The 57,671-nt window shown below is 34.1% G+C and carries 58 protein-coding genes and 1 pseudogene (1 of these 59 running past the window's edge); 36 read left to right on the forward strand and 23 right to left on the reverse strand.

Annotation, left to right across the window (positions count from 1 at the left end; translation table 11 throughout):
* From ACNQGO_RS03420 to ACNQGO_RS03445, 6 genes are all read left to right on the forward strand, one after another.
* The coding region (locus ACNQGO_RS03420) for an ISL3 family transposase (protein ID WP_417984188.1) at positions 1–313 on the forward strand (313 nt) is incomplete at its 5' end.
* Between the two features lie 234 nt (positions 314–547).
* Positions 548–1,543, forward strand: coding sequence for an NAD(P)H-dependent glycerol-3-phosphate dehydrogenase (locus ACNQGO_RS03425; RefSeq protein ID WP_309757305.1), 996 nt, complete (start codon positions 548–550; stop codon positions 1,541–1,543).
* A 39-nt stretch (positions 1,544–1,582) separates the two neighbouring features.
* Positions 1,583–1,801, forward strand: a complete 219-nt coding sequence (locus ACNQGO_RS03430; protein ID WP_417947545.1) for a hypothetical protein — start codon at positions 1,583–1,585, stop codon at positions 1,799–1,801.
* 240 nt (positions 1,802–2,041) lie between these two features.
* Entirely contained in the window at positions 2,042–2,761 is a 720-nt protein-coding gene (locus ACNQGO_RS03435) for a TIGR04255 family protein (RefSeq protein WP_417947546.1), read from the forward strand.
* Positions 2,758–3,180 carry a hypothetical protein gene (locus ACNQGO_RS03440; RefSeq protein ID WP_417947548.1) on the forward strand — a complete coding sequence of 141 codons (423 nt, stop codon included), beginning with the start codon at positions 2,758–2,760 and terminating at the stop codon, positions 3,178–3,180. Before ACNQGO_RS03435 ends, ACNQGO_RS03440 begins: the two co-directional genes overlap by 4 nt.
* Positions 3,180–3,608, forward strand: a complete 429-nt coding sequence (locus tag ACNQGO_RS03445) for a DUF7689 domain-containing protein (protein ID WP_417947550.1) — start codon at positions 3,180–3,182, stop codon at positions 3,606–3,608. Before ACNQGO_RS03440 ends, ACNQGO_RS03445 begins: the two co-directional genes overlap by 1 nt.
* On the opposite strand, the gene ACNQGO_RS03450 is transcribed toward ACNQGO_RS03445, so the two are convergent.
* The 3 genes from ACNQGO_RS03450 to ACNQGO_RS03460 form a co-directional block, all read right to left on the reverse strand.
* The gene (locus ACNQGO_RS03450) at positions 3,609–4,016 is read right to left on the reverse strand and encodes a hypothetical protein (protein ID WP_417947552.1); all 408 of its coding nucleotides are present in this window, start codon (positions 4,014–4,016) and stop codon (positions 3,609–3,611) included.
* Positions 4,017–4,111: 95 nt separating this feature from the next.
* On the reverse strand, positions 4,112–5,131 hold the full coding sequence (pheS, locus tag ACNQGO_RS03455; RefSeq protein WP_417984190.1) for a phenylalanine--tRNA ligase subunit alpha: 1,020 nt from the start codon (positions 5,129–5,131) through the stop codon (positions 4,112–4,114).
* A gap of 101 nt (positions 5,132–5,232) precedes the next feature.
* The gene (locus ACNQGO_RS03460) at positions 5,233–5,589 is read right to left on the reverse strand and encodes a hypothetical protein (protein ID WP_309757296.1); all 357 of its coding nucleotides are present in this window, start codon (positions 5,587–5,589) and stop codon (positions 5,233–5,235) included.
* Positions 5,590–5,731: 142 nt separating this feature from the next.
* On the opposite strand from ACNQGO_RS03460, the gene ACNQGO_RS03465 reads away from it, so the two are divergent.
* Positions 5,732–6,235 (forward strand): CvpA family protein, encoded by a 504-nt coding sequence (locus ACNQGO_RS03465; protein ID WP_417984192.1) that lies wholly within the window; start codon positions 5,732–5,734, stop codon positions 6,233–6,235.
* Positions 6,236–6,296: 61 nt separating this feature from the next.
* A complete protein-coding gene (locus ACNQGO_RS03470; RefSeq protein WP_417984194.1) occupies positions 6,297–7,169 on the forward strand; it encodes a TlpA family protein disulfide reductase in 873 nt (290 codons plus the stop codon).
* Between the two features lie 73 nt (positions 7,170–7,242).
* Here ACNQGO_RS03470 and ACNQGO_RS03475 read toward each other — a convergent pair whose 3' ends face one another.
* The 9 genes from ACNQGO_RS03475 to ACNQGO_RS03515 all read right to left on the reverse strand — a co-directional run bounded on the left by ACNQGO_RS03475 (position 7,243) and on the right by ACNQGO_RS03515 (position 16,914).
* Positions 7,243–7,986 (reverse strand): tetratricopeptide repeat protein, encoded by a 744-nt coding sequence (locus ACNQGO_RS03475; protein ID WP_417984196.1) that lies wholly within the window; start codon positions 7,984–7,986, stop codon positions 7,243–7,245.
* Positions 7,987–8,065: 79 nt separating this feature from the next.
* Positions 8,066–9,811: a BatD family protein gene (locus ACNQGO_RS03480; protein ID WP_417984198.1), complete on the reverse strand. Its 1,746-nt coding sequence runs from the start codon at positions 9,809–9,811 to the stop codon at positions 8,066–8,068.
* Between the two features lie 20 nt (positions 9,812–9,831).
* Complete coding sequence (locus tag ACNQGO_RS03485) at positions 9,832–10,629, reverse strand: tetratricopeptide repeat protein (protein WP_417984200.1); 798 nt, start codon at positions 10,627–10,629, stop codon at positions 9,832–9,834.
* Positions 10,629–11,666 (reverse strand): VWA domain-containing protein, encoded by a 1,038-nt coding sequence (locus tag ACNQGO_RS03490; RefSeq protein ID WP_417984202.1) that lies wholly within the window; start codon positions 11,664–11,666, stop codon positions 10,629–10,631. The genes ACNQGO_RS03485 and ACNQGO_RS03490 overlap by 1 nt, the downstream gene beginning before the upstream one ends.
* A gap of 121 nt (positions 11,667–11,787) precedes the next feature.
* Positions 11,788–12,789, reverse strand: a complete 1,002-nt coding sequence (locus tag ACNQGO_RS03495; protein ID WP_417945749.1) for a vWA domain-containing protein — start codon at positions 12,787–12,789, stop codon at positions 11,788–11,790.
* The gene (locus tag ACNQGO_RS03500) at positions 12,789–14,420 is read right to left on the reverse strand and encodes a hypothetical protein (RefSeq protein WP_417984204.1); all 1,632 of its coding nucleotides are present in this window, start codon (positions 14,418–14,420) and stop codon (positions 12,789–12,791) included. The genes ACNQGO_RS03495 and ACNQGO_RS03500 overlap by 1 nt, the downstream gene beginning before the upstream one ends.
* 103 nt (positions 14,421–14,523) lie before the next feature.
* The gene (locus tag ACNQGO_RS03505) at positions 14,524–14,883 is read right to left on the reverse strand and encodes a four helix bundle protein (RefSeq protein WP_417984206.1); all 360 of its coding nucleotides are present in this window, start codon (positions 14,881–14,883) and stop codon (positions 14,524–14,526) included.
* Positions 14,884–14,965: 82 nt separating this feature from the next.
* The gene (locus ACNQGO_RS03510) at positions 14,966–15,829 is read right to left on the reverse strand and encodes a DUF58 domain-containing protein (protein WP_417945746.1); all 864 of its coding nucleotides are present in this window, start codon (positions 15,827–15,829) and stop codon (positions 14,966–14,968) included.
* An 80-nt stretch (positions 15,830–15,909) separates the two neighbouring features.
* Entirely contained in the window at positions 15,910–16,914 is a 1,005-nt protein-coding gene (locus tag ACNQGO_RS03515) for an AAA family ATPase (protein ID WP_417945744.1), read from the reverse strand.
* Between the two features lie 212 nt (positions 16,915–17,126).
* Here ACNQGO_RS03515 and ACNQGO_RS03520 point away from each other — a divergent pair, with 212 nt between their 5' ends.
* From ACNQGO_RS03520 to ACNQGO_RS03545, 6 genes are all read left to right on the forward strand, one after another.
* Positions 17,127–17,999 (forward strand): aldo/keto reductase, encoded by an 873-nt coding sequence (locus ACNQGO_RS03520; protein WP_417984208.1) that lies wholly within the window; start codon positions 17,127–17,129, stop codon positions 17,997–17,999.
* A gap of 41 nt (positions 18,000–18,040) precedes the next feature.
* Positions 18,041–18,793, forward strand: coding sequence for an SDR family NAD(P)-dependent oxidoreductase (locus ACNQGO_RS03525; RefSeq protein WP_417947878.1), 753 nt, complete (start codon positions 18,041–18,043; stop codon positions 18,791–18,793).
* Positions 18,794–18,836: 43 nt separating this feature from the next.
* Positions 18,837–19,226 (forward strand): four helix bundle protein, encoded by a 390-nt coding sequence (locus tag ACNQGO_RS03530; RefSeq protein ID WP_417947879.1) that lies wholly within the window; start codon positions 18,837–18,839, stop codon positions 19,224–19,226.
* Positions 19,227–19,278: 52 nt separating this feature from the next.
* Complete coding sequence (locus ACNQGO_RS03535) at positions 19,279–20,418, forward strand: ATP-binding protein (protein WP_417984210.1); 1,140 nt, start codon at positions 19,279–19,281, stop codon at positions 20,416–20,418.
* A 320-nt stretch (positions 20,419–20,738) separates the two neighbouring features.
* A complete protein-coding gene (locus ACNQGO_RS03540) occupies positions 20,739–21,464 on the forward strand; it encodes a metallophosphoesterase family protein (RefSeq protein WP_417975896.1) in 726 nt (241 codons plus the stop codon).
* A gap of 41 nt (positions 21,465–21,505) precedes the next feature.
* Positions 21,506–22,003, forward strand: a complete 498-nt coding sequence (locus tag ACNQGO_RS03545; protein ID WP_417984213.1) for a DUF6646 family protein — start codon at positions 21,506–21,508, stop codon at positions 22,001–22,003.
* 74 nt (positions 22,004–22,077) lie between these two features.
* Here the strand turns inward: ACNQGO_RS03545 and amaB are convergent, their stop codons facing one another.
* The 3 genes from amaB to ACNQGO_RS03560 form a co-directional block, all read right to left on the reverse strand.
* Positions 22,078–23,631 (reverse strand): L-piperidine-6-carboxylate dehydrogenase, encoded by a 1,554-nt coding sequence (amaB, locus tag ACNQGO_RS03550; protein WP_417984215.1) that lies wholly within the window; start codon positions 23,629–23,631, stop codon positions 22,078–22,080.
* 294 nt (positions 23,632–23,925) lie between these two features.
* Complete coding sequence (locus ACNQGO_RS03555; RefSeq protein ID WP_417984217.1) at positions 23,926–24,465, reverse strand: 3-hydroxyanthranilate 3,4-dioxygenase; 540 nt, start codon at positions 24,463–24,465, stop codon at positions 23,926–23,928.
* A 43-nt stretch (positions 24,466–24,508) separates the two neighbouring features.
* Positions 24,509–25,609, reverse strand: a complete 1,101-nt coding sequence (locus tag ACNQGO_RS03560) for an endonuclease/exonuclease/phosphatase family protein (RefSeq protein ID WP_417984219.1) — start codon at positions 25,607–25,609, stop codon at positions 24,509–24,511.
* A gap of 258 nt (positions 25,610–25,867) precedes the next feature.
* On the opposite strand from ACNQGO_RS03560, the gene ACNQGO_RS03565 reads away from it, so the two are divergent.
* From ACNQGO_RS03565 to ACNQGO_RS03575, 3 genes are all read left to right on the forward strand, one after another.
* On the forward strand, positions 25,868–26,764 hold the full coding sequence (locus ACNQGO_RS03565; protein ID WP_417947634.1) for a S66 peptidase family protein: 897 nt from the start codon (positions 25,868–25,870) through the stop codon (positions 26,762–26,764).
* A 76-nt stretch (positions 26,765–26,840) separates the two neighbouring features.
* Complete coding sequence (locus ACNQGO_RS03570) at positions 26,841–27,200, forward strand: YraN family protein (protein ID WP_417947633.1); 360 nt, start codon at positions 26,841–26,843, stop codon at positions 27,198–27,200.
* A 106-nt stretch (positions 27,201–27,306) separates the two neighbouring features.
* Complete coding sequence (locus tag ACNQGO_RS03575) at positions 27,307–27,963, forward strand: aspartate kinase (RefSeq protein WP_417984221.1); 657 nt, start codon at positions 27,307–27,309, stop codon at positions 27,961–27,963.
* A gap of 292 nt (positions 27,964–28,255) precedes the next feature.
* On the opposite strand, the gene ACNQGO_RS03580 is transcribed toward ACNQGO_RS03575, so the two are convergent.
* The 3 genes from ACNQGO_RS03580 to ACNQGO_RS03590 all read right to left on the reverse strand — a co-directional run bounded on the left by ACNQGO_RS03580 (position 28,256) and on the right by ACNQGO_RS03590 (position 32,651).
* The gene (locus ACNQGO_RS03580; protein WP_417947977.1) at positions 28,256–28,480 is read right to left on the reverse strand and encodes a hypothetical protein; all 225 of its coding nucleotides are present in this window, start codon (positions 28,478–28,480) and stop codon (positions 28,256–28,258) included.
* 204 nt (positions 28,481–28,684) lie between these two features.
* Positions 28,685–32,053 (reverse strand): transcription-repair coupling factor, encoded by a 3,369-nt coding sequence (mfd, locus tag ACNQGO_RS03585; RefSeq protein ID WP_417984223.1) that lies wholly within the window; start codon positions 32,051–32,053, stop codon positions 28,685–28,687.
* Positions 32,046–32,651: a hypothetical protein gene (locus ACNQGO_RS03590; protein WP_417984225.1), complete on the reverse strand. Its 606-nt coding sequence runs from the start codon at positions 32,649–32,651 to the stop codon at positions 32,046–32,048. The genes mfd and ACNQGO_RS03590 overlap by 8 nt, the downstream gene beginning before the upstream one ends.
* 384 nt (positions 32,652–33,035) lie before the next feature.
* Here ACNQGO_RS03590 and ACNQGO_RS03595 point away from each other — a divergent pair, with 384 nt between their 5' ends.
* The 3 genes from ACNQGO_RS03595 to ACNQGO_RS03605 all read left to right on the forward strand — a co-directional run bounded on the left by ACNQGO_RS03595 (position 33,036) and on the right by ACNQGO_RS03605 (position 36,629).
* Positions 33,036–33,986, forward strand: a complete 951-nt coding sequence (locus tag ACNQGO_RS03595; RefSeq protein ID WP_417984226.1) for an L-threonine 3-dehydrogenase — start codon at positions 33,036–33,038, stop codon at positions 33,984–33,986.
* Between the two features lie 210 nt (positions 33,987–34,196).
* Complete coding sequence (locus ACNQGO_RS03600) at positions 34,197–35,360, forward strand: IS4 family transposase (protein WP_417984228.1); 1,164 nt, start codon at positions 34,197–34,199, stop codon at positions 35,358–35,360.
* 63 nt (positions 35,361–35,423) lie between these two features.
* Positions 35,424–36,629: an NAD(P)/FAD-dependent oxidoreductase gene (locus tag ACNQGO_RS03605; protein ID WP_417984229.1), complete on the forward strand. Its 1,206-nt coding sequence runs from the start codon at positions 35,424–35,426 to the stop codon at positions 36,627–36,629.
* 61 nt (positions 36,630–36,690) lie between these two features.
* On the opposite strand, the gene ACNQGO_RS03610 is transcribed toward ACNQGO_RS03605, so the two are convergent.
* The 5 genes from ACNQGO_RS03610 to ACNQGO_RS03630 form a co-directional block, all read right to left on the reverse strand.
* Positions 36,691–38,565, reverse strand: a complete 1,875-nt coding sequence (locus ACNQGO_RS03610) for a M1 family metallopeptidase (protein WP_417984366.1) — start codon at positions 38,563–38,565, stop codon at positions 36,691–36,693.
* 61 nt (positions 38,566–38,626) lie between these two features.
* The gene (locus ACNQGO_RS03615; RefSeq protein ID WP_417984230.1) at positions 38,627–40,258 is read right to left on the reverse strand and encodes a S8 family peptidase; all 1,632 of its coding nucleotides are present in this window, start codon (positions 40,256–40,258) and stop codon (positions 38,627–38,629) included.
* Between the two features lie 177 nt (positions 40,259–40,435).
* Positions 40,436–42,097 (reverse strand): hypothetical protein, encoded by a 1,662-nt coding sequence (locus ACNQGO_RS03620; protein ID WP_417967600.1) that lies wholly within the window; start codon positions 42,095–42,097, stop codon positions 40,436–40,438.
* Positions 42,098–43,240 (reverse strand): hypothetical protein, encoded by a 1,143-nt coding sequence (locus ACNQGO_RS03625; RefSeq protein ID WP_417947901.1) that lies wholly within the window; start codon positions 43,238–43,240, stop codon positions 42,098–42,100.
* 218 nt (positions 43,241–43,458) lie between these two features.
* A complete protein-coding gene (locus ACNQGO_RS03630; RefSeq protein ID WP_417967601.1) occupies positions 43,459–44,316 on the reverse strand; it encodes an MBL fold metallo-hydrolase in 858 nt (285 codons plus the stop codon).
* Positions 44,317–44,436: 120 nt separating this feature from the next.
* Between ACNQGO_RS03630 and ACNQGO_RS03635 the strand changes: the two genes are divergently transcribed.
* The 16 genes and pseudogenes from ACNQGO_RS03635 to sufD all read left to right on the forward strand — a co-directional run.
* Positions 44,437–45,063, forward strand: a complete 627-nt coding sequence (locus ACNQGO_RS03635) for a response regulator (RefSeq protein ID WP_417984232.1) — start codon at positions 44,437–44,439, stop codon at positions 45,061–45,063.
* Positions 45,064–45,079: 16 nt separating this feature from the next.
* Entirely contained in the window at positions 45,080–46,828 is a 1,749-nt protein-coding gene (locus tag ACNQGO_RS03640) for a sensor histidine kinase (protein WP_417984234.1), read from the forward strand.
* A 192-nt stretch (positions 46,829–47,020) separates the two neighbouring features.
* The gene (locus ACNQGO_RS03645) at positions 47,021–47,659 is read left to right on the forward strand and encodes an IPT/TIG domain-containing protein (RefSeq protein ID WP_417945646.1); all 639 of its coding nucleotides are present in this window, start codon (positions 47,021–47,023) and stop codon (positions 47,657–47,659) included.
* A 26-nt stretch (positions 47,660–47,685) separates the two neighbouring features.
* Complete coding sequence (locus ACNQGO_RS03650; protein WP_417984235.1) at positions 47,686–48,537, forward strand: hypothetical protein; 852 nt, start codon at positions 47,686–47,688, stop codon at positions 48,535–48,537.
* A gap of 31 nt (positions 48,538–48,568) precedes the next feature.
* Complete coding sequence (locus ACNQGO_RS03655; RefSeq protein WP_417975938.1) at positions 48,569–48,967, forward strand: hypothetical protein; 399 nt, start codon at positions 48,569–48,571, stop codon at positions 48,965–48,967.
* Between the two features lie 213 nt (positions 48,968–49,180).
* Positions 49,181–50,548: a T9SS type A sorting domain-containing protein gene (locus ACNQGO_RS03660; RefSeq protein WP_417975940.1), complete on the forward strand. Its 1,368-nt coding sequence runs from the start codon at positions 49,181–49,183 to the stop codon at positions 50,546–50,548.
* Positions 50,549–50,560: 12 nt separating this feature from the next.
* Positions 50,561–51,031, forward strand: coding sequence for a T9SS type A sorting domain-containing protein (locus tag ACNQGO_RS03665; RefSeq protein ID WP_417945639.1), 471 nt, complete (start codon positions 50,561–50,563; stop codon positions 51,029–51,031).
* A 7-nt stretch (positions 51,032–51,038) separates the two neighbouring features.
* A complete protein-coding gene (locus ACNQGO_RS03670; protein ID WP_417975942.1) occupies positions 51,039–52,346 on the forward strand; it encodes a tail fiber domain-containing protein in 1,308 nt (435 codons plus the stop codon).
* A 269-nt stretch (positions 52,347–52,615) separates the two neighbouring features.
* The gene (locus ACNQGO_RS03675; protein WP_309758429.1) at positions 52,616–52,945 is read left to right on the forward strand and encodes a HesB/IscA family protein; all 330 of its coding nucleotides are present in this window, start codon (positions 52,616–52,618) and stop codon (positions 52,943–52,945) included.
* 41 nt (positions 52,946–52,986) lie between these two features.
* The gene (locus tag ACNQGO_RS03680; RefSeq protein WP_417984237.1) at positions 52,987–53,355 is read left to right on the forward strand and encodes a four helix bundle protein; all 369 of its coding nucleotides are present in this window, start codon (positions 52,987–52,989) and stop codon (positions 53,353–53,355) included.
* A 52-nt stretch (positions 53,356–53,407) separates the two neighbouring features.
* Positions 53,408–54,856 carry a Fe-S cluster assembly protein SufB gene (gene sufB, locus ACNQGO_RS03685; RefSeq protein ID WP_417945633.1) on the forward strand — a complete coding sequence of 483 codons (1,449 nt, stop codon included), beginning with the start codon at positions 53,408–53,410 and terminating at the stop codon, positions 54,854–54,856.
* A gap of 40 nt (positions 54,857–54,896) precedes the next feature.
* Positions 54,897–55,091, forward strand: a complete 195-nt coding sequence (locus tag ACNQGO_RS03690) for a DUF2683 family protein (protein WP_417948246.1) — start codon at positions 54,897–54,899, stop codon at positions 55,089–55,091.
* Positions 55,082–55,354, forward strand: coding sequence for a Txe/YoeB family addiction module toxin (locus ACNQGO_RS03695; RefSeq protein ID WP_417948247.1), 273 nt, complete (start codon positions 55,082–55,084; stop codon positions 55,352–55,354). The genes ACNQGO_RS03690 and ACNQGO_RS03695 overlap by 10 nt, the downstream gene beginning before the upstream one ends.
* Before the next feature lie 10 nt (positions 55,355–55,364).
* Positions 55,365–56,111: a Fe-S cluster assembly ATPase SufC gene (gene sufC, locus ACNQGO_RS03700; protein ID WP_417984239.1), complete on the forward strand. Its 747-nt coding sequence runs from the start codon at positions 55,365–55,367 to the stop codon at positions 56,109–56,111.
* A gap of 84 nt (positions 56,112–56,195) precedes the next feature.
* A pseudogene (locus tag ACNQGO_RS03705) lies at positions 56,196–56,585 on the forward strand (four helix bundle protein).
* 44 nt (positions 56,586–56,629) lie between these two features.
* A protein-coding gene (sufD, locus tag ACNQGO_RS03710) for a Fe-S cluster assembly protein SufD (RefSeq protein ID WP_417975948.1) crosses the window boundary here: on the forward strand, positions 56,630–57,671 show its 5' portion. Its footprint extends 275 nt past the window's final position; 1,042 of the gene's 1,317 nt are visible here — the first part of the coding sequence; the start codon lies at positions 56,630–56,632; its stop codon lies beyond the right edge, outside the window.

Raw genomic sequence — 57,671 nt, forward strand, 5'->3', positions numbered from 1 at the left:
CGATATTGAAAAAGCGTACAATTTAGCACAAGATTTGAGAAATATCTTTGAAAAAACAACTGATAAAATTATTGGACTTTCAAGGCTAGCCAGATGGCATGAAAAAGTAAATCAATCCGGGTTTAAATCTTTCAATACAATCTCAAGATCCATAATAAATCACTACCAAACCATATTAAACTATTTTGATAACAGAAGCACCAATGCTTCAGCAGAGTCCTTCAATGCCAAAATAAAAGCATTTAGATCTCAATTCAGAGGAGTTAGAAATATAGAATTCTTCCTTTTTAGACTAACTAATATTTATGCTTAATTTTTGCTTCCCCACAGGTTTTGGGATTGATCCATTAATTTGTTAAATTGATACAAAATCATTAAAGATAACGAGTCGCATGTGTTTTTATTGCATTGAAAATTAAAAAATAGTAAATTATTATTTTTTACTTCTAAAACAAAAAAAATTCTGTTACAAAATGAATTTTAGGATGTTACTTTTATTTGCATAAACGGTACTTTTTTAAGTACTTTTGATTAAATTCAATAAAAAATGGCTGACAATATAAAATTCGCAGTAATAGGTGGTGGAAGTTGGGCGACTGCTATAGCAAAAATGTTGTGTGTAAATCTTAGCGAAATTTCCTGGTACATGCGCAATGAGGCTGCAATAGAACATATTAAAACAGAAAAACACAATCCAAATTATTTGAGTTCCGTTGAATTTGACGTTAAAAAACTCAAATTAACGAGCGATATCAACGAAGCCGTAGCCTACGCTGATTATATTATTTTCGCTATTCCTTCTGCTTTTGTGGGAGCCGAACTAGAAAAACTGACTGTTTCCTTAGAAAACAAAATTATTTTTTCAGCCATTAAAGGTATTGTTCCGGAAACAAGCTTAATTGTAGGGGAGCATTTTCATGTGAAATACGATATTCCGTATTACAACATTGGTGTAATTACGGGTCCTTGCCACGCTGAAGAAGTTGCCATGGAGCGTCTTTCTTATCTTACTATTGCGTGTGGTGATCCCGACAAAGCTAAAACTGTAGCAAAAAATTTATCTGGAAATTACATTAAAACTAAAATAACTGATGATATTATAGGAACTGAGTATGCTGCCATGCTAAAAAATATTTATGCAATTGCTGCAGGTATAGCACATGGTCTAGGGTATGGTGATAATTTCCAATCGGTATTGATGAGTAATGGTATTCGCGAGATGAAAAAATTCATCAAGAAAGTCCACAAAATGAAACGTAACATTAATGACTCTGCTTACTTAGGCGACTTATTGGTTACTGGTTATTCGGTATTTTCCCGCAATAGAATGTTTGGGAACATGATTGGTAAAGGCTACACCGTGAAATCAGCAATGATGGAAATGAGTATGGTTGCCGAAGGATATTATGCGGCAAAAAGTGCTTACAAACTTAATCAGGCGTATGGTGCCAAAACACCAATTATAGATGCGGTGCACAGCATTTTATACGAAGGCCAAGATGCCAAAGCCGTATTTAAAAAACTGACAGATAAACTCGATTAATCCAACGACAGATTTATAATCAAACAAAGAAGCAACTTCATGAGCGAAAGATGGAAATACCAGATTAAAATGGGTGGAATTTGGGGTGTATTTATGACGGTTTTCAATGTATTATTCAACATAAAAGAAATCCCTTTTTCGGTACAAGTAGCTACACTCAATTTTTATATTCGCGCAGCCGCTTTTATCTTGATAGGCATATTTGTTCTAGGCTATTTTACTTGGAAATCCAAAGTTAAACAACAAGCTGATAAATAATTTTATGAATCAATAATTGAATTCCAGATTAAAATGGCAATTCAAGGCATAATTTTTCACCAATAAAAATGTTAGTATGAGGTCAATAAAAGCTTATACAACTCAAAAAAAATAACTAACACTAATTATGATAAGAAAACATACTCTAAAAGTATTTATGAAATTGACTGATAGGTTAAATTATTTTTAATTTTGATCAAAGAAAACAAACTAGTAAAATCTATTTTATATATTTGATTTATGAAATATTCAAATCCCCCAATAAAAGAAGCTGTCTTTGATATTCAAGTTATTGGATTAGAAAATATCACAGAAGAGGATATTGAAAATTTACATACATTATTTGAGGAGAATTATCCTCAAAAGAAAAAAACCTTAAATGTTTTTGGAGATTTTGAAATAAAACAGAATAACGAAATAACTAACAACACAAAAACTCAATTTAGAGGGGTAATTTTTTCTAACGAAAAAAACAATAGACAAGTGCAATTTAGAGTTGATGGATTCACTCTCAATTTCTTATCTCCTTATAGTGATTGGGAGGAATTTTATAATGAGGCATTTTTACTTTGGGAAATATATTTTAATGGTCTTAAACCAAAAAAAATAAATAGAATCGGATTACGATATATAAATAAAATCGACATCCCGTTACCTTTAGTAAGCTTTCAAGAGTACATATTAAATATGCCTCCAATACCAAAAAGCCTACCGCAATTGTATAACAGTTTTTTTATGCAAATTCAAGTACCATGTGTTGAAAAAGAGTTTACTGCGTTAATAACAGAAACTATAGAAACTACAACAAAGGAATTAGTTCCTTTTATTTTAGACATTGACATTTTTAAAGAAATCAATAATAATTTTGAATTTACAGATTTCAATTACATGCGTTCAATGAAAAATTTGATTTTTGAAGACTTTATTACCGATAAAACTAGAAATCTATTTAATAAATGAGTCGTCTATACAGCACCGAAATAACTAGAAATACGGGTTTAACTCAAGAAGCATCTATTTTATCTTGTAATTATTCTAATGCTGTTAATGCATTCAAAGGAAACAGTGTGCTTATTTCTGATAGAATTGAAAATCAAGAATTTAAACATTTTTTACAATTAAAAGATAAGTGGAAATCAGAAACTCTGTATTATTCAAGTTCTTCACATATCTTCAATAATTCTGCATATAGGGAAATCATTGCTTTAGGCAGCAAAACAATTCCTTGGATTATAAGAGAATTAAAGAAAACAAATGATCATTGGTTTTATGCTTTAAAGAAAATAAGTGGAGAAAACCCTATCAACCCTCACCACTATGGCATCATAAACAAAATGAAAGAAGATTGGATAGAATGGGCGCAAAAGAATAATTATTAATGGTTCTAAGTATTCCTGAATTTCCAAATACGGAAAATGATCCATTTATAATTACAAGCCCACAAACTTCATCGTATAATTGTATTGCATGGGCATTTGGTGACAATACAAAATGGTATTGGCCTGACCCTGATGAAATGTATTTTTGGCCAGAAAATATTCCTAGGACAATTGAAATAAATTCTTTTATAGAATTATATAAATTAAAAGGATACGAATTATGTACTTCTACTTCCCTAGAAATAGGTAATGAAAAAATTGCAATATTTTTGGGAAATGATGGATTACCAACTCATGCGGCTAGACAATTATCAAATGGTTATTGGACAAGTAAACTTGGTTGTGAATTTGATATACAACACACTATATACTCTATGAATAATAGTGTATATGGGAATGCTAGTGTTTTTATGTCAAGAAGTCTTTAACTACCTAACGATAACACCATAGACAAATAATATAGGTACTTCTTCGACTTCCTTTTCATTGATGGAATTGGCTTTGAAAATGAATTTTTTATCGTACAATTTCCCATCCATGAAAAACGTGAGCATGAACTCATTGTTGAGTGCCAAAACACTTTTTTCGATCATTTCAATTTTCACTACTGAAACCGCTGGGACTTCGACAAAAGCATGACGCAACAATGATGTTTTCTTCATTTCGTCATCAATAGTTCCAAAAGCTTTAGAAACTACCATTACACTTTCTATTAGAAAATCACTGTCGTTTACCAAATAAGCATACCAAACTTTTTCCATGAAATCGTCACTCCATTCCTGGACTGCCGCAAAAAATACGTTTTCTACTTCGGGGATGATAATGTCTTTTTTCATAAATTAGTAGTAATGTATAAGTTCCTAAAGTCTTAAAGTCGAGTGAAAAACTATAACAGGTATTTCGTTCGACTTTAAGACTCTATAACTTTTAACTAAATTGAGGATTTAAATTGCTCTAAGAAACGAACGTCATTTTCGTAAAACATACGGATATCGCCAATTTGGTATAGCAACATGGCAATTCTTTCGATTCCCATTCCAAACGCAAAACCATTGCATTCATCAGGATTGATACCACAGTTTTTCAAAACATTTGGATCTACCATTCCGCAACCCATGATTTCTAACCAACCAGTTCCTTTGGTGATTCTATAATCGGTTTCTGTTTTTAGACCCCAATAAATATCAACCTCAGCACTTGGTTCCGTAAAAGGAAAATAGGATGGACGCAAACGGATTTTTGACTTTCCGAACATCTCTTTAGTAAAATATAAAAGCGTTTGTTTTAAGTCGGCAAAAGAAACGTCTTTGTCAATATACAACCCTTCCACTTGGTGAAAAATACAATGTGAACGGGACGAAACAGCTTCGTTGCGAAATACTCTTCCTGGAGAAATCGTACGAATAGGCGGCTTATTATTTTCCATGTAGCGCACTTGTACAGATGATGTATGCGTACGCAACAAAATATCAGGATTTGTTTGAATGAAAAAAGTGTCTTGCATGTCACGCGCCGGATGGTATTCCGGTAAGTTTAATGCAGTGAAATTATGCCAGTCATCTTCGATTTCTGGTCCTTCAGAAACGTTGAAACCAATGTTTGAAAAGATATCTATAATTTGGTTTTTTACCAATGAAATAGGGTGACGAGAACCAATAGTTATAGGCTCAGCGGAACGAGTTAAATCACCATAAAAACCTTTTATTTCTTCTTTACTTTCTAAAGCATCCTGAATGGTTTTTACTTTTTCTTCGGCAGAAGTTTTAAGTAAATTGATTACTTGTCCAAATTCCTTTTTTTGGTCATTGGGAACATTTTTAAATTCAGCGAAAAGCTCCTTTAAAAGTCCTTTACTTCCTAAAAATTTAATTCGGAATGTTTCTAATTCTGCTGCGTTCTGCGTAGAAAAAGCTTGTGCTTCGCCAATATATTCTTTTATCTTATCTATCATTTTCCTTCCGTAATTGAGAGTGCAAATTTAGCTTTTTTTAGTGATTATTTAATAGTGAATAGTCCCAAAAAAGCCATTTATAAGCTGCTTTTTAGTGATTTCTATTGTATAAGTTCTCTTTCAACAAAATAATTTACAATAGCTTCCTTCATTAAAACGGATTGTTCCCCTGCTTTTAATGGTGGCAGTTCCTCCTTAACTTTATAATGTGGCCATCCTTCCTCATCAAAAAACTCGAATTCATAAAATCCATAAGGCTCTAATAAACGGCAAATGGCAATATGCATCAAATTGAGTTTTTCGTCTTTCTTAAATTCTTGGTGTACTTTTCCAAGTTCTTGAACCCCAATTAAGTAAATAATGGCGTCTAAATCTAAATCTTCACCTTGCGAAAATTGATTGGAAAGTATATTAACAAGCTGTTCCCAGCGTTCTTTAAGTTGTGTGTCTCTTGACATTTTTTTGAATTATGAATTATGAGTTATGAAATATTAATTCATAACGTTTACAATTATATTGGGCAAAGATAAGAACTTGAAAATTGGCAATGGTACAGAACAATTCATTTATATTTGCGTTTCTATTTTTTAATGAATTATCATGGGATTTTTAGATATTATTTTGGGTGTACTTCTCGCAATTGCGCTGTTTAAAGGCATCAAAAATGGCCTTTTTGTAGAGTTAGCGTCATTGGTTTCTTTATTACTTGGAATTTATGCGGCCGTGAAATTTTCTTATTTTATGAAAGAGTTTTTAGCTGGTTTCGTAAAGTGGAATCCCAATACCATACAAGTAGTAGCCTTTGTTTTGACCTTTATGGTTGTAGTGATTGCCGTATCGATTTTGGGTAAATTTTTGACAGGAATAGCTGATTTTGCCTTTTTAGGTTGGTTAAATTCACTTGGAGGTGGTTTCTTTAGAGTACTCAAAACCATCTTAATTATCGGAATTGTTTTTAAGGTTTTTGAAAAAATAAACTACCATAATTTTTTAGCCAAGAAAGAAACCCTGGACAATTCTCTATTTTATAGTCCCATCCAGAAAATAATGGGATATTTATACCCATCTATTGAAAGCTGGTATGACGATTTGAAGAAAAAGTAAATAATCGTGTTGCGGTGCTCAATTCCACTTATATCTTGCATTTACAAACAAAAATCGATATATGAACAAAAACAATTATTTCAAAAATTTATTTAAAAAAAATATCATTATAGCTCTTATTTTAATTGTGTGTTACATCTTGTACGGCACAATTACGTACGGTGACCATTCTTTGATGTTGCTGTTGTTTTTGACGACCAATTTTTTTTTATCGATCAAAATATTTCAGACTAATACTTTAAGTAAAGCTTTGAAGTCAATTCTTATTCTGATATCGCCAATAATGCTTATTTTCCTCATGTTTTTCTTTATTTACAATCAATATTCTCGAACAATATTATACTTGATATTTTTACCAGTTAGTAGTGCTTTAGCTTATACATATTTTAAGTTTAAACATAAGACGATTATATTTTTAGCGATAGGAGTTTTCGGAATTGTAGGATATGTGTTATTCCAAAATGTATTGATTTTAGTGGAAAATCAAAATGCCGAAGTGAATAGCCGATATCCGTTAGTACATTTTATTGATGAAAATAATACAATTGTAAATTTTAAGAAAGACAAAATAATTGTACTTGATTTTTGGACGACCTCGTGTGCCATTTGTTTTACTAAATTCCCTGATTTAGAGTACACTTATCTAAAATATAAAAACAATCCTAATGTGGTTATATATGCTGTTAATGTCCCTTTAAAGCAAGATGATTTCACTAAAACAACCAAAATATTAAATAATCTTGGATACACTTTCCCGAAAATCTATGCAACATCTGCCAAACAGATTGAAGATAGTTTAAAAATTAATAGCTTTCCTCACTTGATCATTTTAAAAGATGGTCGCATACGATATAATGGTATTTTCGAAAGCGACAGAAAAGTCGCCTTCTACAATATTGAAAGTGTAATTAATAAACTTTTGATTGAAAAATAGATTGGAACAAAGAACTACAAAAAAGTAAAGTTCTGCAATTATAAATTCACAAAATTTATTTGGAGAGTTACAACTACTTCACTTCCCTAATCGCGCTGCTATCAATCCAGCCTTCGGTTCCATCTGTAAGTTGTATTTTTTTCCATCGCCCTATTGTTTCAAACACGAATACTTTTGTTCCTTCGTGGAGTATAAAAATAGGCTTATCGCCATTTCTTGGTTCGCTTTTAACATCGGACTTTTCAGCAAAAATAATAGCGGGTCTTTCATTATCAAAATAGCTCTTTTCAAAAAATGCAGCGAGCATACTGATGAAAATAAAAATAAAAAACACAAACATCCCAAAAAAGAAAATTCTTTTTGATACTGTAACTTGTGAAAAATAGTATCCAATAAAAAAAAGCAAGAAACCAACAGCTAATCCAACCGATATCCAGGCCCATGTGTTGTAATGATATACTCCCGTAAAATCGCGAACCAACTTTGCAAAACCAACTTTTGGGATTACTTTAATTTCATCGATCGTTCGCTTTTGAGCAAATTTCAAATTGTTTATGGCATCCTTATTATTTGGATTTAAAACCAATGCTTTTTCATAATTATAGATCGAAGGCGCTACCTTATTCAATTTATAATACGCATTCCCTAAATTAAAATACAATTCTGAAGAATGTTTGTTTTGTGTCAGAACAGTTTCATATGCTGCAATTGCTTCCTTATAATTTCCTTTTTGGTAATACGCATTTCCCTTTTCAAAGCCGTTTTGGGCAAAGAAAATTTGGGTTGAAAGTAATAATATAAAAAAAATATATTTCATTTAATTAGTTATAAGTTGTCGGTTAACTATTCTTGCAAATCTACATGAGATTTCCTCGTTCCTCAAAATGACAAAAGTGTTAAGCAATCTGTTTTTCTAAATTTGAAATAATCGCAACTGCTTTGTCAAAATCGTGTTGAATTGTAACACTTGATGCTGGTGCATATCGAGCTATTTCACAGTTCTCTGTAAGCGCAATGAAATCATTTACCGCATCTGGATTTGCATTTCTTGACAATAATAATTCTTGAATATTATCCTTACTGATTTCTGAAGTTTCAATATGCAACTTCGCTTTCAAGAAATTATGCATCGCTTTCTCCAGCGCAATGTAAAAAAGTTCTTTGTTGTTAATTTGCTTTTTGGCTTCTGATAAATATTTCTTGGCCAATTTGTTATTCATTCGGATTCTATTTCCAGTCACATCGCCATCAATAGCTTCTTTTTTCTTTTTGAACAACACAATCAAAGGCAACATCAAAAACGGAAAAAAGAACAATCCGAAGAAAACATTCGACTCAAAGAAATCTTTAGTATCCATGGACAGAAGCTTGCTCTTTACATTTATGGATTTAAATTGTTCTACTTTGTCTCCTTTGTTTTTATTAGAAGAAGCTACCGTAGCATCAGTAGGCGAAGGACCATCGATAACATTAATTATTATTTCTGGTGAACTTAATGTTTTATAGCTTTTTGTATCCAAATCAAAATACGTGAATTTGATTGGTTTTATGGGATAACTGCCTTTATATTGTGGTACAATCGTATAACTATCTGCTATTTTTCCTGCCATTCCAGAAAGCGGCGTATTTACTTGTTCGCTATGAACTGCATCATACATCTCTAAAGCATTTGGCACTACGGGTTTGGGTAAACTAAATAGTTTTAAATTTCCTTTTCCGCTTACACTGACCACTAAATCTAAACTTTCATCGTGCTTTAAAGTCGTTTTAGATGGAGTAACTTTAAAATCAAAACTTCCTACCGCACCCGAAAAATCTTCTGGTTTACCAACCTCTGGCAATGGTTTAACGTTTATGGTTTTGGCTCCAGCCGAAACTTTCTTTGTTGTTTCAGTAAGCACCATTCGACCAAACATATCCCGACGGTTTGTGGGCAACTGCACATCTACCGATAATGTCAATGGCTCAATTTTGAGCTTTCCTGATTTTTGCGGATACAGCACTACTTTTTTCAGTACAATAAACCTGAAATTCTGGCCCTTAAACATTCCTTCTTCGGCCACAGGTTGTTTGATCTCGATATTTTGGCTCCAAAAATCATTGTACTTAGGCTTACTTGATTCTCCAAGGTTTGAAATTCCAATGTTACCAAAATACAATTTATAAACAACTGTAATTGGTTCATTGATATAGGGATTACCATTTGAAACATCAGCTACCAGATACAGGTTTTCATCAGTATTTATTTCAGAATTGTTTGGATCTCTTGGTTCCTCAGTGGCTTCAGTAACTGTTATTTTTACTGGCGCAGTTTTATAGGTAGCTCCATTAAACTCAATAGCAGCACCCTTCAATACAAATGTCCCTTTCTGATTGGGCACAAGATAGTACGAATAGGCCTTTTCAAAAGAGCTTTTTCCATTGATCCACGACTGACTTACCTGTTGGCTGGGTCCAGCTATAACACGAAAACCTGCAAATGAGGGCGGAACAAAGTTATCACCATCTACATTCATCATAAAATCTATCCGAAGTCTCTCGTTTAGTCCTAAAGTAGTTTTGCTCACTCTAGCTTCAAACTGAACTTGAGCGTTGAGTAAATTGCAAATCAAAACAAAGCATACTGCAATACATCTTTTCATTTTCAAATTGTCTAATTGAATTACCAATCTTTCTCAGTTTTAACTGGTTTTCCCTTTACTTTCTTGGCATTTACCTTATCCTGCACCTTCTTTTCCTCTTTGTTTACAGCATCCAATAAGTTTTCTAAACGCTCTTTAGAAATCCCACCAGGAGCTGGTTTTGGCTCCCCGTTTTCATTGGGTTTTGGATCTTTGTTTGGCTTATCTTTATCGCCCTTATCGTCTTTATTCTCTTTATCCTTATTGTCTTTTTCGCCGTCTTTCTTATCGTCCTTTTTATCTTCTTTCTTATCCTTGTCACTCTTTTTGTCGTCTTTTTTCTTATCGTCTTTTGGCGGATTTTCTTTTAGCATTTTTTTGGCCAAAGCATAATTGTATCGCGTTTCTTCATCGCTAGGATCGTTACGTAAAGCGTTTTTATAGGCTTCAACTGCTTGTGTGTAATCCTTTTCATTCATAAAAACATTACCAAGGTTATGAAATGCCCTGTGTTTTTGCGGCCGTGTTTTTGAATTTTTCAAAGATTTAGCGTAAGCAAATTTCGCTTCGGAAGACTGCTTTTGCTTGTAAATAGTATTTCCTAAATTGAAAGGTGCAGTTGCTTTATTTGGAAATTTTGAATCCGAAATCCTATAATTAGCCTCGGCCTCTGCAAATTTATTTTCAGCATATTCCGCGTTCGCTTTGGGCAATATTCTGTCTTTCTGTTGTGCGTTTGCAACAAAAGAAATGATTAATAGCAAGTGTAAAATTATGTTTTTCCTCACCCCGACCCTCTCCAAAGGAGTGGGCGACGAGGCTAAATATATTTTTATCATTATGTTTTTTTATTCTCGTTAAATAAATTCAATTTATTAACCCAGCTTGTTTTTCTTTCCAGAAGGAAAATATCTAGAAATAAGAAAACAAAAGCAAAACCCAAAAACCACTGAAATTGCGATTGAAAATCGGCCATTTCTGTTGCTTCAAATTCGGTTTTTTGAATGTTATTCAGTGCATTCTTGATATACTCTACTACTTCTTTAGTATTATTTCCGTTTACATAACCGCCTTTTGTGGCCTTTGCAATGGATTGTAAACTTTCTTGATTCAACTTGGTAATCACCACTTCATTATTGTTGTCTTTTTTAAAACCTTCGACAACACCATTCTTTTTTAAAGGGATTGTGCCTCCTTTTTCTGTTCCTACGCCAATGGTAATTATTTTAATTCCCAATTTATTCGCTTCTTCTGCAGCTTCCTGTGCGCCCTCGCTATGGTCTTCCCCATCAGAAATCATAATGAGCAACTTACTAGTTTTTTTATCATCATAATATGTCGATGACAATTTAATTGCCTCATTCAGGGAAGTTCCCACAGAGGAAACCATGTCTGTATTCATGCTTTGCAAAAACATTTTGGCTACACTATAATCCGTCGTAATTGGCAATACTGGGAACGCGTTGCCAGCATAGGCTACAATTCCTATTCGATCGCTTCCTAATTGATTGATGATTTGCGAAACAATTTGCTTGCTTTTGTCCAAACGATTCGGTGCCACATCTTCGGCCAACATGCTTTTAGAAACATCTACTGCAAAAACAATATCTATTCGTTCACGTTTCACCGTCTCCATTTTGGTGCCAATTTTTGGATTTACCAATGCCAGAATTAACCCCGTCAACGCCAAAAGCAATACTCCTAATTTTAAAACGGGTTTAAAAACAGAGCTTTCTGGACTCAGTTTTTTTACCATTTCTAAGTCGCCAAACTCGAGTTGCTTTTTTCTTTTCCAATACAAATTGTATGAGAATAGCAATACCAATAATGGCAGTATACAAAGAAGGTATAAATATTTTTTTTCGTCTAATTCCATTTTTAATTTTAGATTTATGAACTTTGATCTTAGATTTTTACTCTAAGTCAAAATTCTAAACTTGGTCATTCTAATTCCAGTTTCAACTCCCTTCCCTTCGGGGAGGGCTGGGGTGGGGATTTTATATAAAACTTTTAAAAACTGTATTTCGCAATGCTAATTCTAACAACAATAAAAAACCGGCAAACCAAATAAATGGTCTAAATTTTTCATCGTAATCATAGAATTTTAATTCTTCAATTTCAGTAGTTTCTAGTTTATTGATCGAAGCATAAATCTCGGCCAATTTGCTGTTGCTTGTTGCTCTAAAATATTTTCCGTCGGTCTTTCTAGCGATATTTTTCATCAACTGCTCATCGATTTCAACCTTCATCATTTGGAATAAAAACTGACCATTTGGAGCAATCGCATACGGAAACATAGCCATGCCGTTTGTTCCAATTCCTACCGTGTATACTTTTATTCCGTACTGCTTCGCAATATCCGAGGCCGTTTCTGGCTCTATAAATCCGGCATTATTTACCCCATCCGTCAACAGAATAATTACCTTACTTTTTGCTTGACTGTCTTTTAATCTATTTACCGCAGTTGCCAATCCCATCCCGATTCCTGTACCATCTTGTAGCACATTGTCGTATTTTATACTTCGGATCGCATCTAGAATTACAGCTTTATCGCTGGTTACTGGAGTTTTTGTATACGCTTCTGAGGCATACACCACCAATCCAATCCTGTCATTAGGTCTTTCACCCACAAAATCAGCAGCCACTCTTTTCAGCGCCTCCATTCGGTTGGGTTTCAAATCCTTGGCAAGCATACTTCCAGAAACGTCAATCGCCATAACAATATCAATACCCTTTGTCGTTTTCGTTTTATTGCTCACATCTACGGTTCTTGGCCGTGCCATAGCCACAATAAGTGAGCATAAGGCTAGTATTCTTAGTCCATTCAACATCGGCTTTAACTTGGTCAAATAGGAATTAGTTCCTTTAAATCCTTGTAACGAACTTATTTTTAAAGTTGCTGATTGGTGGTTCTTTTTTTGCATCAACCATACAATTGCCACTGGAATCAGAAGAAACAGCCAAAAAAACTCTGGGTTCAAAAAAGTTATTTTTTCCATTATTTGGTTGCTTGTTTTAATTCGACACTATTCAAAACGCGCTCTGATATTTGATTTGCGTACGTATCTCCTTCTTCGTGTAACAATAAAATTTGTTGTAATCCGCCTTCTTGACTGAACAACAATGCTTCATAGTACAACTTGGTACTTGATTTAGTAATTGCATTTATTTGTGAAAAAGTCCCATACGCTTTAACGCCTTTTACACCCTCTTTGGTTTCAAACTCTTCTTGTTTTACAATCATATTTTGAGCGCCTTGCACTTCCATAGATTGCAACACACCATCCATTGATTTTTTCAAATCAATCTGCGTTTGCTGCTTAAACTTTAAAGTAGATACCATTAGATAAAACGGATCTAAGACACTTCCATAAGCAAAAGACTGCATTTCTTTAATCAATGCCATTCCCTCTTTTGGGAGTGTTTTTGTGAGATCTACTCGCTTCAATACTTTTGGAGTTTCAATTACAATTCCGGGATTTCCGTAATCACTTTTGATCCATTCGCCTTCTAATAATTCTTTGGTAGGATGACCCAAAACATTATCTTTTACAAAATCAAATCCTTTAGTTACTACAAAAAAGAGCGTGGTGGCTACCAATAAAAAAACCGCCGAAGCCACTGCTGTAACAACGCGCTTGTTCCTTTGTTTGCGCAGTTGTATCTGAATTTGTTTTATTCTTTGCGCTTCGTTTAGCAACATATCCTCTTCCACTGGCACTTCAACTGGAATCGAATTATCTAATGTTAAGATTACTTTTTGAATTTTATTGCGGTCATCGGTAATTTCAAAATCCAATGGTTTTGACTTGGCAAATTTCACTAAATCGGCCTGTTTCAAAACACGCTCCAAATTTTCAATAATTTCCTGAGAAAGCGTCATTTTTTTCTTTACCGATGCGGTTCTCAATCCTTGAATCAGTTCTGAAGTAGTACTTTCCATTGCTGGAATTTCTATCGCTTCTTCAATATAATTTCTTGCAATATCCGTAAGTTCGCTGTAATAGGCTTTAACTTCACCTTTTTGCCACAATTCTTTTTTCTCTAAAGTATCTAGTAAACTGGTGGCTTTCTCTATTGGGGTTTTATAAATTTCTTGATGTAATTTTTTCTCTTGACGTTTTTTAATAAACCAATAAATGAAAACTCCAATTCCTAAAATCAGTGCAACAATTAGCACGTATTTCCACCAATCACCAATAGAATTATCTGCTGGTGCAATGTCCTTAATATCGAACATTTTTTGTTTCAGCGTGTCTACTTGAACATTTGCTACTTCTACCAAAAGCGAATCTGTCAAAAAAGGTTTGCTGTTGATGAAAATCTTAATACTTGGAACCACATAGCGACCAGAATCAAATTGGGTCAACCCATATTTTTTGATCAATTCATAACGACCATCCATTTTAACGGTATCAATAGGATACGACTGAATTACCTCTAGAGCGCCAACGTTTTTCAATTTCGGAAAAATCACTCTAGCCGAAGTATCAACAGTAGTTTTTATAGACAATTTAAATTCTGCGCCAATTTTATTTTTAGTGGTATCTATACCAGTAACCACTTGTTTTTGTTGTGCAAAAACAGCCGTAGAAAGCAGTAATAATAGTAGGTATAATTGTTTTTTCATCTTTTATTATTGAACCTCTTTCGATTTTTGATTGAGGATTAACGATTTTTGATTTCAGATTTGACCCCGAAACTTAGATTCGTTTTTCATCAAAAATCTAAATTTATTTCAAATTTGTTTTAGCTGTTTTAATACTTGACACGAAAATAGAAATTAGCTCGTTAGCCTCACTTTTCGCAGTCGTTAGACTTGTTAAATCGGACGTTAGGTTTGATTTTTCAATAATTTTTAAACAAACAAAGCTTTCTCTTAATTCTTTTAAACAAATGCCCATTTTATGAATAAAATCTTTACTGCTTTCTGCACTTTGCGCCTCTCCATAATTTAAAGCAGAAGAAGTTCCAGATCTAATTATTTGCCCAGCAAGATGATTCCCAGCATAGTTTTTTTCAAATTTGCTAGCAACGATTATTATTGTCGCTGCAAATTCTATCAATCTATTTTCTAATTCTTGCTTATTCACTTATTATGATTATATTTTTATTTTCCCAATCTAAAATCTATTTTCCACTTCTACAAAATCTGAAATCAAAAATCTGAAATCATCATCTCGATTTAAAGTAACTCAGCAATTTCGTCACATAACTTTCATCGACTCTAGTGTTTACAACACCTGAACCTGACTTGCTGAATGTCTCTTTAAAATAATTTACTTTATCGTGGTACTGTTTTTCATAATTCATTCGCACTGCTTTCGCACTGGTATTGATCAATTCGACAGCTCCCGTTTCGGCATCAAGCATAGAAACCATACCTAAATCTGGCATTTTTTCTTCGCGAATATCGTAGACGCGTATGCCGGTGATGTCGTGTTTTTTTGATGCAATTTTCAACGTTTGCTCGTAATCTTCAGACATGAAATCAGAAATCACAAATACAATTGCTTTCTTTTTTTGTGTTCCCGATAAAAATTTCAAGGCTTGCGCAATATCAGTTTTACGGCTTTTAGGTTGAAATTCAATCAACTCCCGAATGATGCGCAATACATGAGACCTTCCTTTTTTTGGCGGAATATACAATTCGATTTCATCCGAAAACAAAATCAAGCCTATTTTATCATTGTTTTGAGTTGCCGAAAAAGCCATCGTAGCAGCAATTTCCGTAACAATATCCTTCTTGAACTGATTTTTTGAACCAAAACTTTCTGAACCTGAGATATCAACCATAAGCATCATGGTCAATTCGCGTTCTTCCTCAAAAACCTTTACGTGCGCTTCGTTATAACGTGCAGTTACATTCCAATCAATCGCACGAATATCATCTCCGTACTGGTATTGACGCACTTCGCTGAACGTCATTCCACGCCCTTTGAAAGACGTATGATACTCTCCCGAAAAGATGTGATCGCTCAATCTTCGGGTTTTAATTTCTATTTTTCGTACTTTTTTTAAGAGTTCTTTTGTATCCATTTCTTTAGTAATTAGTAATTAGTGAAAAGTGAATAGTAACCAACCAAGGCTAATTACTATTCACTTATTACTATTCACTTTTAGGGTACTTCTACTTCGTTTACGATTTTGTTGATGATATCTACAGAAGTAATATTTTCGGCTTCGGCTTCGTAGGTAACTCCAATTCTATGGCGCAAGACATCATGAACCACAGCACGAACATCTTCTGGAATTACATACCCACGTCGTTTGATAAAAGCGTAGCATTTTGCAGCATTAGCCAAATTAATACTTCCACGTGGTGAGGCACCAAAACTGATTAACGGTTTCAAATCAGCTAATTTATATTTCTCTGGATAACGCGTCGCAAAAATAATATCCAGTATGTATTTCTCTATTTTTTCATCCATATACACCTCACGAACTGCTTCTTGAGCGCGTAAAATTTGTTCAACCGAAACGACTGGATTTACTTTTTCATAGCTTCCTTTTAAATTTTGACGAATAACCATACGTTCGTCTTCCATTTTGGGGTAATCAATGACAGTTTTCAACATGAAACGATCGACTTGCGCTTCTGGTAATTGGTAGGTTCCTTCTTGTTCTATTGGGTTTTGCGTAGCTAAAACTAAAAATGGTCGGTCTAATTTAAAAGTAGTGTCGCCAATGGTAACTTGCTTTTCCTGCATGGCCTCCAGTAAGGCTGATTGCACCTTAGCAGGCGCACGGTTGATCTCATCCGCAAGGACGAAATTAGCAAAAATAGGACCTTTTTTAATCGAAAATTCATTAGACTTGATGTTATAAATCATTGTCCCTACGACATCAGCAGGCAATAAATCCGGAGTAAATTGTATTCTACTGAACGATCCATGAACGGCTTGCGACAGCGTATTAATGGCTAAGGTTTTTGCTAATCCAGGAACTCCCTCAAGCAAAATGTGTCCTTGACCTAAAAGTCCAATTAATAAACGCTCTACCATGTGCTTTTGACCCACAATAACTTTGTTCATTTCCATGGTGAGAAGATCTATAAATGCACTCTCTCTTTCAATTTTTTCGTTGATTGCTCTAATGTCTAAAGTCGTTGTATTTTCTTCCATTGTGTCGTTTTTAAAACCTTGTATTGAATGCATACTTTTTGATGGTGCAAATTGAATTTTTTTTTAGAAGTAAGATGTTAAAAAATGGTTAAAACTTCAATAAAATAGGTAATTTTAAGGACTAATTGTGATACAATTTTTATATTTTTAAGAACTTTGAATAATATACACTGAAACAACATAAATACGAATTTGAATAACAAATAAAAACCATGAGCAAAACAAATTTATCTCCCATTGTAGCGGGTGTCATGAATTGGGGAGTTTGGGATAAAAATCTCAATACCAAAGAAATGGAAAACATGATTAATGTGTGTCTAGAGAATAAAATTACCACCTTTGATCATGCCGATATTTACGGAGATTACACGACAGAAGCTGACTTTGGAAAAGCATTTTCTTCCAGCAAAATCGCTAGAGAAAAATTACAATTCATATCCAAATGTGGTATCCAAATGGTTACCGAGAACCGTAAAAACAGTATTAAACATTACGAGTATTCTAAAGAGTACATCATTTGGTCTGTTGAGAATTCCTTAAAAAATTTACAAACAGATTATTTAGACGTTTTTTTACTCCACAGACCTAGTCCATTAATGCGTGCAGATGAAATTGCAGAAGCGGTTTTAAAACTGCAATCAGACGGGAAAATTAGTGATTTTGGGCTGTCTAATTTTACTACCTCACAAACTGAATTAATTCGTCAAACAACAACCGTATTATTCAATCAAGTGCAATTTTCTGCCACTCATTTTGAACCGATGGTTGATGGAAGTTTTGATTATATGCAAACCAATGGCATTCGTCCGATGTCCTGGAATCCGCTAGGTTCCGTTTTTAGAGAAGACAATTCACAAACCCGACGTATGAAAAAATTACTTGCAACTTTAGTATCAAAATACCACCTAGGATCTGATTCTATTTTACTTTCATGGATTTTAAAACATCCTGCACAGGTGATTCCTATTGCAGGAACGGTAAATGTAGCGCGTATTCAATCCTTGATGAAAGCGGTCGAATTAGAATTAGACCAAGAAGATTGGTTTGCTATTTGGACCGAAAGTATTGGCAATGACGTAGCCTAACAAAGCGTTCAGATTACCTTTAGAATCTAAAACAAAAAAACATGATTAAAACAGCCTTAGTAACTGGAGCTACCAGCGGAATTGGTAAAGCAACAGCTCAAATATTAGCTCAAAACAACTACAAAATTATTCTTTGCGGACGCCGTGAAGACCGCTTGGAAGAGGTCAAAAAAGAACTTTCGGCTTTCACAGAAGTTCATACGTTAACCTTTGATGTTCGAGACAAAAAAGCGGTTTTCGAAAGTATTAATTCGTTACCACAAGCCTTTTCTACGATTGATGTTTTGATCAATAATGCGGGAAATGCACACGGTTTAGACCCGATTCAAAATGGTGATTTAGACGATTGGGATGCCATGATTGACATCAATGTCAAAGGACTTTTGTATGTTTCTAAAGCTATAATTCCGCAAATGATTGAACGGAAATCAGGTCATATCATTAACATTGGCTCTATCGCAGGTAAAGAAGTATATCCCAATGGAAACGTTTATTGCGCCTCAAAACATGCTGTTGACGCCCTGAATCAGGCGATGCGAATGGACTTGAATCCGTATGGGATTCGCGTTGGAGCCGTACATCCTGGAGCTGTAGAAACTGAATTTAGCGAGGTGCGTTTTAAGGGCGATACCGAAAGAGCAGCTAACGTTTACAAAGGGTTTGAGCCTTTACACGCTGAAGATATCGCTGATATAATTCATTTTGTAATTTCTAGACCGTATCACGTAAATATTGCTGATTTATTAGTATTACCAACTGCACAAGCGGCTGCAACGATTTTGAAAAGAGATTAAATTATTATTTATTTCTATTAATTATTTATAAAACCTTCAAAAAATGGCGAATTACAATTCTTTTGAGGAAATGGGAATTTATCAATTAGCTAGAGAACAAAGCAATCATATTTGGCATTTAATTCAAAATACAACTCTTGGTCAAGATTATAAATTAGGGGATCAAATCAATGGTTCTTCTGGGTCAATTATGGATAATATTGCTGAGGGTTTTGGCAGGGGAGGAAACAAAGAATTTATAACTTTCCTGAGTTATTCAAGAGGTTCCTGTTGTGAAACAAAAGCTCAATTACAAAGAACCTTCGACAGAAAACATATCAACGAAGAAAAGCATTTGGAGTTAACTATAAAATCTCAAATACTAATTGACCAAATTTCAAAATTCATGAATTTTTTAAAAAGTTCTGATAGAAAAGGGTCAAAATATGATTAATAAATATAACTCAACAACAATAAAAAATAGAAATAAATAATAAACAATAACAATGATCAACAAACGTCTTCTTATTAAAAACCTGCTCGCTCATAATGATGAAAGTAGTTTTTATGATAAAAAGCGACAGTTGAACTTGCACTCTCGTGAGGGAAAAGCTAAGTTTTTAAAACACATTTGCGCACTTTCTAATTCCAATCCTACTAACAATTCTTACATCGTGGTGGGTGTTGAAGATCAAGACAATACTATCGTAGGCGATGATTTTTTTGATGATAGTAGAATTCAGAATTTAGTGAATGCTTATCTAGAAAATCCTCCCGAAATTCAGTATGAAAATGTCCCTTTCCCAAATTTATCCAAAGATAAAGTTGTAGGGCTGGTTACCATCAAGCCAAAGAGCAATACGTCCTATTTTAAAAAAGGAATTCACACTATTCCTGCTAACAGTATTTTTACAAGACGAGGCAGCAACACGATGCCACTGGAAGGTGAAATAGATAAAAATCACCAAAACACAGAAACCGTAATTGGCATTGAAAATAACTCGCGAAATAGCATTGAATATACCCTCGATGGCGTGATTGATTTCATGAATTTCCGCCACAAAGATATGGGGCCAAAATACAAAGTTTTCAAAGAATTATTTGTGATTTGCTGGGCAGGAATTGCCAAAAAGTCGCGTGACAAAACCTATTTATCCCGAGTAGATATTGAACTAATAAACGAACAAATTAAGCTTTTTTACTCCGCTCAGGATGTAGTTGAAATAATTTTCGATGAGGATACTTTTACCATTATTGAATACGTTCCATTAGGTTTAAATGATAAAACAAGCTATTATCCGTTAGAAAAACAAACCATCCACTTTCACGATAATGGGTATTATAAAATTGAACGTGAAATATTGTTTAAACCGCCGGAATTCAACAAAAAAATGCTTTTTCACATTTATAATTCCAATATTGCTTTGCTGAACAAACTGCAAAAAGGAATTTCATTGTCCGAGCGGGAGCACAAGGATTTAGAGAATTTACCTTCCACTTTTATGATATGTTACCTCAACGGTTTTGAAGAGGCCAAACAAAAGTTGATTGATTCCAAAGTGCTTTTAAAACCTTTCATACCAGTATACTTATCTTTTAAAGAAGCTTTACGAATATTGAGAAAAATGAAGTATGATGTGCAGTGAAGAATTTATTATGATACTAAATCATTGCAATTAATTCTTGTAAAAACTGACAAATCAATTGAACTAAAAGAATCGATAACGCTAGAAGTGTTCGCATTTTAGAGGTTTTTAATTTTCTGTAAAGCTAATCTTAAAAAACGATAAATCCATCACTAAAAACAGTGATATTTCACTTTGTCACTAAAAAAATATGCTCCATAAATTCTAATCTAAAAAAAATAACCTAAAAAATTGTACGTCCCACTCTTTTACTTATTTTTAGCATATAAAAACAACCTCTTTTATTGGGTTGTTTTAAACTGATAAAATAAAAATCATAAATGAGAACACTCGTCATAGGCGACATACACGGCGGTTTAAGAGCCTTGCACCAAATATTAGAAAGAGCTAAAGTTACTACTAAAGATACGCTTATTTTTCTGGGAGATTACGTTGATGGCTGGAGTCAATCGCCTCAAGTACTCGATTTTATAATTGATTTAAAAACCAAACAAAACTGCATTTGCATTCGTGGCAATCACGACGATCTATTATTGGAATGGCTTGATGAAAGTAAAGACAATCTTTTGTGGTACAAACACGGCGGCGAAGCGACGGTTTTGGCCTACGAATCCGTTAGTGTAGAAACGAAACAAAAACATATTGAATTTTTGAAATCCTTAGAAAATTATCATCTGGACGAGCAACGTCGTTTGTATGTTCATGCTGGTTTTACCAATGTGAATGGTGTTGTTTACGAATATTTCCCTGGACTATTTTATTGGGACAGAACCTTGTGGGAAACGGCATTGGCATTAGACAAAACCATGGCAACAGATAATATTTTTTACCCCAAACGTTTTACTTTATATAAAGAAATTTACATAGGTCATACACCTGTTACCCGAATAGGAGAGAATACGCCCGTTCAAAAAGCGAATGTTTGGAATGTAGATACTGGTGCCGCATTCAAAGGGCCACTAACCATTATGGATGTTGACACTAAGGAATTCTGGCAAAGCGAACCGTTGACTCAGTTGTATTTTGATGAAAAAGGAAGAAATTAGTTTTTATTGAACTATTTTTGCAACCATTTAAAGACTTAAATATGAAAAAGAGTATTACAGTACTAGTATTATTGACCGTTGGTTTGATGCATGCACAAGCCTTTAAAGGAAAAGGAGATGTTAAATTTGATGTAGGCGCTAACTTTCAAGAAGGAGGATCTGGAATTCGGGTTTCTGCTGATTTTGGACTTGGAGAAAACATGTCATATGGGTTTGCTACTTCTTATTTGTTATCGGTTTCTAATGATGATTTAGGAAATAAACCAGAATTTGATGATCGTATTGACGCGAAGGTTAGATTCAATGCGAACTTAGGAAATGTATTTCAACTCGACGAAAAAATGGATCTTTATCCTGGATTGAATTTGGGTCTCAGAAATTTTGGTGCACACTTAGGATTGCGCTATTTCTTTACCGAAGGTTTTGGTATTTTTACTGAAGCTGGTATTCCTATCGCTAGTTATAAAACAGATGCCATAGGTTTTGACAAACTGAACAACCAATTTACATTTAATATTGGTGCTTCTTTCAACCTGTAGGTAAATCATCTATATAAATCAAAAAAGGCAATTTGAAATATTCAAATTGCCTTTTTTAATTTGTTCCATTTAATCTACAAATCAAATTTGATTCCTTGTGCTAAGGGCAAACTTGTGGTGTAATTGATGGTATTGGTTTGTCTTCTCATATACACTTTCCAAGCATCAGATCCCGACTCACGTCCGCCACCTGTTTCTTTTTCTCCTCCAAAAGCACCTCCAATTTCTGCACCTGAAGTTCCAATATTTACGTTTGCGATTCCACAATCAGACCCTACAACCGACAAGAATAATTCCGCTTCACGTAAATTATTGGTCATGATTGCAGATGATAAACCTTGAGCTACTCCGTTTTGAATAGCAATAGCATTCTCTACAGTTCCTGAGTATTTCAATAAATATAAAACGGGTGCAAATGTTTCGTGTTGTACAATTTCAAAAGTATTCTCGGCTTCGGCAATTGCTGGTTTTACGTAACAACCACTTTCGTAACCTTCGCCAGAAAGCACGCCTCCTGCTACTAATATTTTTCCGCCTTCGGCAACAACTTTTGTTAAGGCATTGTTGTACATTTCTACCGCATGAGTATCAATAAGTGGCCCCACATGGTTGTTTTCATCTAAAGGATTTCCGATACGCAGCTGACCATAGGCTGAAACCACAGCATCTTTCACTGTATCGTAAATACTTTCATGAATAATTAATCGACGTGTCGAAGTACAACGTTGTCCAGCTGTTCCTACTGCTCCAAAAACAGCACCTATAACTGTCATTTTGATATCAGCATCTGGTGTTACAATAATGGCATTATTCCCACCCAATTCTAGTAATGATTTTCCAAGGCGACCCGCAACAGCTTGCGCTACGATTTTCCCCATTCGAGTAGAACCAGTAGCCGAGATTAACGGTACACGTCTATCATTAGTCATCATTTCCCCTACTTTATAATCTCCGTTTATTAAACATGAAATTCCTTCTGGCAAGTTATTTTCTTTGATTACTTCGGCAATAATATTTTGACAAGCGATACCACAAAGCGGTGTTTTTTCAGATGGTTTCCAAACACAAACATCACCACAAATCCATGCTAAAGCCGTGTTCCAAGCCCAAACGGCTACTGGAAAATTAAACGCTGAGATGATTCCAACAACCCCCATTGGGTGGTATTGCTCATACATACGGTGACCTGGACGCTCAGAGTGCATAGTCAATCCATGTAATTGACGAGAAAGACCTACTGCAAAATCACAGATATCGATCATTTCTTGTACTTCACCATAGCCTTCTTGCAATGATTTTCCCATTTCATAGGAAACTAATTTACCGAGTGCTTCTTTATTTTTACGCAATTTTTCTCCAAACTGACGCACAATTTCCCCACGTTGTGGCGCTGGCATTGTCTTGAATGTTTTAAAAGCTCCGCTTGCTGTTTGCATTACTTTCTCGTAATCTGTTGCAGTAGTTGTTTTTACTGAAGCAATACGTTGACCATCAACTGGCGAATAACTTTCTAAAATTGCTCCGTTAGAAAAATTATTTATCCCTGTTGATGTTCCCTCGTTTATGGATTGAACGCCTAACTGCGCCAATGCTTCTTTCATTCCGAATTGATCTGCTATTGTTATCATTGTAACTTTTCTATTAAAAATTGTTATATTTTTTCACAAATATATTGATTTGACTTGAAATACAACCTAGTGTCGCTTCAAATTTGCGTATTTATGTCCCTAAAATTTATTTAAAATTTACTTGTATTCCTCTTTCGTTTGTCTAGAAAAATTACATTGGCGATCTAAACTGAAAACAAAATAAACTAGTTTACGAATTTTAATTTTTAGCCCCGGTAGTAGCGGCATCCTTTTATGACTGTTTTTGCAGGAATAAAAGATACAGCGAATGACGGGAATAGCTCCCAATGAAAATTAGTCTTTGGATACAAATTTTGGGTCGGCCTCCATGATTGTGCCACAAGAATCACAAGTTCTCAAGGCAATTGAGTTATAGAAATGTTTAAAATGCGGCAAGAAATCTTTTTCGATATCTTTTAGCTCAAATTTTACTTCGTACAGTTTGTGGTTGCAGTTGTCGCAGTGCCATAAAAGTCCGTCCGTAAATCCTTTCCCCGCTCGTTTGCGTTCGATTACCAAACCTATTGAACCCTCTGAACGTACTGGAGAGTGCGGAACATTAGCAGGATGCAAATACATGTCGCCCGCGTGGAGTTCCATTTCCTTGCGGACACCATCTTCTTGAATAACAACTTTTATGGAGCCTTCTAACTGGTAAAACAATTCTTCTGTTTCGTTGTAATGATAATCTTTACGGGCATTGGGCCCTGCAACAAGCATCACAATATAGTCTCCAGATTCTAGGTATAAATTTTTGTTCCCAACAGGTGGTTGGAGTAAATGACGGTTTTCGTCTATCCATTTATTGAGGTTAAACGGTTGTGCTATTGCCATGTTTGCTAATTTAGATGTAAAGTTATGAAATAAAAAAGCACTATTATTTTTCTTTGATTAAATAAATATAGACTGGAAAATGATCGCTGAATCCGATTTCGGTATTGGAATGTCGCAACGGATAGCCTTTATATTGTCCGCTTATTTGTATCAAAAAAGACTTATTATAAATTCCGGCTTTCCAGAACCGATAACTGGAATAATCAGGTTGTATCAAGGTTTCAGAAACCATGATCTGGTCAAAAATATCCCAAGCATCACGAAAGGCAATGGTTCCAAAACCTTTTTTGGCCATATCCTCGAAGGGATTGTAGATCCCAAAAGGCTTCACTTCAGCTTTTTTAGCTTTAGCGCCAAGAGCAACTTTGACACTTTTATTGTATGCGCCATCGTTTAAATCGCCTAATAATATAATTTTTGCCTGTGGATTAATGCGTTGCAGAGAATCGATTATTTTTCGGTTTAAAGCTCCCGCAGCTTCGCGAAACGGGCTTGATTTTTTCTCCCCGCCAGAACGGGATGGCCAGTGATTAACGATAATATTAATTTCCTCGCCCTCCAGGAATCCAGTTACAAGCAATTGATCTCGCGTGTAAACTCTGTAATTTTTTGCGCTTACTTGCAATTCATCATCTGTTTTTTCTTCGGTATTAGTCTTTTCAATTTCATTTGTGGCACTTGCTTTTTTGAAGATATACAAAGGAATATTGCTGTAACTAGTGGGTTGGAATTTCTTTTTTTGATACAAAAGCGCCACGTCAATTCCTCTTTTGTCAGGCGAATCAAAATGAATGATTCCGTATTCTTTCTCAATAAGTTTAGGTTGCTTGACTAAATCTTCTAGTACGCCTCTATTCTCTATTTCGCAACCGCCAATAAAAGTAGGTGCATCGGGGTTTTCAGCAGAACCAATTTCAGCTAAGACACGAGCAAGGTTAGCAAGTTTTTTTCGGTATTTATCAAATGTCCAACGCTGCAATCCATTGGGAGTCCATTCTTCATCAAAAGTATCCGGGTCGTTTATGGTGTCAAAAAGATTTTCAAAATTATAAAACGCAACCGTATGAATGGTATATTTCTTTGATTGTGCAATTGCCTGGGTGATTGTAAAAAGGTAAAAAAGAACCCAAACTATTTTTCTCATAAACATAACTTTTAACGAAAATTTTACCTTACCAACTGTTGCCTATAAAAATAGTCATTTGCAATGAACTTCAAGTTATTTTCTAATTGTCTATCTTTGATTTTATCAAAACAATACACCAAAGTAAACAATATTTCTGAACAGCAATACAGCATGAATCAAAATCGATTTCCTTCTACCAACCAAAATCTTATTTTTTATCGCTTGCTATTGCTCATTTTTATTTTTCAATCGTTAAACAGTCAAGCCCAAAAACACATGATTACACCACCTAATTTACAAAAAGGAGATACCATTGCGATATTAGCTACAGCCCGAAAAAATGTAGAAGATAATTTGAAACCTGCCATTGATTTGTTGCACAGCTGGGGACTTGAAGTAGTAATAGGAAGCACGATTGGACTCGATAACAACCAGCTCGCCGGGACTGATGAACAACGTGCAGCCGATTTTCAGCAGCAATTAGACAATCCTAATATCAAAGCGATTTGGTGTGTAAAAGGCGGTTATGGAACCGTTCGAATGATAGATTTGTTAGATTTTACTGCCTTTAAAAAACAGCCTAAATGGATTGTTGGTTTTAGCGATGTAACCGTTTTACACAATCATTTAAATACTTTGGGTTATAAATCCGTTCATGGAATCATGCCAATAACAGTTCCGCGCGCTACTGATCAAGCTAAGGAAACATTACGAAAGGCGTTGTTTGGAGAAAAACTATCCTATACTGTTGCTCCTTTTGGGAAAAATAAAATAGGAAAAGCTTCGGGGGAATTAGTAGGCGGGAATTTATCAATATTATATAGTTTATTTGGTTCGCCATCCGCAATTGACTGTTCTGATAAAATATTATTTATAGAAGATCTAGACGAATATTTGTACCATATTGATCGTATGATGATGAACTTAAAACGCAATGGTTGTTTAGAAAGCATTAAAGGAATTGTGGTAGGTTCGATGACCAAAATGAAAGATAACGACATTCCTTGGGGTAAAAATGCCATTGAAATCATTGAAGATGTAACTAAAAAATACCATATTCCAATTTTATACAATTTTCCGGCAGGTCACATTCAAGACAATAGAGCCTTGATTTTGGGCCGTAAAGTAACGCTAGATGTACTGGAAAAAGGTGGGACTCTTACCTTTGAATAATTAGATTGTTGATTAATAATTTTTCACTACACCTATTTGCATACTAAATACTTCAATTGAAAACTGATTACTTTATATGGCAGAACACAACGAACTTGGCAAATTAGGAGAAGAAATGGCTGTCGAATATCTACGAAAAGACGGCTATACTATTTTACAAACCAACTACACTTTTCAGAAAGCAGAAATTGATATTCTTGCCCAAAAAGAGAATACGCTTGCAGTTGTTGAAGTAAAAACTCGTTCTTCATTGGATTTTGGTTTGCCTCAGGATTTTGTAAAACCAAAAAAAATCCAGCATCTTGTTAAAGCTGTTGATGCTTTTGTAAACGAAAGAGATCTTGATATGGAAGTGCGTTTTGACATTATTGCCATCCACAAAGAAGGCAAATCTTTTGTAATTGAACATCTTATTGACGCGTTTTATCATTTTTAGTATGATTTTGTTGTTGTTATATTTGTAACAAATTGTTTTTTATTTATCTTTGTTTTTATTTAGGCACTAATAACGTCAACACTAACAAACAACTAAAAATCACATCATGAAAACTGTTTCTTCTATCGTTGAAAACTATATCAAAACAAAGCCCTTTTTACTAAATGCATTATCGTTAGGTATTATTAACCTGACTTCTTTATCGAGAAATATAATGACCGAATTAGAAGGTGATTTTGGTAAAGAGGTGAAACAAGGTGCTGTGGTGATGGCGTTAAAACGACTAACGGAAGAATTAGATTTTAGACTGAATCATAAAATTAATAAAGTTATCAAAAACATTGGTGAAATCACAGTTCGTTCTGCCTTGACGGATTATACCTTTGCTGCATCAGATACTGTACTAAACAAACAAGCCGACTTAATTACAGATATTAATTCGCTTCCTGATATATTTTACACCTCATCCAGAGGGGTAAATGAAACGAATATAGTTGTTAGTAATAGCGTTAATCACTTGGTAGACAAACATTTTTCTACTGAAAAACTGATTCAGAAATTAGATAATCTGGCTTCAATAACCGTAAAATTACCCAAAGAAAACATAGTTGTTCCGGGGATTTACTACTTCATTTTTCAGCGTTTGGCTTGGGAAGGAATTATTATAAACGAAGTGATTTCGACTTCAAATGAGTTCACAATTTTAGTAAGCGAAGAACAGGTTGATGTGGCTTTTAAAGTAATTAAGGATTTGAAGAATTAGATGAGTTTCTAATATTTCGGTTTTTGTTTAGTTCCTTTAAAATTAATTATTTCAATACTTGAATTTTTATAATTTACTCGGTAAACCAAATAGTTATTTTTATCTATTATTGCTTTATGAAGATTTTTATAGGTTTCAGATTTTGGATATAAGTCAGGGAATAGACTAATCTGATTGGCAACTTGGTTGATATTTTCTTCCAATTGCAAAATTTCTCTAAAAGTCCATTCTGCTTCTAATTATTCAATTACAATTACCAGACCGTTATCGGCTTGTGGATCCCATTTGATCTTTAACGCCATTTGGAAAATCTATTCATTACAGTTTCATGACTAATAAATTCGTCATTTTCTGCTTGTTTTAAACCGATTTCAATTTCAAGTTTTTCATCGGAATTCAGATCAGTGAACCAATCTTTTTCGTTGGCTTTTATTAAAATTTCTGTCATTTCTGGAAAAATTTCATCGATCGCAGACAACTCTTGAATAAAATTATATTTTCTGGTGGCTAAATTCATAACTTAAAATTTTACTGTAACAAAGTTATCTTTTTTGATTGTGTTTAAAAAACAAATCTTTAAATTTAACTAACTATTTCATTTTCAAATATTAAAGAGAGTTGATCATAAAGCTATTATGTATTTACTTGTAGAAGCTAAAAGATAAAATTGAGGTTTAAATTATAGATCAAGTTAAAACAAAAGGCTGCAAACTGCATTGTCTTATTCCCCTCCCAATAGCTCCATAAATTCTAGCGCTGTTCTAGTGTTTTTTACATTGTCAAAAGTTAATAGCAATCGCAAACCAGCCGGAGTTTGTTTTTCTTTCATTTTGCAAATAGAACTGTTTTTTTGCACAAACTGCAAGACTTGATGAAAGCGTTTGGATTGATAATAATCTGATTGTTGATCCGAAATGAAATACCCAATCATCTTGCCTTGTTTCATCACTAATTTTTCGATTCCAATTCGGGTTGCAATCCACTTGATGCGAATGCTATTCATCAACGCTTTGGCACGAGGTGGCATTGGACCAAAACGGTCTATCAACTTGTTTTGGAACACTACCAATTCCTCTTCGTTTTTTACAGTACCTAATTCATTATACAAACTCAATCGTTCCGATACATTATTGATGTACTCATCCGAAAACAGCAATTCAAAATCGGTATCAATTTGTAAATCTTTGACGTATTCTTTGATTTCTATGTTGCTTTCCTCGGGATATAAATCCTTAAATTCATTTTCTTTCAATTCATCAATCGCTTCATTCATGATTTTTTGATAGGTATCAAAACCGATTTCATTAATGAAACCACTTTGCTCACCTCCTAATAAATCACCAGCACCACGAATCTCTAAATCTTTCATCGCAATATTGAATCCGCTTCCCAACTCACTGAATTGTTCCAAAGCCTGAATTCGTTTTCTGGCATCATCCGTCATGGCAGAATAGGGAGGACAAATAAAATAACAAAACGCTTTCTTGTTGCTACGCCCTACTCGACCGCGCATTTGATGTAAATCAGACAATCCAAAATTATTGGCATTATTGATGAAAATCGTATTCGCATTTGGTACATCTAATCCACTTTCGATAATGGTAGTTGCCACCAAAACATCAAATTCGCCGTTCATGAAGGCCAACATCAGTTCCTCGAGTTTCTTTCCGTCCATTTGTCCGTGACCAATACCTACTCTGGCGTTGGGCACTAAACGTTGAATCATTCCCGCTACTTCCTTAATGTTTTCGATGCGGTTATTGATGAAAAAAACTTGTCCGTTTCGCTGTATTTCATACGAAATCGCATCGCGAATTACTTCTTCGCTAAAACCAACTACATTCGTCTCAATAGGATATCGATTGGGTGGTGGCGTAGTAATTACAGATAAATCACGCGCAGCCATTAGTGAAAACTGCAATGTTCTTGGAATTGGCGTTGCCGTTAAAGTTAACGTATCGACATTTGCAGCAATCGTTTTCAGTTTGTCTTTTACATTGACCCCAAATTTTTGTTCCTCATCAACAATCAATAATCCAAGGTCTTTGAAAACCACATTTTTATTGACCAATTGGTGCGTTCCAATCACAATATCGAGTTTACCTTCGGCCAATAATTTTAGTGTTTCCGCTTTTTGTTTGGCAGTTCTAAAACGGTTTAAATAACCAACAGAAACCGGCATATCTTTCAATCTTTCGGTAAAAGTTCTGTAATGTTGGTAGGCTAAAATTGTTGTAGGAACCAATATCGCCACTTGCTTGCTATTATCCACTGCCTTAAAAGCCGCACGAATGGCGACTTCTGTTTTACCAAAACCTACATCTCCACAAACCAAGCGATCCATCGGGCGGTCACTTTCCATATCGCCTTTTACCTCTGCCGTAGATTTGGTTTGGTCTGGGGTATCTTCATATATAAATGAGCTTTCCAATTCGTTTTGCAAATAACTATCTGGCGCAAATTGAAACCCTTTTTCGAGTCGGCGCTTGGCATACAGTTGAATCAAGTTGAATGCAATATGTTTGACGCGCGCTTTGGTTTTTTGTTTTAAAATCTTCCACGCATTCGACCCCAATTTGTAAATTTTGGGAGGCGTTCCGTCTTTTCCGTTGTATTTTGAAATTTTGTGTAGCGAATGAATACTCACATACACAATATCATTATCGGCATAAACGAGCTTGATGGCTTCTTGTGTTTTGCCTTCGACTTGTATTTTTTGCAACCCTCCAAAACGTCCAATTCCGTGATCAATGTGCGTTACATAATCACCTACAGAAAGTGTTGTAAGTTCTTTTAAAGTGATATTCTGCTTTTTCGAATAGCCATTTTTGATGCTGAATTTATGGTAGCGTTCAAATATTTGGTGATCAGTGTAACAAGTAATTTGGTTTTCATCGTCAACAAATCCTTGGTACAAAGGCAAAACAACCGTGTGGTATTGCTTTCTTATATTCTCAGAATTGGCTTCGTCCAAAGTTTCAAAAATATCATGAAAGCGTTTGGCCTGAGCATCATTAGAACAAAACAAATAATTTTTATATCCGTTGAAATGATTTTCACTTAGATTATTCAACAATAAATCAAATTGTTTGTTGAACGACGGTTGTGGCTGAATGTGAAATTCGAATTTTTGAGTAGTTCTAAAAATCGCTTTTGAACTCCATTCGACTATAGAAAAATCCAACGCTCTTTTTACGAACTGAGTTTGATTTAAAAACAATTGGTCAGGAGTTGAACGCTTAATTTCCTGAGACAATTTTGCGAAAGCTTCTTCGGCTTTACCAAATTGTTTGTCTAATTGTGCTAAAAAATCTTCGGTATTCTGAATGAAGATTACTGTTTTCTCCGAGATATAATCTAAGAAACTTTCTCTGTTTTCCTGAAACACTTTATTTTCAACATTGGGGATAATCGTAATCTTCTTTTGCGTTTCAATAGACAGTTGAGTGGCTACATCGAAGGTTCGGATGCTTTCTACTTCATCTCCAAAAAATTCGATTCGGTACGGATTATCATTCGAAAACGAAAAAACATCTACAATTCCGCCACGAACTGAAAATTCTCCAGGTTCTGTAATAAAATCGACTCTTTTAAACTCGTATTCAAACAGTACTTCGTTGATAAAATCAATTGAAATTTTATCTGCCACAGCAACTTTCAACGTGTTTTTATCTAATTCCTTTCGAGTCACCACTTTCTCAAATAAGGCTTCGGGATAGGAGACAATAACGGCTGGTTTCTTGCGGGAATTGATTCGGTTTAACACTTCAGCGCGAAGCAAAACATTCGCATTATCTGTATCTTCGATTTCGTAAGGACGACGAAAAGATCCAGGGTAAAATAGTACATCTTGCTCGCCAATCATCTGTTCCAAATCGTTCAAGTAATACGCAGCTTCTTCCTTATTGTTCAAAACAATTAAAAAAGGAAGTTCTGCTTTCTTGAAAATGGACCGAATCACAAATGAAAATGAGGAACCTAGAAGTCCTGTAAGATGCATTTTGACTTGTTTGTTTTCTACTAAACGAGCAACAATTTGTTGTGTTTTAGGCGAATTATCGTAGGTAGTGTATAAAGCTGTTTTACTCAACGCGTGGAATGTTTGGGTCTATTTTAGGTGTATTGGGAATGGCTCTTGAAGTGTCCATCATTCTTAATAAATCAGATTCTCCTTCTTCAATTGGAATTTTACTTTTCTCGACAATTTTATCCATTTGACGTTGTAAGGACACCAATTCTAAGTTAATTTCAGCTACGAGTTGCGTCACTTTTTTATCTGGAATGTTATCTAAATGAATGTACAAATCCAACATTTGTACTTTAGTGATCAAAGTTCCTATTCTGCTTCGTATTTGCGGTTTATCGTATTGAATTGGAATTTGGGCTGTAAGCGCCATGACTTTTTTAGTCAGTGCTTTTGATTTTTGCTGAAAAGCGGCAATCGTTTTTTTAGGTTTTTGTGCCAATTCTGCTAAAAAAATTCGCCACTCGTTCCAACTCGACAAACTATTTTCAGAAGCTTCGGTCACTGGCGTGTCATAAAAAATCCAGCCTTTTTGTATATTTTTTAAAATTACTTCTTTTTTCTGTACCTCTTTCCTGTTTTCAGCAAAGCGTTTTTGATCCTCGTTTTTACAAGAGACCAAAACCAAAATAAGAGAACAGCAAACGGCTAATTTATATTTCATTTTTAATTTCATTAAAGTACAAAGTTACAAACTAAATTTACAATAATGAATTCCAGAAATGGGGAATACTTTCATTGCTGAAACTCATTAAAAGGATCTTAAATTAGTTCGTAAAATGAAAAATAAAGAAACTAAAAATGCCATTTCAGTACTGTCTATAATCTAAGATTATGAAAACTTTTTGGTAATTATTTAAAAAACGGTTTCCTAATTATTCTTTAAAATTATGATTTCGATAACTCATTTGCATTTATACCCTTTATTAAAAGCCAAAACCGACTAAACCATTTCTATTTTAAAACTATTTTAAGAATTTTTTAAACTTTTCTATCAAAACTAATTTACTGACGAAAACGTTATATTTGTTTTTCCAAACAGATAACGATGAGTACTAAAATATTAATCATAGGCGCTTGTGGCCAAATAGGAACAGAGCTTACGCAAAAGTTACGCTCGATTTACGGAACCGAAAATGTAATTGCATCAGACATTCGAAAATTGAATACCGATGTGGTCAATTCGGGTCCGTTTGAAGTGGTGAATGCACTGGATTTTAATCAAATTGAACATTTAGTAGAGTTGCATCAAATTGACGAAGTATATTTGATGGCAGCACTTTTATCCGCTACAGCCGAGAAAAACCCAGCATTTGCTTGGGACTTGAATATGAACTCCTTGTTTCATGTTTTGAATTTGGCGAAAGCCGGAAAAATAAAAAAAATATTTTGGCCTTCGAGTATTGCCGTTTTTGGACCAACAACTCCTAAAGAAAATACACCACAATACACGGTTATGGAGCCTTCAACGGTCTACGGAATAAGCAAACAAGCGGGCGAAAGATGGTGCGAATACTACCATAATATCTTTGGGGTAGATGTACGAAGCATCCGTTATCCGGGTTTAATCAGCTGGTCATCTCCTCCTGGCGGAGGAACTACAGATTATGCTGTGGATATTTTTCATAAAGCGCTAGCCGACAAAAAATACGAGTGTTTTTTATCCTCAGAAACCAAAATGCCGATGATGTACATGGACGATGCTATTGCGGCAACCATCCAAATCATGCAAGCGCCTGCTGAAAAAATTAAAATTCGATCTTCATACAATTTGGCAGCTATGAGTTTTACACCTACTGAGATTGCTGCCGAAATCCAAAAGCACATTCCTGAATTTACCATTTCGTACCAACCTGACTTTCGCCAAAAAATAGCCAACAGCTGGCCTGCGAGTATTGATGATGCTGAAGCCAGAAAAGACTGGAACTGGAAACATGAATTTGATTTGAAATCAATGACAGTGGACATGTTGAAAAATTTGAGTGCCGAAAAAGAATAATACTTTTAGTACTATAGAATTTGGGTTTTAAAAAATTAGAATGAAAATCTAGTTTTTTGAAACCCTATTTTTTTTATTAATCGTCATCACTAGTGTCCACTAAAAAATAAAACAAGTTCTTTGAAATTATTGTAAATCTGTATTTTAAGAGTCATTTTTGAGCGTGACGATTTGAAATGATTATTATGTTCGTAAATCAATATTACGAATATGAATCACGGTAAATATGTCTTTTCTCAACTGATTGAATTTCTTCCTCAACGTGTTTTTGACAGGTTAACTAGTAAATATTTTGGCAATAAATCGGTCAAACATTTTACTTGTTGGAATCAATTATTATGTATGATTTTTGGTCAGCTTTCAGCAAGAGAAAGTTTAAGAGATTTGATAATTGTTATAGAAGCACATCAATCAAAATCATATCATTTAGGATTTGGCAAAAATGTAACTCGTAGCAATTTATCCAAAGCTAATGAAAATCGTAATTATAAAATATTTGAAGAGTTTGCCAATCATTTAATATTGATTGCTCGGGATAAAAACAGCAATGATGCTTTTGAAATAAAAGGTAATATTTATGCTTTTGATTCTTCAACAATTGATCTATGCTTGAGTGTATTTTGTTGGGCTCATTTTCGAAAAACTAAAGCAGGAATAAAATTGCACACTCTATTTGATATTAATACACAAATCCCTGTATTTATCCATATAACAGAAGCAAATGTGCACGATGTTAATGCAATGGATGTCATAGATTATGAGTCATTTGCGTATTATATTTTTGACCGTGCTTATGTTGATTATGATCGACTTTTTCGAATTACAAAAGCAAATGCTTATTTTGTTGTTAGAGCAAAATCTAATGTGAAATTTAAAAGAATGTATTCTCTAAAAATTGATAAAACCACTGGAATTAAATATGACCAAATTGGTAAAATAGAAGGTTTTTATACCTCAAAAGATTATCCAGAAAAGATACGAAAAGTAAAATTTTTCGATACTGAAAATAAAAAAATGTTAGTATTCTTGACTAATAATTTTGAATTATCAGCTCAAGATATTGCACTACTTTACAAACAAAGATGGCAAGTAGAATTGTTCTTCAAATGGATAAAACAGCACCTAAAAGTTAAGACCTTTTGGGGAACAACAGAAAATGCTGTTCGTATTCAAATCAATGTAGCAATTGCAACTTACTGTTTGGTTTCTATAATAGCAAAAGATTTAAAAATCAATCGTTCAACCTACGAAATTCTACAAATTTTATCCGCATCATTACTCGACAAAACATCTATAAATGAACTACTTATGAAATCAGATTACAATAATGTCAATGAACATAATACTAACCAGCTGGTTTTCAACTTATTTTAATTGGACACTAGTGAATCGTCATATAAATAAAATTTAGTTAAATTTGATTAAAGCATCAGCGCCATGAAACTAAAATCAAGTGAACCTTTTTGGTTGGTAAAAAACGGAATCATAAACTCGTATCCGTCATTAAGAGAAAATGTGGATACAGAAATTTTAATCGTAGGCGGTGGAATAACCGGTAGTCTTATAGCCCATCAGTGTATGGCGGACGGTTACAAAACCGTACTGATTGACCGCAGAGAAATTGGTCATGGAAGCACATCTGCTACGACATCGATGTTGCAATATGAGATTGACGTTCCTTTGTACAAACTTATTGATTTAATTGGTGAAAAAGCTGCCGTTGAAAGCTACTGGGCGTGCTATAAATCGATTGATGATTTAAAAAAAATAGTGCAACAAGTAAAATCTGATTGTGGATTCGAGAAAAAGGAATCGCTTTATTTTGCGGCTTTAAAGAAAGACGTTGTCTGGTTAAAAAAAGAATTCGAGGCGCGGAAAAAAATTGGAATGCCTGTAAAATGGCTGGAAGCCGAGGAAATTGATAAAAAATTTCATATCAAACATTTGCATGGTGGAATCTTATCCGAACAAGGCGGCAGCATCGATGCTTTCCGATTAGCCCATGATATTCTAGCATACAATCATGAAAAAGGATTACAAATCTTTGATAAAACCGATATCAAAAAAGTTACTTACAAACAAAATGGCGTAACCGTTCTAACAGAACATGGCACTACCATTACCGCAAAAAAAATAATTTACTGTAACGGTTTTGAAAGTACCGAAATCATTAAAGACAAGTTTGTAAAATTACTTTCTACTTACGCCATTGTGGGAGAACGTTTTGAAGACAATCAATCGCATCTTAACGACACGCTATTTTGGAATACCGCGGAACCTTACATGTATATGCGAACCACGGATGATAATCGATTGCTTATTGGCGGAGAGGATGAAGATTTTGTCGACGCTGCAAAAAGAGATTCCTTACTCAACGACAAGTCTGATAAGTTGACTACATATCTGAAGAAAATCTTACCTGATTATGATTTCAGAATGGATTTTGTTTGGGCGGGTACATTTGGCGAAACCAAAGATGGCTTGCCATATATTGGAAAACATCCTAATTTTTCAAGCGCTTATTTTGTTTTGGGCTTTGGCGGCAACGGCATCACATTTTCAGTTATTGGAATGGAACTTGTTTCTGAAATGTTGAAAAACAAGAAACATCCTTTAGCTGAAAATTTTAAATTCAGAAGGTAATTTTTAATAGAAACTCCTAAGTATACTGCATAAAAAAAGCCCTTTTCAGGGCTTTTAAATTTTACTTTACTTCGTATGTGTTATTTTCTTTTTTAATATCAGCCATTAAACTACTTGGGTCAATTGTGATTTTCTTAATAGAAGCTTTTGGTTTAGCAATGCTAAGCTCATACGTTGGATACGCCCAGGCCCAGTCCGAAAGTACTGTTCTTTTTACCGCTACATTCGGGTTTGGTTTTTCGAAACTCATCATTCGCAATGGAACGTAAAAACTTTCTGTTGTACCATCAGTATATTCTACCGTTAAATCAATTGGCATTGGCATTCTACCCATTCGTTCCAAAACCACCTTAGTTTGTCCTGCAGTTTCGGTCACTTCTTTAATCCCATAATCTATGGTGTTTGTAGTTTGTGTCCAATCAGTCAAGTACCAATCTAAGTTTGCTGCAGAGATTCTCTCAGCAGATCTTTTGATATCATTTGGTGTAGGATGTTTGAATTTAAAATCGCTATAATATTTTTTCAACGTCTTCATTACATTCTCTTTTCCTATCAAATACATCAATTGGGTTAGGAACAATTCGCCTTTACTATATGATGTTATGCTGTACACTCTATTTTCGTCAAAACGATCCGCGTGTGTTCCTTGAGGCAATTCTTTTCCTGAATTTACCATCGAAAAATATCCTGAGTAGCCACCTAAAAATGGGTTTTCTACTTTTTTATCAGCAATCGCGTCCAGTCCAAAATCTTCCAAAAATGAAGTAAATCCTTCGTCCATCCAACCGTGCTTCGATTCATTTGAAGCTAACACATGCTGGAACCATGAATGCGCCATTTCGTGTGCCGTTACACCAAGCAAACCTTCAAACGTGCCTTGTCCTAAAATCAACGTACACATAGCATATTCCATTCCGCCATCGCCTCCTTGAATTACGGAGTACTGCTTGTATGGATAATCGCCAACAGTTTTGTTGTAAATCTCCATTAACTGTACTGTTTTTGGTTGTAAATTTTTCCAGTTCTGAATAAATTGTGGGTTGTTTTTATACAAGAAATGGATGTCGACACCATTAGGTCCTTTCGCCACATCGTGAATATAATCCTTATCTGCTGCCCAAGTAAAATCATGAACCATGGGTGCATTAAAATGCCAAGTCAACGTTTTCGCTTTCTTTGGCACATTGACCACAACACCTTGATCTTGGTAACCAAAACCAATTTCATTTTTGTTTTGTAAGTAGCCCGTACCGCCTAGAACGTAGTTTTTATCGATCGTGATTTTGACATCAAAATTTCCCCAAACACCGTGAAATTCTCTGGCGATGTAAGGATCAGCATGCCAACCTTCAAAATCAAATTCGGCTAGTTTTGGATACCATTGTGACATTGATAATTCTACACCTTCGGCATTATTTCGACCAGAGCGACGTATTTGAATAGGAACTTGCCCATCAAAATCAAGTGTGAAAGTTGATTTTGAATTGGGTAAAATAGGTTGAGCCAAAGTAACCTCTAGAATAGTTCCTACTTCTTTTGCAACAGCAACTGCACCATCTTGTTTGAAATTAGCAATTCGCAAATAGCCCATTTCGTTCGGCTTCAAATTCTTAATCCGACTTTCTTTGATTTCCTTATCGCCTACTTTTATTTTTGAGACCATTCTGCCGTCTGGATCTTTGATGCTTTGAATTCTCGCATCCATTTCGCTTCCTGGTTGGAAGGCATTATTAAAAAGATGGTAATATACTTTTCTTAATGTATCTGGCGAATTATTGGTATACACCAATTCCTGTTTTCCTTTGTATTGATAGGTTTTCACATCCATGGAAACCTCCATTTTGTAATCTACATGCTGTTGCCAATAGGTATTACTTTGCGCAAACAAACTCGTAAAACTTACTGTTAAAAACGAAAATAAAACTATTTTTTTCATAATTAGTTGAAATAAAAATGGAAGGACAATTTGTCCTTCCATGAATTAAATTTTTAAAATGTTACTTTTTGGACATTTTTTCAGCCATCAATAAAGCATTGTAGGCATTTACAATTTTACCAGATTTGGATAATGTTGCAAAAGAACGAACATCTCCAGCTTTACCTCCAACTATTACATCGGTTGTGATAGCAACACCAGATTCCATCAAGATATATTTTACTTGCTTAGCTGTCAATTTTGGATAATAGGAACGAATCAAAGCAGCAACTCCAGCGGTATTAGGCGCAGCCATTGAAGTACCTTGTAAGTATTGGTATTCGTTGTTTGGAGTGGTTGCATAAATTTTTACTCCCGGCGCAAAAACATCTACATTCAGTTTCCCGATGTTTGAAAAACGAGCAACAACTTTGTCTCCGTATTCAAAATTTAATGCTCCAATCGTAATTACATTATCCGCAAACTCTTTTACTTTATCCTCCGAGTCATTTGGGAAATTCTCAGCAAAATCAATATCTTTTGCGTCATTTCCTGCAGCATGTACAAACAAGACATCTTTTTTCTCTGCATATTTTAAAGCATCATACACCCATTGTCTGTGCGGTGAAAAGCTTTTTCCAAAACTTCCGTTGATTACTTTAGCACCATTATCAACAGCATAACGTATCCCCAATGCAATGTCTTTATCATACTCATCTCCATCTGGTACGGCACGAACAGTTAAAATTTGAACATTATTGGCAACTCCGTCTCCACCTAAATTGTTGTATCTAGACTGAGCCACAATTCCTGCTACGTGCGTTCCGTGCAATATTTCGTTTTTGTCTGGACCCATTACATTATTATTACCATATTTAGTATCGGTAATATCGTTAGGATTATCGCCTACAACTTTACGGTAATCTGTTTTAAGATTGTCACCATTAATAAGGGCCTCTTGCGCCTCTTTTTGTTTTTGAACCGCTACCTTAAGTTCTGCAACTGGTAATCCATACCCTAACATTTGTAGCATTGTAGCTTTACTTTTAAGCAAGTCCTGATCTTGAGTGTCAATTGTCTTTACCTCATCAACAGTATATACCGCTTTACCCAAATGTTTTACAACAGCGGCATCACTTGATGCTAGTGTTTCAATCATTTTTGTAGATCGTTCTTTCACTGTAGCTGCCTCAGCAACTTTTTTGTCATTTAAAGCCTTGGCTTCTTGGTATGTTTTTTCATCTACCAATGATTTATCCTTGATGATTCTTTCGTATTCCAAATTTTCCTTAGTACTGTCACCCAAGAAATTCCAACCGTGCATGTCATCAATATAACCGTTTTTGTCATCATCAATTCCGTTACCCGCAATTTCTTTGGCATTGGTCCAAAGTACTGATTTTAAATCCTCGTGTTCTATATCAACACCAGAATCTACGATACCTACAATAACGGGCACCCCTTTTTTTCCTTTTAGCAATTCAGCGTATGCTCTGTCAACACTCATTCCAGGAATGGTATCGGTTACAATATCCAAGTGACTCCAACGTTTCAAATCGTTTTCAGCAAGTGGTGCTTTTTTCTTAATATTTAAGGGAGCTGCTATTGCAGTAAAACTTGACGTACTAGCACTAGTAACCTGTTTTGCTGTTCCACATCCAACCAATGCTAAAAAAGCAAAAGCAGAAATGTAAATGGGTTTGATGGTATTCATTTGTTTGTTTTTATTAATTTTTGAAATATTGGACTAAAATAATTGATTTTGTCAAACAAATAAAAGGATTAACAGTACATTAAGAAAATATAAACGAAGTTTTTATTTGATAAGATTCAAAAAAATAAAAAAAGCTACCCTTTACAGGTAGCTTTGATCTTGTGTTTAATTGCATTGTTAATTACCGCATAAAGCTGTATAATCCTCAAACATCTTGATGTAAGTTTCTTTATTTTCAAAATTATAAAGTCCATTATTGATGTTTTCAATCATTTTAGGACAATCTGAAAAATATTCTCTTAATTCTTTTTTTCTACCAATTAAAACAGCTGGACTGAAAAATTCATCTTGAATTTGCTTCTTCAAAACATAAGCATCTTGAGGGAAAAACTCATGAAATACTGATATTTTTTCTCCCTTTTTAATTTCTTCAAACAAAGAATATCTTTTTGTATTTACATCAGATGTAAGACCTATTCCTTTACCTGTTTGACCAGCTATATAGAAATGACCTTCATTATCTTTGATAGTGACCACTTTTTTCAAGTTAGTGCGTTCTGGTTTTTTCTGTCCTTCAATGGTAATTCTAACTGTGCTTTTATCTGAACCAATCCCATTTGCTAGAGCACGAAGAGCTGAAACTTGAGTCTCCGTTCTATAATCTACCATTTCAGGAAAATCACTGATAATTCTCACCTTACCTCTAAAAACCTTACCTTCTACATCTTCTACTTCACCATCAAATTCAGCATATCTAAAAGCGGTTGCAGCTTTTTTGTACGATGCTAAAATAGGTTCAGATTGAACTGCCTCTAAAGTAGTCGCTTTTTCAGTAGTTTTCTTGTAATTATCAATATTTTTTGCTAGATCTACTAAAAAAGGATGATGTGTTCGCATGCCTAAAAAACTTTTCTCGTTTTCTTTCACGCCTTCAAAATATTTTGAAGCTTCTTCAACTTGACCTAAGAGTAAATTGGTTGTGGCTAAATTATAATAAGCGCTAAAACGCACTTTTTTCTGAATATCCTCGTCATTTTTATCTTCAAAAGCTAAAAATTCTGTCCAATACTTTTGAGCTTCACCGAATAAGCTTGGCCAATCGGCTCTATCTACATCGACTAAAGTTGGTAGTACTTGAACCGATTGATTGAACTCATCTGGATTAAAAGTTGATTTTGATTTCTTTTTCTTCTCAATATCAAAATAACGCAAACCCGAAACTTCTGGTCCATATAAATAGAACCCCTCAAACTCCTGTAACATTGAATAGAAATTGGTATTCAAAATTCGAATTACTAAAGCTTCATAACTATACGTTGGATCAGTTACATATAGGTTAACTTTTGGAGTTGTATACCTTTTGTAAATAACCTTGCCTGTTTTGTCCATGATTTCAAGGTTAGACTCCATTCCTATATAATACGCTGGAGATTTTTGATAAGACCACTGCACATAATCTTCGTCATTAATAGACTCAAATCTTGAAACGGTGTATTTAATTTTAAATTCTCCTTCATTCGTTTTTTTCAAACCTGAAATAAAGAAAATGTTATTTATTTTTTCACTTGAATAAGGAATTTTTCTAAACGTAAAACTATCCTCTATACCTTGCGATAAATCAAGTTTAATTTCATACGATTTATAATTGCTGTATTGATCATCAACAGGAGGTTCAGGTCCTCTTAAGTTCAAAGTGTTTTTTCTTTCTTCATCTTGACCTGTAGACGAACTTGCACCCTCTACTTTACTAATCATTTTACCAAGTGAAAACTGACTGTAACCATTACCACTTAGAATTGTAAAGCATACTATAAATGCTAATTTTGTAATATTTTTCATTTATAACGATTTTAGAGTTGGGTTATGTCTCGATCTTAATTTAGCAATTTTAAAATCTTCAATTAATTTATTAGCATTATTAATTAATTCTTTACTGTCAGCTTTGTCATATTCATTTAAGATCAATTTATCAGCTTCAAGAATAGATTTCTCTGGTTCGTCTAATAAATTATAAATCACTGCTAAATTATAATAAGCAGAGTATCTCATTTTACGAGCTGGTTTACTATCATCAGTATATTTTGTCTTTAAGGAGTCAAAATATTCTATTAAAGGTTGCATATTACTTTTTAAATCATCTATTGGCTCATCAGCCTTCATGGTTTTAAACAATGCTCTAACAGCTTGTATAGCTTCTATTTGAGTAGCACCTTCTTCGTTTTTAGCATCTAAAATCCACATCATTTGGTTACTGTAAACTGGGCGATAACCGTAAGTATAGTTGATGTTATAATTAAAATTTTTTACCACGCTTTCTACATAATTTCTTAATGCATTATCATGAAATACATTTTGGTTCAAATAGTAATATTTCATAGCTGCGGAACGATCTGAATACTCGGTAGTTTTGAATTCAATATCCTCGTTGAGAGTTATATTGGAATCATCATTAGATGTTACAGTGTCTTTTTTTACAACGGCATTTTTCAAAAATCTATTGGCAGATGCAGCTGCTTGTTTTGTTTTTTCTGCCTCTAATTCCTTTGCTGATAGAGGCTTAGGTGTATGCGGGCCAACAACTTTTGCATGTGCCCTACCTGAATATTTAACTAAAACATAATAAAACTCTCTGCGACTCGTTACTTTACCATCTTTATCTTTTGTCTCCTCAACACGGGTTTGCGGAGTCACCCCTGTTTCAATAAAATCTTCAATTTTGAGTTCAATATTTACGGTTGTGTTTTCGTAAGATTTTTTCCAGCCTTTAATGCTAATCTTGTCATTTACTGTCGTAGGATCTACAAAACTTTGCATTTTAACTCCTAAATTCACAAGAGAGAAGTATGATCTTTTTTCAAAAGGTACAGGCTCCTTTGGAAGTATCTGATAACTAACCTCAAAATAAAAACGATCTAAGTCTACTTTTTGAGCTGAAATAGTAACAGAAACTAAAAACAACAAAAAAATTAAAGTTTTTTTCATAAGTGTATTTTTTATAAATTTGGGACAAACCTATTTATAATATTCAAGAAAAACAACTTATTCTCTTACTAAAGTTTTAAGAATTAAATAATTAGAGATTGCTTAATCTTTTAGAATTATTACTCCACTTTTTAAAAACAAAAAACAAAAAAATAAACTCCAAAAAAAATCCCCTATTACAACTGTAGTAAGGGAATTGCTTTTTTGAAAATGGTGCTTTAAAAAATTTCATTTGTTGTATAAACCTCCTTCAACCGAACGCCTTTATCTGTATTTTGTACTGTAATAATTTCATTGTGGGCATCATGTTCTAAAAATAAGTAGTGATTATTATCTGCAGCATCTTGCAGAAACTTTTCTTTTTCAGGCATTGTTAATAAAGGTCTCGTATCATAACCCATCACATACGGAACCGGAATATGTCCTGCTGTAGCCAATAAATCAGCGCAAAAAACAATTGTTTTATCCTGATATTTCAAACGCGGAATCATTTGTTTTTCGGTATGTCCATCAGCAAAGAAAATTCCTAAACCCAATTCTGATTTTTCAAGAAAATCGCTTTCAGGTCTTTTTATAAAATGCAATTGGCCACTTTCCAGCATGGGTAAGATATTTTCAGACAAGAACGAAGCTTTCTCTCTAACGTTTGGTTTTGTTGCCCATTCCCAGTGGTTTTCGTTGGTCCAAAATTTAGCATTTTTAAACGCTACTTCGTAACCCGTTTTGTCTTTGTTCCATTGTATACTTCCTCCGCAATGGTCAAAATGCAAATGCGTCATAAACACATCCGTAATATCATCTCTGTGAAAACCGTATTTAGCTAGTGATTTATCTAAGGAGTGGGTTCCCCAGAGCGAATAGTACCCATAAAATTTTTCAGACTGTTTGTTTCCCATTCCCGTGTCCATCAAAATCAATTGGTTACCATCTTCAATTAATAAACAACGTGCTGCTATGTCAATGAGGTTATTGGCATCGGCTGGATTGGTTTTGTTCCAAATAGTTTTTGGTACCACGCCAAACATTGCGCCACCATCTAACTTAAAGTTACCCGTTTCTATTGGATATAATTTCATGAATATTGTATTTAATTGAAAAAAAAATGCAATTTAATCCTTTAGTTTTATTTACTACGCTTATTTGCGTATTTTAGAAGTGTATTATTATTTTTAATATTGTGCTTTAAATCAGGGAATATGAAAAAAAGAATTGGGATTGTTGAAGACAACCGCGATTTACGAGAAGCACTAGCAATGATGATTCAGTTTACTGAACAATTTGAACTAGCTGGGACTTTTGAAAATGCAGAAACGGCAATTGCAATTGTTCCTACAATAGCAATTGATGCATTATTAATGGATGTTAATTTACCGGGTCATAACGGTTATGAATGTGTTTCGATATTAAAAGCCAAAAAACCTGAACTTCTCTTTATAATGTGTACTTCTTCAGAAGATGATGAAATTATTTTTAATAGTTTAAAAGCAGGAGCTAGTGGATATATTTTGAAAACCGAAGGCCCCACTAAGATTATTGATGCCTTGAATGATTTATTTGATGGCGGAAGTCCTATGAGTGGTAGCATTGACCGAAAAGTAGTGGCAAGTTTTTCAAAATTAAATATTATTGATGAAAGTGTACAACTATTAACACCTCGTGAAAACAAAATTTTAGAACTGTTGGCTACTGGAAAAATGAATAAGGAAGTAGCGGACGAACTTCAAATAAGTGGCGGAACAGTAAGAAAACACATTCAGCATATTTATGAAAAACTACAAGTAAACACTAGGGTTGAAGCAGTAAATCTATTTTTAAAGAGATAATTAAAATGAAAGAAAAATGAAATTATATTACTTCCTATTTTTTCTGTTTTCGGCCGTTTTTGTTTTTTCTCAAGAAACAATTTCAGATAAAAAAAAGTCGTTTGATAAATGCACAACTAGTACTTGTAAAATAACGAATTCAATTGCTATTTCAGAACAATATTTGGAACTCGACCAAATTGAAGAAGCTCAAAAATGGTTGGATTATTCTAAAAAGGTTTTATTAAAGTATCCAAATGATAGCGAGCAGTATTTAGTAAACAGTTTACAATCGGAGCTCTTTTATTATTCGGGATTGTATCAATTTGGTTTACACGAAGCTCAAAAAGCAATAAAATTTGCCAAAAAATCCAAAGACAGTTTACTCCTTTCGAATGCTTTTCTCCTTGAAGGAATTAATTGGTATGAAATAGGAAAAATAGCCAAAGCAGAAGCCTCTTACCATAAAGCCAAGAGCTACTTTCCAGTAAAAATGCATATCGGTCACAAAAGATATCAAATCAACAAAGAATACATTTATAATGATATTGCCCAATTAAAAATTAAAACCAGCCAATTGGATTCGGCTTATTTTTATAATAAAAAAGCGTACGGTTTTGCTAGAAATTTAAAAGATAATAGGTGTATTGCTAATGTTGAGCGTACTTTTGGAGAACTGTTTTTAAAGCAAAATAAAAAAGATTCAGCTGTGTTTTATCTCAAAAAAAGTATCAAAACATCTTTAGACGCAGCGATTTATGATACCGCTTTATTAGGTTTTGGAAGTTTGATAGAATCTAGTTCTAAAAAATCTCGAACAGTTTATTATTATTTTGAGAAAGGACAGGAAATAATAAAAAAACACAATGTAAATCCTTCTTTTCAAAAACTTTTTTACGAGCAGTCATTAGCCAAATTTCAATCTCTAGATGATAAAAACTTATTGTTGTCAACTCAAGAAAAGTTATTGCAAATTGAAAAAGAAACGAATCAAAACGGGAATCTTTATATTCAAAACATTACGGATCAATATATTAACAGTGAAAAAAAACTGTTATTGGCTAAAATTAATGAATTAGATAAAGAAAAAAATATAAAAGTTTTACAACTTCTTGCTACGATTTTTTTCGGTTTAATTTTATTGCTAGTAATTATTATAATAAGAAGGAAAAACCGGTTACAAAAGAAAATTTTAAATCAAAAAAATGAGATTAGTAATGACCTTCACGATGATATAGGCAGCGAATTAAGCAGCATTTTAATCAATGTCAATTTATTAAAAAATTATGATCCTAACGACAAGCAAAAAGTCCTTATTGACAAAATAAGCAATACCAGTTCTGAAATTTCTCAAAGGCTTAATGCCTTTATTTGGTCCCTGAATGCAGATAATAATAATGTTCAGAATTTTACGGAATATGTAAAACAATATGCTTACAAATTTTTTGAAGGAACTGCAATTAAGTTAATTTTTTCGGACGATATTGAGGCTATTTCGAACAGAATTTTAAACGGAAATTCCCGAAAAAATCTATTTTTTTCTATCAAGGAAGCACTAAATAATACTGTAAAACATGCAGAAGCCACTAAAGTGATTATTGCCATTTCTTCAATTGAAAAAAAAGGACTTCTAGTTACTATTAAGGACAATGGCAAAGGATTTCAGGAAGAGAACAAGTTTGGTAACGGACTGGTAAATATTAAAAAGAGAATTGCTTCTTTAAAAGGGAATGTAAAAATACAGTCCGATAATGGATTGAAAATCAGCATTGAAATTCTTTTTTAATATTTATTTAAATACGAAAAAAAGTAAATACGCCATTGAGCGTATTTTTTTTGGCTTACAATCACCTCTATCTTTTAAAAATACTAAGCTATTTAACTTTTTTTAAGAAAAACCCCATTTATTCTATACTCCTTATTGCGTATTGTAAGATATTTCAATTTAAATCAATTTTACAATATAAAATATTTTATCATGAAAAAAACCATATTACTTTTTAGTTTACTCATTTTATTTTCCTGCTCGAAAGATGATGATGATAAAGAAACTTTACTTACTACTAGTATTAACCCATCTACGGGACCAAAAAATACTCCTGTAACGATTATTGGATCTGGGTTTAGTAATGTAAGTTCCGAAAATGTAGTAACTATAAACGGCAAAGTTTGTCCTGTAATAAATAGTACTTCTACCCAACTTACAATTACCATACCGCCAAGTGCAGGATCAGGCAAAATAAAAGTTACGGTAGCTACTGCCAACGCCGAGAGTAGCAATTTTGATTTCATTGCTACCATAACCGCAAGAATAATAGCTGGCTCAACTTTTGGATTTAACGATGGGTCGGCTTCAAATGCTCAATTTAAAAACCCAGCAGTTATAGCAGTTGATACGGACGGAAATCTATTTGTTACCGATGGAAGTAAAATTCGTAAAATAACAAGCAATGGATTGGTCACAACAATTGCTGGAACTGCAACAAATGGTTTTGCAGATGGAAACGCTAATATTGCCAAATTTAACAGGTTAGATGGAATAACTATAGATTCTCAAGGAAATCTATATGTTGCAGACACAAATGACTTTAAAATCCGCAAAATCACTTTTGATTAATATTCAAACAATAAAACTGCAATATCATGATCATTCAAACCTTCATATTGTTCATCGCACTATTTTCATGCCAAGAACAAAAAATAAAAACTAAAACAGCTAGTAAACCAAAAGTTATTAAAATGGTTGCGACAAAAAAATTAGTCAGCAATTTTGTAGGCAATTATAATGGCACTCACAATAATAAAGAAATTTTTGTAACATTAAAAACAGTACCAAGAACAAGTAAAATATCTGGCATTTTAACCATGGATGGTAAAGAGGCTAACATTACTGCTACTGAAACATCTGCTACAAATTGCACTGGCATAATCACAGAAAATGACACCAAAAAAAGGTACAACATAACTGCAGCAATAGTCAATAAGAAATTGCATTTCAATATTACTTTTCCAGAATATAACAACCAAATTTTAGCATTGGTGCTCGACAGAAGTACATTGACAACCAGTCAAGGTGGCAATACTATTGCCATAGACAGTGGCGGTGGCACAACCACATCTTCTGGTTCAAGCGGTACTTCAACAAAAAAGAACAATAGAGATAGAGCCTTGGTAGGAAAATGGCGTTTTACAGAAGTAATTAGTAGTGGTAGTGGACAGTTTTATTCCTCTTTTTCTACTGATTATTTTTTGCAGTTTAATGCAAATGGCGAATGCAGAACATGGACTGGTAGTAGCGCAGGTGGATCTGGTAACGTAAGTTATGAAGGATCTGGCAATACGAATCTTGAAATTGCGCAATGGTACACTTTCGGAAAAAATGTGGTGTTTGTAAACTCAAATACGAACAAAGAATTGAGTATTCCCTATTTCGCCGAAGAAAACAGAATGATGCTCAAAGGCAGTTTGAACAGAGTTTATCAAAGGATCTATTAAAAAAAAATATTAAACAAAAATCAAAAAAATTATGAAAACATTAAAAACAATTTTAGCAACATTATTCTTTGTAGTTATTTGTGTTTCGTGCAGTAAAGATGATGAAAGCAGTGAGGTAACTACAAAAGAACTTAATCCAGAATTTATAGGAACATGGCGCTTTACCGAAGTGTTGAGTAGCGGTGGTTTTACGGTGGTTACAGATTATTTTTTCCAATTTAAAGCTAACGGGGAGGTTGACAATTGGTTTGGCACACCAAGCAATCCTGTAAATAACCTTATAACTAGTGGGTGGTACACAAATGGCAATAATCTGTTCTTTTTCAATTTGCAAACCAAAGAAGAAGAAAGAGTAACATTTTTAATATCTACAGACGGAAACACACTCCTGTTTAATGGTAATAGCACAAGAGTATTTAAAAAAATATAACCCATAATTTAAATCTAAAACTTATAATGTGGTAAAAATCTTGAAATTGCGCAATGGTACACTTTCGGAAAAATGTGGTGTTTGTAAACTCAAATACGAACAAAGAATTGAGCATTCCCTATTATGCCTAAGCAAATAGAATGATGCTTAAAGGAAATCTCAAACGCGTTTACCAACGCATCGAATGAGATACAACTTTTAAAATTAAATAGCATGAAAAAAATTATTTTACTGTTTATAATTATTTGTTCAGAGCAGTTAGAGGCGCAATGTTGGCAAACTTTTAGCGTTGGTTACAATCATACTATGGCTATAAAGCCCGATGGTACGCTCTGGGGATGGGGCGTAAACACCGATGGTCAATTAGGAAACGGTACAGTTACAAGAGCTCCAATACCTATACAAATTGGCACGCAAACTAATTGGTTAAAAGTAATTGCTGGCGATAGAAACACCATGGCTATTAAAACCGATGGAACATTGTGGGTCTGGGGCGACAATTTATTTGGTCAAGTAGGAAACAATACATTTACAAACAATGTAACAACGCCAACACAAGTCGGAACCGATACGGACTGGAATAGTATGAGTGCAGGTTTTGAACATGTTGCAGCCATTAAAAATAACGGTACGCTTTGGGTTTGGGGTTCTGGTGGTAATGGTCAGATAGGAAATAACTCACTTTTAAACACATCTTTGCCAACACAAGTAGGTTCAGATACCGATTGGTCAACCGTTTGCGCAGGTTTGTCAACCACTATGGCACTAAAATCTGATGGTAGTTTATGGACTTGGGGACGTAATGATTTGGGTCAATTGGGTTTAGGATCTGGTTCTAGCAACAGAACAATGCTAGTGCAGGTTGGAGGTACAGATTGGCAAAAAATAAGCAAAAAATCAAGTCATACCACAGCCATTAAATCTGACGGAACACTTTGGCATTGGGGCAGACAAACAGGCGGTAGTCCTTCTTTCATTACAAATTTAAACATCCCTACACAAGTTGGTACGGCCACTAACTGGTCAAAGATTAGTTCTGGTACAGATCATAACCTTGCTATAAAAACCGATGGTAGTTTATGGGCTTGGCTAAGTAATGGAAGTGGTCAATTAGGCAATAATTCAACAACCCGTGCTTTCGCTCCAGTCCAAATAGGAACTGACATTAATTGGGATTCTATTCATGGTGGTTCACAGTTATCAGCAGCAATAAAAACAGATGGTACTTTTTTTTATTGGGGATCCAATGTTTTCAATCAATATGGTAATAACTCTACTGTAGCATCTACTATACCATTCTTGATTTCTTGCCCGACAAGTTTATCAAATTTAGATTTCTCTAAATACAAATGTGGCATAGCACCCAACCCATCAAAAGGTATTTTTACCATATTAACCGAAAATTCCCTAGAAGATGCTATTATCTCAGTAGTCGATCTTAATGGAAGAATTATTTATAATTCCAATCTAAAAAATCTAAGCAATCAAGCTTTAGATTTAAACCATTTACAAAGCGGAATTTATATTCTCAATATTTCCAATTCGAGTTTTAATAGTTTTCAAAAAATAGTAAAACAATAAAACTTAAGAATTATGAAAAAAATTATACTTCTATTTATGCTTTTTTGTTTACCAAAACTTATGGCACAAAATGCAACTGTTGCCTCTGGCGGAAACGCAACTGGTTCTGGTGGATCATCAAGTTTTACGGTTGGACAAGTGTTTTACACCAATGCCGTTGGGTCAAACGGCTCAATCAATCAAGGAGCGCAACAACCGGTTGAAATTTTTGCATTAGGAACAACCGATTTTCCAGAAATTAGCTTAACAATGAGCGTTTATCCGAATCCTACAACAGCTTTGGTAATTTTATCCATTGCAAATTACAATTCAGAAAACATCAATTACCAACTTTTTGACTTGAACGGAAGAGTTATTCAATCTAATAAAATTTTGCAAAAAGAAACGCAGATATCCTTACAGAATTTATCAAAGGCTATTTATTTTTTGACTGTTTCAGACAACAACAAATCATTAAAAACTTTCAAAATTATTAAAAACTAAAGCTATTATGAAAACATTTACAAACAATATCAAAACAATCTTTATTCTTTGCTCTTTTTTCTTTGCTCTCTTTTCTGCCACAGCACAAGCACCAAACCGCATGAGTTATCAAGCTGTAGTGCGAAATACAACTGGCGCATTAGTAGCAAATGCCAACGTTGGGATACAAATAAGCATATTGCAAACCACAGCAACTGGTACAGCAGTTTACATTGAAAGACACACTACACCAACCAATGCGAATGGTCTTGCCTCGATAGAAATTGGCGGTGGCACCTTGGTAGCAGGAAATTTTACAACCATAAACTGGGCAAACGGACCTTATTTTATTAAAACCGAAACCGATCCAACAGGTGGAACAACGTACTCTATTTCTGGAACTAGCCAAATGTTAAGTGTACCTTATGCTTTGTTTGCAGCAACAAGTGGTAACTCTTGGGGTTTAAATGGAAATACTGCAACAGCATCAAATTTTATTGGAACTACAAACCTTTCCGATGTAATTTTTAAGAGAAATAACATTATTGCTGGAAGAATTGAAAGTTTTAATACAAGCTATGGGTTTAATTCACTTGTGAGTAGTAATTCAGGGTTTGATAATACTGCAATTGGAAGTAGATCGCTTTCAAGCAATACAAACGGGAACAATAACACTGCAATCGGAGATAATGCTCTATTTAGCAATACAATTGGATCTGAAAATACTGCAATTGGAAGTAGCTCGCTTTCTAGCAATACAAATGGAGACGATAATACTACGGTAGGGACTTTTTCTCTTTCTCAAAATATTGGGGGAATTGAGAATACTGCAATTGGGGCCAGATCTCTTGTAACTAATACTACAGGACAAAGCAATACGGCTGTCGGCTGTCGTGCCCTTTCTCAAGTAAGTTCGGGTAACAATAATACTGCAGTTGGTTTCAACGTTCAAGTTGCAAGTCCAACGAACAGCAATCAAGTGCGCATAGGTAACACCGCCGTAACTCTAGCGAGTGTTCAAGTACCTTGGACAATTACATCAGACAATCGCTGGAAATCTAACATCAAAAAATCAAATCTTGGATTGGAATTTATCAAACAATTGAACCCTGTTTCTTATACTCGCAAAGATGTTCAAGACAGTGAAGGCAAACCAATTATTTTAGAAACCACCACAAACCCAACAATAGAATATGGTTTTATAGCACAGGAATTGGAAAGCACACTTAACAAATTTAATGTTAAAGATAATAGCATAATTACTAAAGATAATGCAGGAATGTTAAGCCTTCGTTACAATGATCTACTTGCGCCAATAGTAAAAGCAATGCAATAACAACAAGCGATGATTGAAGAGTTACAAAAAGAAATTAAGGAAATAAAAAGCAGAAAATAGTAACACAAAATATTTATCCATTAAAGGATAATTAACAATAAAATTTCAACTATCAGTTTCCAAAATCCTCTTTCAATGTATCGATAGAGGATTTTTTGTTTAAGTTAGATTTGGCTATTGAGTTATAAGTTATAATAATGTTAGTAATTATGTAAAAAACGAAATATGACGTATCTTTGCAGATAATTTAGACAATATCAATATAAGCTATGATAAAAGTATCAGATACAGCAAGTAAAAAAATCGTTGCTATGATGAACGATGATGGTTTTGACGCAACTCAAGATTATGTTAGAGTAGGCGTAAAAAGCGGAGGATGTTCGGGATTGTCTTATGAATTAAAGTTTGACAAAAATTTAGGTGAGAACGACAAGGTTTTTGAAGACAATAATGTAAAAATAGCGGTTGAAAAAAAATCTTTTTTATATTTAGCAGGAACCGTTCTCGAATTTTCAGGCGGATTAAACGGAAAAGGATTTGTTTTCAATAATCCAAACGCCACTAGGACTTGTGGATGTGGAGAAAGTTTCTCTCTTTAATTAAAAGATTGAAAATTTAAAGATTAAAAGATTATGAAAGTATGACAAAATCATTTGAAGAATTTGATGTCCATAAAAAAGGTATTGTCTTGACTAAATTAATTTTTCAATTATTAAACAATAAATCTTTAGAAAAGGAATTTGGTTTTAAAGACCAAATTAAAAGAGCTACAGTTTCAATTACAAATAATATTGCCGAAGGTTCAGAATACAACAGTAATAGGCAATTTACAAGATATTTAAAAATCTCTAAAGGCAGTTGTGCTGAGGTTAGGAATATGTTGATATTATCAAGGGAGTTAGGTTTTTGCAATCATGAAGAGATTCAAATATGTTATAATTTAACAATTGAAATTTCTCAAAACCTTTCTAATTTTATTAAATATTTAGACACAAATAATAAAGTTTAATATTCAATTTTTGAATCTTTGAATCTTTAAATCTTTAAATCTTTAAATAACAATGAGCAAATATACAGAAGACGACTTAAAAATCGAACTCGAAAATAAAGAATACGAATACGGATTTTACACGGAGCTGGAAGCCGAAACCTTTCCTATTGGTTTAAACGAGGATATCGTTCGTGCTATTTCGCACAAAAAAGGAGAGCCACAATGGATGACCGATTGGCGCCTAGAGGCTTTTCGTGCTTGGGAGCAAATGATTGAACCGGAATGGGCCAATGTAAGCTACACCAAACCTGATTTTCAAGCGATTTCCTATTATTCCGCACCAAAAGCAGTCGACCCTAATAAAACATTAGACGATGTAGATCCTGAACTTTTAGAAATGTACAAAAAGTTAGGTATCTCTGTCGATGAGCAAAAAATGATGAATAATGTAGCCATGGATATCGTAGTCGATTCGGTTTCTGTTGCAACTACTTTCAAAAAAACATTGGGCGAAAAAGGAATTATTTTTATGAGTATTTCCGAAGCTATTAAAGAGCATCCAGAATTAGTTCGCAAGTATTTAGGTACCGTAATTCCACAAAAAGACAATTATTATGCAGCTTTGAATTCCGCAGTTTTCTCCGATGGATCTTTCTGTTATATTCCAAAGGGCGTTCGCTGTCCAATGGAACTTTCCACTTATTTTAGAATCAATCAAGCCGGTACAGGACAATTTGAAAGAACCTTATTAGTTGCCGATGAAGGCAGTTATGTATCGTACTTAGAGGGTTGTACGGCTCCAAGTCGTGACGAAAATCAATTGCACGCGGCAGTAGTCGAATTAATTGCGCTTGATGATGCCGAAATAAAATATTCAACCGTACAAAACTGGTATCCTGGAAACAAAGAAGGTAAAGGTGGTGTGTATAACTTTGTGACTAAAAGAGGGATTTGCGAGAAAAACGCAAAAATTTCTTGGACACAGGTAGAAACAGGTTCCGCTATTACATGGAAATACCCATCAGTAGTTTTAAAAGGTGACAACTCAACTGGTGAATTTTATTCGATTGCAGTAACTAATAATTTCCAGCAAGCTGATACTGGAACCAAAATGATCCATTTAGGAAAAAACACTAAATCAACGATTATTTCAAAGGGAATTTCTGCTGGAAGATCACAAAATAGTTACAGAGGTTTGGTGCGCATTTCACCAAATGCAGATAACGCAAGAAATTTTTCGCAATGCGACTCCTTGTTAATGGGAAATAACTGCGGCGCACATACTTTTCCATACATCGAAAGTAAAAATCCAACTGCAAAAATAGAACACGAAGCTACAACGAGTAAAATTGGCGAAGACCAAGTTTTTTATTGCAACCAACGCGGAATTCCAACAGAAAAAGCAATTGCCTTAATCGTAAATGGTTTCAGTAAAGAGGTTTTGAATAAGTTGCCAATGGAATTTGCTGTGGAAGCTCAAAAGTTATTAGAAATTTCTCTTGAAGGTTCAGTGGGTTAAATTTGAAAATTTGAAGAACTAACATTAAAGAACGATTGTTATGGAACTCATTTTAAAAAACGTTAAGAAAAAAGATTTGCCTCTTTTAAAATCGTTGGCAAAATCACTGGGTTTTGAAATTGAAAAAGAAAACAAACCATATAACCCAGAATTTGTAAAAGAAATTTTGGAGGCTGAACAAAGCATAAAAGATGGGAAAGGAAAAAAAATAAAATTAGAGGATTTGTGGAAATAATTTATTCAGAAAAAGCTCAAAAAGACAGAGAATTTTGGCTAAAGTCTGGCAATAAAGCAATAATGAATAAAATTACTGCTTTGATTAAAGATATTCAACTACATCCTTATGAAGGTATTGGAAAGCCCGAGCAATTGAAACACCAGCTTTCTGGTAAATGGTCCAGGAGAATTAACCAAGAGCATCGAATTATATATAAAGCTACCGAAGAAAACACAATTGAGATATTAGACATTTTATCATTAAAAGGTCATTACGAATAAACAAGAAAACATGTTATCAATAAAAAATTTACACGCCTCAATAGGTGACAAAGAAATATTAAAGGGAATAAACCTTGAAGTAAAAGCAGGAGAAGTTCATGCTATAATGGGTCCTAACGGTGCCGGAAAAAGTACGCTTGCTTCCATAATTGCAGGAAACGAAAATTACGAGGTAACTCAAGGTGAAATTGGTTTAGACGGGGAAGACCTGGCTGATTTGGCACCAGAAGAAAGAGCACACAAAGGCGTTTTCCTTTCGTTTCAATATCCTGTTGAAATTCCTGGTGTTTCAGTAACTAACTTCATGAGAACAGCTATCAATGAAACACGTAAAGCAAACGGTAAGGAAGAAATGCCGGCTAATGAAATGCTAAAAGTGATTCGTGAAAAATCAGAATTATTAGAAATAGACCGTAAATTTTTGTCACGTTCTTTAAACGAAGGTTTTTCGGGTGGAGAGAAAAAGCGTAACGAAATTTTTCAAATGGCTATGCTAGAACCAAAATTAGCGATCCTTGACGAAACCGATTCTGGATTGGATATCGATGCTTTACGTATTGTTGCTAATGGTGTTAATAAACTAAAAAGCGATAAAAATGCGATCGTAGTCATTACGCACTACCAGCGTTTACTAGATTATATCGTTCCTGATTTTGTTCACGTTTTATACAACGGAAAAATAGTAAAATCCGGTGGAAAAGAATTAGCCCACGAGCTAGAAGAAAAAGGATATGACTGGATTAAAGCAGAAAATTAAAAATTGTTTCAAGTTTAAAACTTTATTAATTTCAAGTTAAGATAACTGAAACTAATAAAAGCCTGAAGCGAATAAACAAAATCTATGGCGACCATAAATCGGTTTGAAGATTTACAAATTTGGCAGGAGGCAAGACGCTTAGCAAAAGAAATACATCTAATTGCTGTTGAAACCGATTTGAAATCAGATTTTAGATTCAAAGAGCAAATCAAATCTTCTTCAGGTTCAGTAATGGATAATATAGCCGAAGGGTTTTAAAGAGATGGAAATCTTGAATTTAGACAATTTCTATCAATTGCAAAAGGTTCTGCTGGTGAAACAAGATCGCAACTCTATAGAATTTTAAATTTTGGTTATATCAATGAATCAAAATTTGAACTGTTAAAAAAAGATTATGAAAACCTCAGTGGTAAAATTAAAAATTTTATCACCTATTTAAATAAGAAAGACTTTAAAGGAAATAAGTTCCAATAGGTAAAACCTGAAACTTTAAACTTTAAACCTGAAACCAAATTAAAATGGAATTAAAAGAAAAATTAATCTCGTCGTTTATGGCTTTTGAGGAGCGCATCGATGTTCATGCTGAACTTCACGATGTACGCACAGCAGCACTAAAAAACTTTGAGAACAAAGGTTTCCCAACCAAAAAAGAAGAAGCTTGGAAATATACCTCACTCAATGCGGTACTAAAAAATGACTTTACCGTTTTTCCGAAACAAGAAAATACTGTGCAGTATTCTGATGTAAAAAAATACTTTTTACATGAAATAGACAGCTATAAAATAGTCTTTATTGATGGTATTTTTAGCTCCCATCTTTCGGCTACAACGCATGAAGGCATAGATGTTTGCTTGCTTTCATCGGCATTGACTAAATCAAAATACAAAACAATTGTTGATACATATTTCAATCAAATTGCAAATAAGGAAGAAAGTTTAACATCTTTGAATACGGCTTTCGCCAATGAAGGAGCGTATATCAATATTCCGAAAAGTAAAGTAGCAGACAGACCAGTTGAAATCATGTATTTCTCTACGGGAAATGAAGCCGCGCTTTTAGTACAACCTCGCAACTTGATAGTAGTAGGCGAAAATGCACACGTTCAAATTATCGAGCGTCATCAGAGTTTGAACGAAAATCCAGTTTTAACCAATTCAGTTACTGAGATTTTTGCTCAAAAACGTGCTATAGTTGATTTTTATAAAATTCAAAACGATACTCTTACCGCTAACTTGATCGATAACACTTACGTTTCACAACAAGAGGAAAGCAGTGTAGCTGTAAATACATTCAGTTTTGGTGGAAACCTTACGAGAAACAACCTCAATTTTTACCATTTTGGAGAAAGAATTGTGAGTTACCTGAACGGAATTACGATTATTGGCGACAAGCAACACGTAGATCATTACACACTGGTGCAACATGCTACGCCAAACTGCGAAAGTCATCAGGATTACAAAGGCATATTCTCTGATCGTTCAACGGGCGTTTTTAACGGGAAAATTTTCGTAGAACGAGAAGCTCAAAAAACAAATGCTTTTCAAAAAAGCAACAATATTT

The sequence above is a fragment of the Flavobacterium frigidum genome, from assembly GCF_048286735.1.
Taxonomy (GTDB): Bacteria; Bacteroidota; Bacteroidia; order Flavobacteriales; family Flavobacteriaceae; genus Flavobacterium.

What these genes read in the sequence shown, in the direction of transcription:
- ACNQGO_RS03565 (WP_417947634.1), top strand. Translation starts at nt 25,868, where the DNA reads ATGATTACACCACCTAATTTACAAAAAGGAGATACCATTGCGATATTA.
- ACNQGO_RS03600 (WP_417984228.1), top strand. Translation starts at nt 34,197, where the DNA reads ATGAATCACGGTAAATATGTCTTTTCTCAACTGATTGAATTTCTTCCT.
- ACNQGO_RS03465 (WP_417984192.1), top strand. Translation starts at nt 5,732, where the DNA reads ATGGGATTTTTAGATATTATTTTGGGTGTACTTCTCGCAATTGCGCTG.
- ACNQGO_RS03545 (WP_417984213.1), top strand. Translation starts at nt 21,506, where the DNA reads ATGAAAAAGAGTATTACAGTACTAGTATTATTGACCGTTGGTTTGATG.
- ACNQGO_RS03425 (WP_309757305.1), top strand. Translation starts at nt 548, where the DNA reads ATGGCTGACAATATAAAATTCGCAGTAATAGGTGGTGGAAGTTGGGCG.
- ACNQGO_RS03645 (WP_417945646.1), top strand. Translation starts at nt 47,021, where the DNA reads ATGAAAAAAACCATATTACTTTTTAGTTTACTCATTTTATTTTCCTGC.
- ACNQGO_RS03610 (WP_417984366.1), bottom strand. Translation starts at nt 38,565, where the DNA reads ATGAAAAAAATAGTTTTATTTTCGTTTTTAACAGTAAGTTTTACGAGT.
- ACNQGO_RS03480 (WP_417984198.1), bottom strand. Translation starts at nt 9,811, where the DNA reads ATGAAAAGATGTATTGCAGTATGCTTTGTTTTGATTTGCAATTTACTC.
- ACNQGO_RS03690 (WP_417948246.1), top strand. Translation starts at nt 54,897, where the DNA reads ATGGAACTCATTTTAAAAAACGTTAAGAAAAAAGATTTGCCTCTTTTA.
- ACNQGO_RS03580 (WP_417947977.1), bottom strand. Translation starts at nt 28,480, where the DNA reads ATGAATTTAGCCACCAGAAAATATAATTTTATTCAAGAGTTGTCTGCG.
- ACNQGO_RS03460 (WP_309757296.1), bottom strand. Translation starts at nt 5,589, where the DNA reads ATGTCAAGAGACACACAACTTAAAGAACGCTGGGAACAGCTTGTTAAT.
- ACNQGO_RS03650 (WP_417984235.1), top strand. Translation starts at nt 47,686, where the DNA reads ATGATCATTCAAACCTTCATATTGTTCATCGCACTATTTTCATGCCAA.
- ACNQGO_RS03470 (WP_417984194.1), top strand. Translation starts at nt 6,297, where the DNA reads ATGAACAAAAACAATTATTTCAAAAATTTATTTAAAAAAAATATCATT.
- ACNQGO_RS03495 (WP_417945749.1), bottom strand. Translation starts at nt 12,789, where the DNA reads ATGGAAAAAATAACTTTTTTGAACCCAGAGTTTTTTTGGCTGTTTCTT.
- amaB (WP_417984215.1), bottom strand. Translation starts at nt 23,631, where the DNA reads ATGATAACAATAGCAGATCAATTCGGAATGAAAGAAGCATTGGCGCAG.
- pheS (WP_417984190.1), bottom strand. Translation starts at nt 5,131, where the DNA reads ATGATAGATAAGATAAAAGAATATATTGGCGAAGCACAAGCTTTTTCT.
- ACNQGO_RS03595 (WP_417984226.1), top strand. Translation starts at nt 33,036, where the DNA reads ATGAGTACTAAAATATTAATCATAGGCGCTTGTGGCCAAATAGGAACA.
- ACNQGO_RS03530 (WP_417947879.1), top strand. Translation starts at nt 18,837, where the DNA reads ATGGCGAATTACAATTCTTTTGAGGAAATGGGAATTTATCAATTAGCT.
- ACNQGO_RS03640 (WP_417984234.1), top strand. Translation starts at nt 45,080, where the DNA reads ATGAAATTATATTACTTCCTATTTTTTCTGTTTTCGGCCGTTTTTGTT.
- ACNQGO_RS03520 (WP_417984208.1), top strand. Translation starts at nt 17,127, where the DNA reads ATGAGCAAAACAAATTTATCTCCCATTGTAGCGGGTGTCATGAATTGG.
- ACNQGO_RS03680 (WP_417984237.1), top strand. Translation starts at nt 52,987, where the DNA reads ATGACAAAATCATTTGAAGAATTTGATGTCCATAAAAAAGGTATTGTC.
- ACNQGO_RS03660 (WP_417975940.1), top strand. Translation starts at nt 49,181, where the DNA reads ATGAAAAAAATTATTTTACTGTTTATAATTATTTGTTCAGAGCAGTTA.
- ACNQGO_RS03525 (WP_417947878.1), top strand. Translation starts at nt 18,041, where the DNA reads ATGATTAAAACAGCCTTAGTAACTGGAGCTACCAGCGGAATTGGTAAA.
- sufC (WP_417984239.1), top strand. Translation starts at nt 55,365, where the DNA reads ATGTTATCAATAAAAAATTTACACGCCTCAATAGGTGACAAAGAAATA.
- ACNQGO_RS03570 (WP_417947633.1), top strand. Translation starts at nt 26,841, where the DNA reads ATGGCAGAACACAACGAACTTGGCAAATTAGGAGAAGAAATGGCTGTC.
- ACNQGO_RS03445 (WP_417947550.1), top strand. Translation starts at nt 3,180, where the DNA reads ATGGTTCTAAGTATTCCTGAATTTCCAAATACGGAAAATGATCCATTT.
- ACNQGO_RS03620 (WP_417967600.1), bottom strand. Translation starts at nt 42,097, where the DNA reads ATGAAAAATATTACAAAATTAGCATTTATAGTATGCTTTACAATTCTA.
- ACNQGO_RS03670 (WP_417975942.1), top strand. Translation starts at nt 51,039, where the DNA reads ATGAAAACATTTACAAACAATATCAAAACAATCTTTATTCTTTGCTCT.
- ACNQGO_RS03475 (WP_417984196.1), bottom strand. Translation starts at nt 7,986, where the DNA reads ATGAAATATATTTTTTTTATATTATTACTTTCAACCCAAATTTTCTTT.
- ACNQGO_RS03675 (WP_309758429.1), top strand. Translation starts at nt 52,616, where the DNA reads ATGATAAAAGTATCAGATACAGCAAGTAAAAAAATCGTTGCTATGATG.
- ACNQGO_RS03430 (WP_417947545.1), top strand. Translation starts at nt 1,583, where the DNA reads ATGAGCGAAAGATGGAAATACCAGATTAAAATGGGTGGAATTTGGGGT.
- ACNQGO_RS03555 (WP_417984217.1), bottom strand. Translation starts at nt 24,465, where the DNA reads ATGGCAATAGCACAACCGTTTAACCTCAATAAATGGATAGACGAAAAC.
- ACNQGO_RS03605 (WP_417984229.1), top strand. Translation starts at nt 35,424, where the DNA reads ATGAAACTAAAATCAAGTGAACCTTTTTGGTTGGTAAAAAACGGAATC.
- ACNQGO_RS03510 (WP_417945746.1), bottom strand. Translation starts at nt 15,829, where the DNA reads ATGGATACAAAAGAACTCTTAAAAAAAGTACGAAAAATAGAAATTAAA.
- ACNQGO_RS03575 (WP_417984221.1), top strand. Translation starts at nt 27,307, where the DNA reads ATGAAAACTGTTTCTTCTATCGTTGAAAACTATATCAAAACAAAGCCC.
- ACNQGO_RS03515 (WP_417945744.1), bottom strand. Translation starts at nt 16,914, where the DNA reads ATGGAAGAAAATACAACGACTTTAGACATTAGAGCAATCAACGAAAAA.
- ACNQGO_RS03615 (WP_417984230.1), bottom strand. Translation starts at nt 40,258, where the DNA reads ATGAATACCATCAAACCCATTTACATTTCTGCTTTTGCTTTTTTAGCA.
- ACNQGO_RS03630 (WP_417967601.1), bottom strand. Translation starts at nt 44,316, where the DNA reads ATGAAATTATATCCAATAGAAACGGGTAACTTTAAGTTAGATGGTGGC.
- ACNQGO_RS03540 (WP_417975896.1), top strand. Translation starts at nt 20,739, where the DNA reads ATGAGAACACTCGTCATAGGCGACATACACGGCGGTTTAAGAGCCTTG.
- ACNQGO_RS03485 (WP_417984200.1), bottom strand. Translation starts at nt 10,629, where the DNA reads ATGATAAAAATATATTTAGCCTCGTCGCCCACTCCTTTGGAGAGGGTC.
- ACNQGO_RS03560 (WP_417984219.1), bottom strand. Translation starts at nt 25,609, where the DNA reads ATGAGAAAAATAGTTTGGGTTCTTTTTTACCTTTTTACAATCACCCAG.
- ACNQGO_RS03450 (WP_417947552.1), bottom strand. Translation starts at nt 4,016, where the DNA reads ATGAAAAAAGACATTATCATCCCCGAAGTAGAAAACGTATTTTTTGCG.
- ACNQGO_RS03535 (WP_417984210.1), top strand. Translation starts at nt 19,279, where the DNA reads ATGATCAACAAACGTCTTCTTATTAAAAACCTGCTCGCTCATAATGAT.
- ACNQGO_RS03440 (WP_417947548.1), top strand. Translation starts at nt 2,758, where the DNA reads ATGAGTCGTCTATACAGCACCGAAATAACTAGAAATACGGGTTTAACT.
- ACNQGO_RS03625 (WP_417947901.1), bottom strand. Translation starts at nt 43,240, where the DNA reads ATGAAAAAAACTTTAATTTTTTTGTTGTTTTTAGTTTCTGTTACTATT.
- ACNQGO_RS03655 (WP_417975938.1), top strand. Translation starts at nt 48,569, where the DNA reads ATGAAAACATTAAAAACAATTTTAGCAACATTATTCTTTGTAGTTATT.
- ACNQGO_RS03590 (WP_417984225.1), bottom strand. Translation starts at nt 32,651, where the DNA reads ATGAAATATAAATTAGCCGTTTGCTGTTCTCTTATTTTGGTTTTGGTC.
- ACNQGO_RS03500 (WP_417984204.1), bottom strand. Translation starts at nt 14,420, where the DNA reads ATGAAAAAACAATTATACCTACTATTATTACTGCTTTCTACGGCTGTT.
- sufB (WP_417945633.1), top strand. Translation starts at nt 53,408, where the DNA reads ATGAGCAAATATACAGAAGACGACTTAAAAATCGAACTCGAAAATAAA.
- ACNQGO_RS03635 (WP_417984232.1), top strand. Translation starts at nt 44,437, where the DNA reads ATGAAAAAAAGAATTGGGATTGTTGAAGACAACCGCGATTTACGAGAA.
- ACNQGO_RS03665 (WP_417945639.1), top strand. Translation starts at nt 50,561, where the DNA reads ATGAAAAAAATTATACTTCTATTTATGCTTTTTTGTTTACCAAAACTT.
- ACNQGO_RS03435 (WP_417947546.1), top strand. Translation starts at nt 2,042, where the DNA reads ATGAAATATTCAAATCCCCCAATAAAAGAAGCTGTCTTTGATATTCAA.
- ACNQGO_RS03490 (WP_417984202.1), bottom strand. Translation starts at nt 11,666, where the DNA reads ATGGAATTAGACGAAAAAAAATATTTATACCTTCTTTGTATACTGCCA.